Source organism: Acinetobacter sp. YH12251, from assembly GCF_013417465.1.
In the GTDB taxonomy this organism is placed as follows: domain Bacteria; phylum Pseudomonadota; class Gammaproteobacteria; order Pseudomonadales; family Moraxellaceae; genus Acinetobacter; species Acinetobacter amyesii.
In genome coordinates this window covers 1-57,671 of record NZ_VPDZ01000004.1, presented here as the reverse complement: position 1 = coordinate 57,671, position 57,671 = coordinate 1, and the positions used below count along the sequence as shown (strand labels likewise).

49 protein-coding genes and 1 tRNA gene are annotated in these 57,671 nt (G+C 40.0%); 33 read left to right on the top strand and 17 right to left on the bottom strand.

The window, feature by feature from the left end; all coding sequences use genetic code 11:
* The first annotated feature begins 66 nt into the window (after window positions 1-66).
* Window positions 67-705 (top strand): Fe-S biogenesis protein NfuA, encoded by a 639-nt coding sequence (gene nfuA, locus FTV27_RS04900; protein WP_078189947.1) that lies wholly within the window; start codon window positions 67-69, stop codon window positions 703-705.
* A gap of 232 nt (window positions 706-937) precedes the next feature.
* A complete protein-coding gene (locus FTV27_RS04895) occupies window positions 938-3,130 on the top strand; it encodes a TonB-dependent siderophore receptor (protein WP_180077268.1) in 2,193 nt (730 codons plus the stop codon).
* Between the two features lie 37 nt (window positions 3,131-3,167).
* Here the strand turns inward: FTV27_RS04895 and FTV27_RS04890 are convergent, their stop codons facing one another.
* Together FTV27_RS04890 and FTV27_RS04885 are read right to left on the bottom strand one after the other, a co-directional pair.
* The gene (locus tag FTV27_RS04890) at window positions 3,168-4,175 is read right to left on the bottom strand and encodes a hypothetical protein (RefSeq protein WP_180024089.1); all 1,008 of its coding nucleotides are present in this window, start codon (window positions 4,173-4,175) and stop codon (window positions 3,168-3,170) included.
* Window positions 4,176-4,221: 46 nt separating this feature from the next.
* Complete coding sequence (locus FTV27_RS04885) at window positions 4,222-5,262, bottom strand: alpha/beta fold hydrolase (protein WP_373683680.1); 1,041 nt, start codon at window positions 5,260-5,262, stop codon at window positions 4,222-4,224.
* Between the two features lie 334 nt (window positions 5,263-5,596).
* On the opposite strand from FTV27_RS04885, the gene FTV27_RS04880 reads away from it, so the two are divergent.
* A complete protein-coding gene (locus FTV27_RS04880; RefSeq protein ID WP_111884438.1) occupies window positions 5,597-6,211 on the top strand; it encodes a carbonic anhydrase in 615 nt (204 codons plus the stop codon).
* Window positions 6,212-6,291: 80 nt separating this feature from the next.
* Here FTV27_RS04880 and FTV27_RS04875 read toward each other — a convergent pair whose 3' ends face one another.
* Complete coding sequence (locus FTV27_RS04875) at window positions 6,292-6,921, bottom strand: arylesterase (protein WP_078189940.1); 630 nt, start codon at window positions 6,919-6,921, stop codon at window positions 6,292-6,294.
* Window positions 6,922-6,932: 11 nt separating this feature from the next.
* On the opposite strand from FTV27_RS04875, the gene FTV27_RS04870 reads away from it, so the two are divergent.
* Complete coding sequence (locus FTV27_RS04870) at window positions 6,933-7,664, top strand: ABC transporter ATP-binding protein (protein WP_180077266.1); 732 nt, start codon at window positions 6,933-6,935, stop codon at window positions 7,662-7,664.
* Complete coding sequence (locus FTV27_RS04865) at window positions 7,661-10,162, top strand: ABC transporter permease (protein ID WP_180077264.1); 2,502 nt, start codon at window positions 7,661-7,663, stop codon at window positions 10,160-10,162. The genes FTV27_RS04870 and FTV27_RS04865 overlap by 4 nt, the downstream gene beginning before the upstream one ends.
* A gap of 129 nt (window positions 10,163-10,291) precedes the next feature.
* On the opposite strand, the gene FTV27_RS04860 is transcribed toward FTV27_RS04865, so the two are convergent.
* The gene (locus FTV27_RS04860) at window positions 10,292-11,116 is read right to left on the bottom strand and encodes a rhomboid family intramembrane serine protease (protein WP_180077262.1); all 825 of its coding nucleotides are present in this window, start codon (window positions 11,114-11,116) and stop codon (window positions 10,292-10,294) included.
* A gap of 78 nt (window positions 11,117-11,194) precedes the next feature.
* On the opposite strand from FTV27_RS04860, the gene mtgA reads away from it, so the two are divergent.
* Together mtgA and ppk1 are read left to right on the top strand one after the other, a co-directional pair.
* On the top strand, window positions 11,195-11,872 hold the full coding sequence (gene mtgA, locus FTV27_RS04855) for a monofunctional biosynthetic peptidoglycan transglycosylase (protein ID WP_078193019.1): 678 nt from the start codon (window positions 11,195-11,197) through the stop codon (window positions 11,870-11,872).
* A 145-nt stretch (window positions 11,873-12,017) separates the two neighbouring features.
* Entirely contained in the window at window positions 12,018-14,099 is a 2,082-nt protein-coding gene (gene ppk1, locus FTV27_RS04850) for a polyphosphate kinase 1 (RefSeq protein ID WP_078193018.1), read from the top strand.
* 89 nt (window positions 14,100-14,188) lie between these two features.
* On the opposite strand, the gene FTV27_RS04845 is transcribed toward ppk1, so the two are convergent.
* From FTV27_RS04845 to rubA, 5 genes are all read right to left on the bottom strand, one after another.
* On the bottom strand, window positions 14,189-14,800 hold the full coding sequence (locus FTV27_RS04845) for a response regulator transcription factor (protein ID WP_180077260.1): 612 nt from the start codon (window positions 14,798-14,800) through the stop codon (window positions 14,189-14,191).
* Window positions 14,801-15,558: 758 nt separating this feature from the next.
* Complete coding sequence (gene oxyR, locus FTV27_RS04840) at window positions 15,559-16,464, bottom strand: LysR family transcriptional regulator OxyR (RefSeq protein ID WP_180007453.1); 906 nt, start codon at window positions 16,462-16,464, stop codon at window positions 15,559-15,561.
* An 11-nt stretch (window positions 16,465-16,475) separates the two neighbouring features.
* Window positions 16,476-17,414, bottom strand: coding sequence for an esterase EstB (estB, locus tag FTV27_RS04835; RefSeq protein WP_078189932.1), 939 nt, complete (start codon window positions 17,412-17,414; stop codon window positions 16,476-16,478).
* Window positions 17,415-17,472: 58 nt separating this feature from the next.
* Window positions 17,473-18,651 (bottom strand): NAD(P)/FAD-dependent oxidoreductase, encoded by a 1,179-nt coding sequence (locus tag FTV27_RS04830; RefSeq protein WP_180024096.1) that lies wholly within the window; start codon window positions 18,649-18,651, stop codon window positions 17,473-17,475.
* Between the two features lie 77 nt (window positions 18,652-18,728).
* Window positions 18,729-18,893: a rubredoxin RubA gene (rubA, locus tag FTV27_RS04825; protein WP_005179369.1), complete on the bottom strand. Its 165-nt coding sequence runs from the start codon at window positions 18,891-18,893 to the stop codon at window positions 18,729-18,731.
* Between the two features lie 527 nt (window positions 18,894-19,420).
* Between rubA and FTV27_RS04820 the strand changes: the two genes are divergently transcribed.
* Window positions 19,421-19,966 (top strand): adenine phosphoribosyltransferase, encoded by a 546-nt coding sequence (locus FTV27_RS04820; RefSeq protein ID WP_078189930.1) that lies wholly within the window; start codon window positions 19,421-19,423, stop codon window positions 19,964-19,966.
* A 99-nt stretch (window positions 19,967-20,065) separates the two neighbouring features.
* Here the strand turns inward: FTV27_RS04820 and FTV27_RS04815 are convergent, their stop codons facing one another.
* Entirely contained in the window at window positions 20,066-20,572 is a 507-nt protein-coding gene (locus FTV27_RS04815; RefSeq protein WP_180077258.1) for a YqiA/YcfP family alpha/beta fold hydrolase, read from the bottom strand.
* A gap of 461 nt (window positions 20,573-21,033) precedes the next feature.
* Here FTV27_RS04815 and lysS point away from each other — a divergent pair, with 461 nt between their 5' ends.
* A complete protein-coding gene (gene lysS, locus FTV27_RS04810) occupies window positions 21,034-22,560 on the top strand; it encodes a lysine--tRNA ligase (RefSeq protein WP_180077256.1) in 1,527 nt (508 codons plus the stop codon).
* A gap of 171 nt (window positions 22,561-22,731) precedes the next feature.
* Window positions 22,732-24,183 carry a capsule assembly Wzi family protein gene (locus FTV27_RS04805; RefSeq protein WP_180077254.1) on the top strand — a complete coding sequence of 484 codons (1,452 nt, stop codon included), beginning with the start codon at window positions 22,732-22,734 and terminating at the stop codon, window positions 24,181-24,183.
* 354 nt (window positions 24,184-24,537) lie between these two features.
* On the opposite strand, the gene trpS is transcribed toward FTV27_RS04805, so the two are convergent.
* On the bottom strand, window positions 24,538-25,551 hold the full coding sequence (trpS, locus tag FTV27_RS04800; protein WP_078193010.1) for a tryptophan--tRNA ligase: 1,014 nt from the start codon (window positions 25,549-25,551) through the stop codon (window positions 24,538-24,540).
* Between the two features lie 202 nt (window positions 25,552-25,753).
* Here trpS and FTV27_RS04795 point away from each other — a divergent pair, with 202 nt between their 5' ends.
* Together FTV27_RS04795 and FTV27_RS04790 are read left to right on the top strand one after the other, a co-directional pair.
* A complete protein-coding gene (locus FTV27_RS04795; protein ID WP_111884427.1) occupies window positions 25,754-26,680 on the top strand; it encodes a DUF808 domain-containing protein in 927 nt (308 codons plus the stop codon).
* A gap of 46 nt (window positions 26,681-26,726) precedes the next feature.
* Window positions 26,727-27,632 (top strand): neutral zinc metallopeptidase, encoded by a 906-nt coding sequence (locus tag FTV27_RS04790; protein WP_180024102.1) that lies wholly within the window; start codon window positions 26,727-26,729, stop codon window positions 27,630-27,632.
* A 55-nt stretch (window positions 27,633-27,687) separates the two neighbouring features.
* Here the strand turns inward: FTV27_RS04790 and FTV27_RS04785 are convergent, their stop codons facing one another.
* On the bottom strand, window positions 27,688-28,245 hold the full coding sequence (locus tag FTV27_RS04785) for a hypothetical protein (RefSeq protein WP_180077252.1): 558 nt from the start codon (window positions 28,243-28,245) through the stop codon (window positions 27,688-27,690).
* Between the two features lie 220 nt (window positions 28,246-28,465).
* On the opposite strand from FTV27_RS04785, the gene FTV27_RS04780 reads away from it, so the two are divergent.
* From FTV27_RS04780 to FTV27_RS04755, 6 genes are all read left to right on the top strand, one after another.
* Complete coding sequence (locus FTV27_RS04780; RefSeq protein WP_111884425.1) at window positions 28,466-29,965, top strand: sodium:proton antiporter; 1,500 nt, start codon at window positions 28,466-28,468, stop codon at window positions 29,963-29,965.
* Window positions 29,966-30,351: 386 nt separating this feature from the next.
* On the top strand, window positions 30,352-30,543 hold the full coding sequence (locus FTV27_RS17330) for a BapA prefix-like domain-containing protein (RefSeq protein ID WP_373685092.1): 192 nt from the start codon (window positions 30,352-30,354) through the stop codon (window positions 30,541-30,543).
* On the top strand, window positions 30,518-30,715 hold the full coding sequence (locus FTV27_RS04770) for a hypothetical protein (RefSeq protein ID WP_180035355.1): 198 nt from the start codon (window positions 30,518-30,520) through the stop codon (window positions 30,713-30,715). Before FTV27_RS17330 ends, FTV27_RS04770 begins: the two co-directional genes overlap by 26 nt.
* A 27-nt stretch (window positions 30,716-30,742) precedes the next feature.
* Window positions 30,743-30,964 (top strand): Ig-like domain-containing protein, encoded by a 222-nt coding sequence (locus FTV27_RS04765; protein ID WP_180077250.1) that lies wholly within the window; start codon window positions 30,743-30,745, stop codon window positions 30,962-30,964.
* Window positions 30,965-30,994: 30 nt separating this feature from the next.
* Window positions 30,995-31,354, top strand: a complete 360-nt coding sequence (locus FTV27_RS04760) for a type I secretion C-terminal target domain-containing protein (protein WP_180077248.1) — start codon at window positions 30,995-30,997, stop codon at window positions 31,352-31,354.
* Between the two features lie 71 nt (window positions 31,355-31,425).
* Entirely contained in the window at window positions 31,426-31,743 is a 318-nt protein-coding gene (locus tag FTV27_RS04755) for an MGMT family protein (protein WP_078193003.1), read from the top strand.
* A 106-nt stretch (window positions 31,744-31,849) separates the two neighbouring features.
* Here FTV27_RS04755 and FTV27_RS04750 read toward each other — a convergent pair whose 3' ends face one another.
* A complete protein-coding gene (locus FTV27_RS04750) occupies window positions 31,850-32,290 on the bottom strand; it encodes a universal stress protein (RefSeq protein WP_078189919.1) in 441 nt (146 codons plus the stop codon).
* Window positions 32,291-32,581: 291 nt separating this feature from the next.
* Window positions 32,582-32,998: a hypothetical protein gene (locus FTV27_RS04745; RefSeq protein WP_180077246.1), complete on the bottom strand. Its 417-nt coding sequence runs from the start codon at window positions 32,996-32,998 to the stop codon at window positions 32,582-32,584.
* A gap of 167 nt (window positions 32,999-33,165) precedes the next feature.
* On the opposite strand from FTV27_RS04745, the gene FTV27_RS04740 reads away from it, so the two are divergent.
* Window positions 33,166-33,242, top strand: a tRNA-Met gene (locus FTV27_RS04740).
* 267 nt (window positions 33,243-33,509) lie between these two features.
* On the opposite strand, the gene FTV27_RS04735 is transcribed toward FTV27_RS04740, so the two are convergent.
* Together FTV27_RS04735 and FTV27_RS04730 are read right to left on the bottom strand one after the other, a co-directional pair.
* Window positions 33,510-35,135 carry an NAD+ synthase gene (locus FTV27_RS04735; RefSeq protein WP_180077244.1) on the bottom strand — a complete coding sequence of 542 codons (1,626 nt, stop codon included), beginning with the start codon at window positions 35,133-35,135 and terminating at the stop codon, window positions 33,510-33,512.
* Window positions 35,136-35,510: 375 nt separating this feature from the next.
* On the bottom strand, window positions 35,511-36,023 hold the full coding sequence (locus FTV27_RS04730) for a hypothetical protein (protein ID WP_218949524.1): 513 nt from the start codon (window positions 36,021-36,023) through the stop codon (window positions 35,511-35,513).
* 165 nt (window positions 36,024-36,188) lie between these two features.
* Between FTV27_RS04730 and FTV27_RS04725 the strand changes: the two genes are divergently transcribed.
* From FTV27_RS04725 to FTV27_RS04705, 5 genes are all read left to right on the top strand, one after another.
* Entirely contained in the window at window positions 36,189-37,691 is a 1,503-nt protein-coding gene (locus FTV27_RS04725) for an AAA family ATPase (RefSeq protein WP_180077242.1), read from the top strand.
* On the top strand, window positions 37,679-39,118 hold the full coding sequence (locus tag FTV27_RS04720; protein WP_180077240.1) for a VWA domain-containing protein: 1,440 nt from the start codon (window positions 37,679-37,681) through the stop codon (window positions 39,116-39,118). Before FTV27_RS04725 ends, FTV27_RS04720 begins: the two co-directional genes overlap by 13 nt.
* A gap of 237 nt (window positions 39,119-39,355) precedes the next feature.
* Window positions 39,356-40,312, top strand: coding sequence for a metal-dependent hydrolase (locus FTV27_RS04715; RefSeq protein ID WP_180077238.1), 957 nt, complete (start codon window positions 39,356-39,358; stop codon window positions 40,310-40,312).
* A 12-nt stretch (window positions 40,313-40,324) separates the two neighbouring features.
* Complete coding sequence (locus FTV27_RS04710; RefSeq protein WP_180077236.1) at window positions 40,325-41,191, top strand: SDR family NAD(P)-dependent oxidoreductase; 867 nt, start codon at window positions 40,325-40,327, stop codon at window positions 41,189-41,191.
* Window positions 41,188-42,828, top strand: coding sequence for an NAD(P)/FAD-dependent oxidoreductase (locus FTV27_RS04705; protein WP_180077234.1), 1,641 nt, complete (start codon window positions 41,188-41,190; stop codon window positions 42,826-42,828). Before FTV27_RS04710 ends, FTV27_RS04705 begins: the two co-directional genes overlap by 4 nt.
* 334 nt (window positions 42,829-43,162) lie before the next feature.
* On the opposite strand, the gene gltA is transcribed toward FTV27_RS04705, so the two are convergent.
* The gene (gene gltA, locus FTV27_RS04700) at window positions 43,163-44,440 is read right to left on the bottom strand and encodes a citrate synthase (protein ID WP_078189909.1); all 1,278 of its coding nucleotides are present in this window, start codon (window positions 44,438-44,440) and stop codon (window positions 43,163-43,165) included.
* A gap of 1,027 nt (window positions 44,441-45,467) precedes the next feature.
* On the opposite strand from gltA, the gene sdhC reads away from it, so the two are divergent.
* The 9 genes from sdhC to sucD all read left to right on the top strand — a co-directional run bounded on the left by sdhC (window position 45,468) and on the right by sucD (window position 57,458).
* Complete coding sequence (gene sdhC, locus FTV27_RS04695; RefSeq protein ID WP_078192993.1) at window positions 45,468-45,866, top strand: succinate dehydrogenase, cytochrome b556 subunit; 399 nt, start codon at window positions 45,468-45,470, stop codon at window positions 45,864-45,866.
* Window positions 45,866-46,231, top strand: a complete 366-nt coding sequence (gene sdhD, locus FTV27_RS04690; RefSeq protein WP_078192992.1) for a succinate dehydrogenase, hydrophobic membrane anchor protein — start codon at window positions 45,866-45,868, stop codon at window positions 46,229-46,231. The genes sdhC and sdhD overlap by 1 nt, the downstream gene beginning before the upstream one ends.
* Before the next feature lie 12 nt (window positions 46,232-46,243).
* On the top strand, window positions 46,244-48,142 hold the full coding sequence (gene sdhA / locus FTV27_RS04685) for a succinate dehydrogenase flavoprotein subunit (protein WP_078192991.1): 1,899 nt from the start codon (window positions 46,244-46,246) through the stop codon (window positions 48,140-48,142).
* Window positions 48,143-48,156: 14 nt separating this feature from the next.
* The gene (locus FTV27_RS04680) at window positions 48,157-48,864 is read left to right on the top strand and encodes a succinate dehydrogenase iron-sulfur subunit (RefSeq protein WP_078189905.1); all 708 of its coding nucleotides are present in this window, start codon (window positions 48,157-48,159) and stop codon (window positions 48,862-48,864) included.
* 795 nt (window positions 48,865-49,659) lie between these two features.
* Complete coding sequence (locus FTV27_RS04675) at window positions 49,660-52,482, top strand: 2-oxoglutarate dehydrogenase E1 component (RefSeq protein ID WP_078193297.1); 2,823 nt, start codon at window positions 49,660-49,662, stop codon at window positions 52,480-52,482.
* 16 nt (window positions 52,483-52,498) lie between these two features.
* Complete coding sequence (gene odhB, locus FTV27_RS04670; RefSeq protein ID WP_078192990.1) at window positions 52,499-53,716, top strand: 2-oxoglutarate dehydrogenase complex dihydrolipoyllysine-residue succinyltransferase; 1,218 nt, start codon at window positions 52,499-52,501, stop codon at window positions 53,714-53,716.
* A gap of 60 nt (window positions 53,717-53,776) precedes the next feature.
* Entirely contained in the window at window positions 53,777-55,207 is a 1,431-nt protein-coding gene (gene lpdA, locus FTV27_RS04665; protein ID WP_078192989.1) for a dihydrolipoyl dehydrogenase, read from the top strand.
* Window positions 55,208-55,387: 180 nt separating this feature from the next.
* On the top strand, window positions 55,388-56,554 hold the full coding sequence (sucC, locus tag FTV27_RS04660) for an ADP-forming succinate--CoA ligase subunit beta (protein WP_078192988.1): 1,167 nt from the start codon (window positions 55,388-55,390) through the stop codon (window positions 56,552-56,554).
* A 13-nt stretch (window positions 56,555-56,567) separates the two neighbouring features.
* Complete coding sequence (gene sucD / locus FTV27_RS04655) at window positions 56,568-57,458, top strand: succinate--CoA ligase subunit alpha (protein ID WP_180024115.1); 891 nt, start codon at window positions 56,568-56,570, stop codon at window positions 57,456-57,458.
* Window positions 57,459-57,671: the final 213 nt, after the last annotated feature.

The following is a 57,671-nucleotide window of genomic DNA, read 5'->3' as shown; positions in this document are numbered from 1 at the left end:
TTGATTTTTTTCTAATGCCCCGCATCTTAAGTTAAAATAGCGACTTCAGCTTGAGGAAATATTGTAATGTCGACTGAGAACAACAGCACAGCAGTTGCTGAAGAAATTCCAAACCTATTGATCACTCCAAATGCCCAAGAGTATTTGAAAGATCTTTTGGATAAACAAAATACACCGGGCATTGGTGTACGTGTTTTTGTGGAAAATCCGGGTACGCCACGTGCTGAATGTTGTATGGCTTACAGTGCACCAGAAGAAGTTGTGCCTACAGACTATAAACAAGACTATCCAGATTTCCCTGCATTTATCGATACCCCATCAATTCCATATCTTTTGGATGCGGTGATTGACTATAACAAAGACCGTTTTGGTGGTCAGTTAACTTTCCGTGCGCCAAACTCAAAAGTGCCACGTGTGGGTCCAGATGCCTCTGTAGAAGAGCGAATCACTTATGTTCTACAGTCAGAAATTAACCCTGGCCTTGCAGGTCATGGTGGTAACTGTGCATTGGTAGAGGTGGTTGAAGATGCAGAACATGGTTTAACTGCAGTGCTTAAATTCGGTGGTGGTTGCCAAGGTTGTTCTTCAATCGATTTAACCTTGAAACAAGGTGTTGAAACAACATTGAAGCAGCATGTACCTGAGTTAATGCGTGTTGTTGACCAAACGGATCACAGTAATACTGAAGGCGCTTATTTCAAATAAGTTTAGTATTGTTATAAAAAGCCGCAATGTTGCGGCTTTTTTATTGTCTAAATCAAATAAAACGAAGATTTTTAAATGATTTCTGATGTTTTTACAGCGAGTTGATAAGCGATATCATAAATATAAATGAGAATGATTATTAAAATTAGTTGCAATATTATTCGTGGTGGTTACAATGTGCAACACATTATTCTAGATTTCTCCATAACTTAGCCACTTTGGGAACAACCAAATGACCAAGCATCTCCTCCGTTCAACACTTACACTTTCAGTTCTAAGCGCAATGGTAAGCCTCAGCCATGCGAATGAAGCAGCAGAAGCAGTCGATGAATCTGCAGTTAAAATGGAAACTATTGTTGTTACTGCAGCAGAACAAGTTAAACAATCATTAGGTGCTTCAAAAATTACGGCAGAAGATTTAGAAAAAATGCCGGTTGTGAATGATATTTCAGAATATGTGCGCCGTATGCCGGGTGTAAATTTGACTGGTAACAGTGCCACAGGCCAGCGAGGGAATAACCGTCAGATTGATATCCGTGGAATGGGGCCTGAAAACACGTTGATCTTAATTGATGGCAAGCCTGTAAATTCGAGAAACTCAGTACGTTATGGCTGGCGTGGTGAGCGTGATACACGTGGTGATTCGAACTGGGTACCTGCAGATGCTATTGAGTCGATTGAAGTACTGCGAGGTCCAGCTGCAGCACGTTATGGTTCAGGTGCGATGGGTGGTGTGGTCAATATTAAAACCAAGAAAGTGACCAACGACGTGCATGGCTCTGTGGAGGTTTTTACCAATCAGCCTGAAGATGCTAAAGAGGGCGCAAGTCACCGTGAAAGCTTTAACTTAAGCGGCCCAATTCTCAAAGACGTCCTTTCATATCGTTTCTACGGTAGTTATAACAAAACCGATTCAGATGCTGCGGATATTAATGCTTTAATGAACAATGGCGCGCGTATGGCGGGTCGAGAAGGCGTTGAAAATAAAGATATCGCAGGGCGCTTGGCTTGGCAGTTGAATGATCAACAAGTCTTGATGTTTGACGCAAGTGTTGGCCGTCAAGGCAACCGTTTTGCAGGCGACAGTCAAAACAGTGTATTTGATCCAGCCGATCCAAATAAAGCGCCAATCTTATCGGCTTTAATCGGTGAAGAAACCAATACCATTTATCGTGATAGTTTTGCATTAACCCATGAAGGTACGTGGGGTTGGGGCGATAGTAAACTCATTGCGCAATATGACAAAACCAAAAATAAACGCCTACCTGAAGGAACAGGCGGTAGTACTGAGGGACAGATTAATAATCTCGAGAATAAACAAACGTCACATCTAGAAACCATTCGCTTTAATGCAGAAGCCAATCTGCCGTTCCAATGGTATGTCCCACAAGTATTAACTTTAGGCGCTGAATGGGTTGAAGATGACTTTACTGATACGGTTAATACACAAGCTGGCGCAGGCGGTTTTGGCGATGTGTTGACCTCAGGTGACCGTTCACACATGGATTCACGGATTGCATCGGCCTATGTTGAAAACAATATGAACTTGGGCGAAAGCACCGATGTTGTTTTGGCACTACGCTATGATAATCATAGTAAATCGGGCGATAGCTGGAGTCCAAGTCTCAATATTACGCAAAAACTTGGCGACTATTGGAGATTAAAAGGTGGTGTGGCTAAGGCGTATAAAGCACCTAATATGTACCAAAATGCGGAAGGTTATCTGTTAAGCACTCGCGGTAATGGCTGTCCGATTGGGCTGAGCCAATGTCTATTACAAGGTAATGGCGATCTCAAACCTGAAACTTCAGTGAATAAAGAATTAGGTGTACAGTTTGAAAAAGACATCGTAAATGCAAGCTTTGCATGGTTCCGTAATGATTATAAAAATAAGATCGTTGCTGGGGATACACGTCTAGAAGAACTGGAAGTAAATGGAACAACATATAATGTACTGCGTTGGATGAATACGCCAGAAGCCTTGGTGGAAGGTGTTGAAGGAAGTATTTCTTTGGACTGGGGTGATATCACGTGGACCAATAACGTCACCTATATGATCAACTCTGAAGATAAACGTACTGGCAATCCACTTTCAGTGATTCCAAATTACACCATAAACTCTATTTTGAACTACAACATCACGGATCGATTAGACAGTAACTTTGTCTATACCCAATATGGTCGTCAAAAACCACGTCAATATGCAGAAACCAGTCTTGAAAGCAAAAATGGCTTGGCGATGGATAGCGTGAAAAGTTATGGCATTGCAGGCATTAACTTTGGTTATAAATTTAATGCGGCTTTAAGTGCTCGTATCGGTGTGAATAACCTATTTGATGAGCAAAAACTGCGTGATAAAACGGTCAACCAAACATATAACGAGCCGGGTCGAGCTTATTATGCAAGTTTGAAATACCAGTTCTAAGTATTTCCAAAAGAAAAGCCGCTTAACGCGGCTTTTTTTATGTTGGGATATTTAAAATTTTCAGTGCTTCACTTGAGTAGTAGAATTGTTCTAAATAGAGACGTGAACGCTCACGCAAATAACCCGACTCAATCATTTGTTGAACGATAGGATTGAGTAAGTTTTGAAGTTCATGCTGAATCAGTGCTTCATCAATATTTAAATCACGTAGCAATAAATCAAAAGGGCGTTCTGCATTACGCACGTACCAAGCGTATACGCCATCATGCACTTGCTGTTTCATATACTCAGACTGTCGCATAAAGTCCCAAATTTCATGACCCATCGCAACCGTTTGCGGCAAGTCCTGAACTTCAACATAGTTCTTTAATACCGAAACTGGCAGCGCTTTAATTTTATGCCATAAATTGGCTTGAAAATGGTACAGCTTATGATCATCAAAGTGCTGATTTAACACGGTTTCACTCATTTGACTGAGTTTTAAAATATTCTTTTGCAAGTATTTGCTGACCGCATTATCTAAATTGGTATCAGTGACATTTTCCAGTACCGATTTCCCCATTTTCATAAATCGTGAAACACCGGGTACCGATTTTGCAATCACCGAATTATCTAAATAATCTTGTATCGCATGTTGAATCAATTGACTGATCATGGCTGAAAATGCAGGATTGTTGACCATGGTATGAATTAAACGCTGACGATGTCCTTGTTTACTGGCCACATACTGTGCAATTTTATCGATGGTCAATACAGGAATGATTTCGGCAATTGTGGTGCTGTCATTTGCAGGGTGAATCAGTGCAAATTTGATATGTTCAGCAATTTGCTCAATTAGGAATTGACTTGCAGGGGTATTTAAAATTTGTTTCTGCAACAAGGCATTGATTTGATCAAAGCTCCAAATCTGCTGCAAAGATTGTTTACGAAACCATTGATAAAAATGGGTGAATTCAGTGGCTACGGTATCATTGTGTGAAAAGCTCTGATCTAAAAAGTTCAGTTGAGCGTCAATCAACTGCTCAATCATCGGGTTTTTCTGCATACTTTCCCTGAAGTCCCAGTCATGGGTATCTAAAAATGGCGAATGCTCAGTTTAACTGAATCAGTTTATCTACCAAAGGGTTTTTAAACTTTTGACTTTTCGCGAGGAAAGGCAAGTAATGGTCTGCAACTTGTTGTTCGGCTTCTAAGATTGGCATATGACCGACATTATTTAAAATCACTGGGGTTTCTGCACGTTTCAGTAAAGACTTGAGTTCGCCTGCCACTTCCACATTAAAGATTTTATCTTGTTTGCCCCAAAGGATCAGGGTTGGGGCTTCTACTGTTCGTGTTAAACGAGCAAAAGTTTCAGGGGTGTAGATTCGATTGAGCGTGACGACTTGATCGATCATTTTACTGGTGAAGGGCGCACGCGCAATTAAGATATTCTCCTGCGCTTCTTTAAGCTGTGTCGGAACATTGGGCGGATTTTGCATGAGTTTATGCATGACATCATCTAAATCACCCGGTTTTGAAACGATTAAATTTTTAAGTTTATACGGGTCGCGGGTGTAACTGGTATTGGCCTGTTTATAAATGCCCGCGCTGTTGAGTAAAAATAAGCTTTGGGTATCAAAAGGATATTGAGAGGCATATACCGTGGCAATGGAACCACCCAATGAGTGACCTGCAACATTCAGTTTATCTTCAATATCTATTTTAAGGACAAACTGGCGTAGTTGTTCCGTGACATTCGGCACTGAGACATCAAAATCGACCGGCACATGTGTATCGCCATTGGCCGGAAGGTCAGGGATGATCACATGATAGTTCGGTGTTAAATAATGCGCAACACGATTCCAATTATCACGTGTGCCGCCTAAACCATGAATCAGCAAGATGGTCGGTTTAGAGCGTTGACCGCCTTCGCTATAACTCCAATTCACATTGCCGACTTGAACGCTATGTGTAACTAAACCAGCCGCTTTACGCTCTTGGCTCAAATAGTTTTGCACGATAGAGGGTACGGCAAAGTTTTTGCTGATGGGAGACGGATTTGCAGCCAAAGTGTGGTTGGCAGTAAACGTCATACAGCAAATTGTTGCTAGCTTGAAAAAGCCAAAAACGCGTGAATGATGTCCTTTCATTGACGTTTACCCCAGTTAAATCGAATCGATATATTTTTTAGATCATTTATATGACTATTATCAGAATGGGCTGAAATAGTAAAAGCGTATATTTATGAAATATATTGTAAATTAAAAATGACCTTTGTCATCCATTGCTTTTTTGACGTGGTTAAACTTGCGTTTTAATAATGTGAACCATTACAGAAAAAATAATTTTTTTTGATGAATGTGGAGTAGCATTTTCTATCAAGTTGCATCGTCGTAGAAAAAATTCACAGCAATTGTTTTTGCAAGTGACAATCGATTCGACTGGGATTAAAATATTGCAACTTCGGATAAGGGTAATTAGAACATGCTAACAGCAGCAGAAGCTTTAGATCGTTTAAAAAAAGGGAATCAACGTTTTGTAGACGGTGAAACGAATCACCCAAAGCTTTTGACGCATCAACAACGTGCTGAAATGGCCGAAAGCCAAGAACCTTTTGCGATTATTTTAGGATGTTCAGACTCACGTGTTCCTGCTGAAATGGTATTTGACCAAGGCTTAGGCGATTTATTCGTGATTCGTGTTGCAGGTAATATTGTGGCACCGTCTCAAGTCGGTAGCGTGGAATTTGCAGCAGAAAGCTTCGGTTGTCCTGTGGTCATTGTATTGGGTCATACACACTGTGGCGCGATTCATTCTACGATTGAAGCTTTAACTAACCCTGCGACACCGCCATCAGCTAACTTGATGTCGATTGTGAACCGCGTTCGTCCATCTGTAGAAATACTCATGCAAACTGAATTGAAAGATGACCTCGAAAAACTTTCAATGCATGCAGTACGTTCAAACGTTTTTGCATCAGTAAATCAACTTCGTCATGGTTCAGCAGTCCTCGAAAACTTAATTGCGCAAGGCAAATTAAAAGTGGTGGGCGCTGAGTATTCACTCGAAACGGGTGAAGTAAGCTTCTACGATTTCTAAGCAAATTACAGTAAAGACAAGATATTAAAAAAGGCGCTCATGAAGCGCCTTTTTTATGAACCGATTTTCACCAACTAAATTTATAAGCTTGCTTTGATCAATGGATATGCATTGTTCAGCAAAATCGGTTGCGCTTTGGCATTCGGGTGAATCTGATCTTGTTGCATCAAATTTTTATGTCCCGCCACCCCTTGCATAAAGAAAGGTAATAATTTGACTTTGTACTGTTGGCTCAACACTTGATAGTTATTTTCAAAAGCTTGGCTATATGCCTTGCCATAATTCGGTGGAATTTTCATTCCAAATAAAATCACTTTCGATTTAGCCTGTTGGCTTTTTTGAATCAGCTGCGCTAAATTTTTTTGAATTTGTGCAGGGGGCTGTCCGCGTAAACCATCATTACCACCTAACTCAATCACCACAAGGTCTGGACGATGGGTCTGCAACAGTTTAGGCAGTCGTGCCAAAGCACCACTGGTGGTTTCACCGCTGACACTTGCATTGACCACTTTATGTTGTTTCGGATACTGTTGGTCTAGACGTTTTTGTAATAAGTGAACCCAACCTTGCTGCACTGAAACACCATAACCCGCACTTAAGCTATCGCCCAAAATCATAATGGTTTTGGCAGAGAGCAGCATCGGGCAGAACATCAGTGCAATAGCCAGCAAGTAACTCAATAGACGATTATTTTGAATGCGATTTTGCATATAGGGAAGATATGACCCAACTCACGACAGATGTTGACATCATGCCACAGGCGATTATTTCTGCACAGCAATTGACACAAAAGATACAACTTCCACAAAAACAGTTATCGATCTTTGAACACCTCGATCTTGAAATATTTGCAGGGGAACAAGTTGCAATTACTGGTCGTTCTGGTTCAGGTAAATCCACCTTGTTGGGGATTTTGGCGACCTTAGATCAGGCCAGTTCGGGACAATTACGGGTCTGTGGTCAGGACATTCATCTATTAAATGAAGAACAGCGTGCTCAAGTCCGTTTGGCTCATATTGGTTTTGTCTTTCAGTCTTTCCAGTTGTTGCCACATTTAACGGCACTGGAAAATGTCATGCTGCCGCTACGGTTACAAGCAAATTTTCAGGTCAAAGCTGCCGAAGAAAAAGCATTAAAACTGTTAGCAAAGGTTGGATTAGAACGTCAAGCGCATCAAGCCCCTAAAGTTTTATCCGGTGGTGAGCAGCAACGGGTTGCGATTGCCCGTGCTTTGGTGAGTGAACCCGATCTGATCTTTGCAGATGAACCGACAGGTAATTTAGACAGTGCAACAGCACAGGAAATTGAACAACTGTTATTTCAGTTAAATCGTGAAATGGGAACCACTTTGGTATTGGTGACGCATGATGCCGAGTTGGCCCGTCAATGTCAGCGCCATTTTGAATTGGTCAATGGTCAATTGATTGAGCATCGAACAGGAGATGCTGCATGAATCTTTTGGCACTGTTTCGACCACTCTTACAGCTGAGTTTTAAAACTACGGGTGTATATTTATTATTGATCGCACTGACCTTGGCGATCAGTGCCACCACGGCTTTAAAGTTTAGCAATGTACAAATTCAAAATGCTGTAGCGCTACAAGCTGCTGAAATGTTGGCAGCAGACTTGGTGCTGACAGCCAATGAACCAATTCCACAAGAGTGGCAACAACAAGCCAAAGCACAGCAATTAAAACAATCGAATGTCACGCTATTTAGCAGCATGGCGCACACTGATCAGCAATTTGTCATGGTCAATGTCAAGGCCGTTGATGCCGCATTTCCATTAAGAGGTGAAATCGAAACAGAACCGAAACTAAACCGCTCCATACAAGCAGGTGAGGTTTGGTTAAGTCCGCGTGCCATGGATTTGTTGGGTGTTAAGGTTGGAGATCAGATCAATATTGCTGATGCTGCTTTTCAAGTCAGTGCCAAAATCATCCATGACACCAATCAGGAACTCGGTTTCAGTGGTTTTTCACCGACAGTTATGATTGCGCAGTCTGAGGTGGCGAGAACCAATGCCATCCAAGTCGGGAGTCGGATTGAATATCGCCTGTTAATGGCAGGAGATGCACAAAATACCCAGCGCTTTGAAAAACTCTATAAGCAGAAATTTGGTGATCAAAGCGAAGACCGTTCCGCTAACTCAGATCATACGCAGGTTCAGGATGCAGCTCAAAGCAGTTTAAAAATGAGAAATGCCAGTGAAGGCAATACTCGCTTAATGAAGCCGATTGCAAACCTAGAAACGTTTTTACAACTGGCGAATATTTTAACCATTCTACTTTGTGGTATCGCCATCGCATTAACCAGCCAGCGCTATGTACAACAAAATCAGGATGCCATTGCACTGATGCGCTGTATTGGATCGACCAAACAGCAAATATTAAGTGCTTATCTGGCTTTACTGTTGGTTGTACTCGGGCTTTCAATCCTGTTTGGAAGTTTGATTGGTCTGGGATTGGGGTTTGGCTTATTGCAACTGATGCTACAGCTGATTCCAAATTTACAATTAGAGTTTTCAGCCCTGTCTATGCTGCTTGGCCCGCTTCCAATTGCAATATTCACCAGTGCGATTGTGCTATTAGGATTTGTTCTTCCAAGTCTTTGGCAATTATTAGGGACACCGCCAGCACGGGTGATACGACAACAAGAGCGTTCTGTACGTTCCATGCTTTGGATGCTCAGTTTCGGAACACTCAGTTTGGTGGTGTTTTGTGTGGTTTTAACTGAAAATTTACAACTCACCCTGTGGCTGATTTGCGCCATCATCTTCCTGTGTGTTGGCCTATATATGATGGTCTGGCTCAGTTTAAAGGCTTTGAAAAGTTGGGGGACGAAAATCTCAGCGTATATACGCACACCGTATCAAACGGCATTTCAAATTACCGCATTAGCATTGGGTCTAAGTCTGATTACGGTTTTAGCGGTATTACGTACAGATTTGCTGGAACGTTGGCAACAACAATTGCCACAAGGGACACCTAACCAATTTGTCTATGGATTACCGCCATTTGAGTTGCAGGATTTTAATCAACAACTCAAGCAGCATGGTTGGCAAGGGACGCCGATGTACCCAAATATTCGTGGACGATTAGTTGCCAAAAATGATCTCCCTTTTTCGGATGCCTTAATTAAAAGCAATAATTCATTACGCCGTGAATTGAATCTCACACAGGCTGCAACTTTTCCAAAAGATAATCAAATCATCGCGGGCAATCAGCAGTTTCAACAGGTCAATGAAGTATCGGTAGAAGTGAAAACCGCACAAGAACTGGGTATTCAAATTGGAGATCGACTGAGTTTTAGCCTTCCTGAAGGGATTTTACAAGCCAAGGTGATCAACCTTCGCAGTGTGGAGTGGGAAAGCTTTAGTCCAAATTTCTTCTTTATTTTCTCTCCCCAAACCATGGATGAAAATGCCGGCAGCTATTTGGGGAGTTTCTATGTTCCACCGCAAGATAAAAATCAGTTAATTGGTCTAATTCAGCAGTTTTCGAATACCGTGTTTATTGATGTCAGTCTGATTTTGGATGAGATCAAACGCATCGTCAGCGTATTGGTTCAGATTATTACTATCTTGGCGCTATTGGTCAGTATTTCAGGCATTTTGGTCTTGATCGCATGTTTGAACTTATTTATGGATGAACGCAAAAAAGAAGTGGCATTACTGCGTTCCTTTGGCAGTTCCAAGCAAAAGCTAAAGTCGATGCTCAGTTTGGAAGTTGGTTTGATGGGGCTAATTTCAGGTGTCGTGGCATGTATTTTTGCCGAAGTGATCAGTGCGATTGTCAGTTATAAAATGGAACTGGTCATCCAGCTACATGCAGAAATTTGGTTGATCCTCCCACTGGTCATGACCTTAGTCTGTACTTTGATCGGACGTTATCGCTTAAGTTATCTTTGCGATATTCCACCCTTAGAAAGTTTGCGTGAACTGAATAGTTAAGGGTGGAGATGGTTAACAGCTGAGCAAGTTAAGAGTGGAGCAGGAACCCAGTACCTAGTTCAGGTTTAGACATGATTTGACGTGTTTTTTAACATGTCTGTGTTATAGCTACAGGGTTCATTCCACTGTTTAACGTGCTGCGAGAGATTGCTTCATCAGCAGGATAAAGTGTTCCCAAAGCGGTAAAATCGGTTGGATTAATTGTTGGCAATGCAGATAAAACAGATAGCATCCGACAGCTGCGGCGATTAGACCGATGATTTGAATGAGCAGGGATTGATGTAATTTTTGTCCCACATACCAAATGAAAGCCAAGGCAGCGCCCATCAACATGCCGCCAATATGCGCGGCATTATTAATCCCACTGATCATAAAGCCCATCGCGAGGTTAATGCCCATCACCATCAATAAGGTTTTTTTATCCGGATAAAATTGCTGTTTAGGTAACATGGGAAGCAGCGAAATAATCGTCAACGCTGCACCCACTCCCATCACTGCACCCGATGCACCTGCACCAATACTCGGGAAAAGCTGCTGATTGGCTGCACCTTCGGCCAATAATGCATAGCTGTCTTGAATGGTTAAATACCCACTCAACAAACTTCCCATCAGTCCTGCTAAAACATACAGGCCGAGGAAATAGAAACGACCTAACATTTGCTCGGCAACACTGCCAAAAATATACAAAGCCCACATATTCAACATCAGGTGAATCAGGCCAAAATGAAAAAACATACTGCTGAATAAGCGGATGGGTTCCTCTAAAAAGGTTAAAGGTGCATAATCAGCACCCCAACGCAAAGCATCTAGTGTGTCGGGTTGGCTAACGTTCATTCCATGCAACACTTGCCAGCCAAAGAGTCCAACATTGATGGTAATTAAGAGTGCCGTGATCCACCACAGTTGGATTTGCAGCTTACGGGTTGATACAGCAGGAGGGCTGAGTTCAGACATGCTATTCTTGTACTGTGTCAAAATATTTAAAAATAAGCTTAACATGAAAAAACAGAATTTCTGGAGTAACACACTGACATGAAAGCCTTTATTGTTCGTACATTGTTAATTCTTGTCAGTCTTGTGCTTTTGGTGCAGCTTTGGATCTTTGGGAGTCTAGTGTGGTGGCGTACGCATCCTGTGGAATCGACGATGATGATGCGTTTAGATTATTGGTCTGAGCCATCAAAACCGATTAAACACGAATGGCGTGATTACGACCAAATCAGTGATTATGTCAAACATGCTGTTGTTGCCGCGGAAGATGGCAAGTTTTTACAACACAAAGGTTTTGATTGGGAAGGCATGCAAAATGCCTTAGAACGTAATAAAGATAAAGGCAAAGTAGTCGCAGGTGGGTCTACCATTTCTCAGCAATTGGCAAAAAACTTATTTTTATATAATAAGCGTTCATTTATCCGAAAAGGACAGGAAGCCGTTGCAACATGGATGATGGAACGCATGTGGACGAAGCAGCGCATTTTAGAGGTATATCTCAACTCGGTTGAGTTTGGGGATAACATTTACGGCGTAGAAGCTGCAACACAGCACTACTTTGGTAAAAGTTCAAGGAGTTTGAGTCGAGAGCAAGCAGCGTTTATTGCGGCTATTTTGCCTAATCCAAAATATTATGATGAAAATCGACAAGATCGTAAGCTAAATTATCGTAAGCGCATGATCCAAAAATATATGCGTTATAGCCATATCCCAGATTAAGAACGATCTAAACACTCGTCAAATGGCATGGCAGTGATTTGAATTACAACAAAAGCTCATATTAATGGGCTTTTTTTATGAAATTGTCACAAATTTGAAGCATACTAAACTGAGTACAGCACACATTTTTTAATATGGGTTTGAAATGAATACCGCAGCTGAAGTCGCGCAAGTACCTACTGAATATACTTATAATGATCGTTATATCAATCGAGAGTTATCGATTCTCGACTTTCATCTGCGTGTGCTTGAACAAGCGGTTGATCCGATACACCCCTTACTTGAACGCATGAATTTCTTGCTGATCTTTTCGCGCAACTTAGACGAATTTTTTGAAATTCGTGTTGCGGGAATGATGGAACAGCTAGACTTAGGTAATGAAAGCCGCAGTCCAGATGGCTTAACACCAAAACAAGTATTAGATGAAATTTCTGCGACAGCGCATGCGGCAATTGAGCGCCAGTATCGTATTTTAAATCAAGAAATTTTACCTAAACTGCGTGAAGAAGACATTTGCTTCTTACGTCGTGGTGAATTAACCCCTGCACAATCGGCTTGGGTAAAAAAGTATTTCCAAGAACAAGTTGCACCAGTTTTAACCCCAATTAGTTTAGATCCCGCACATCCATTCCCTCGCTTAGTCAACAAATCGTTGAACTTTATTGTGACTTTAGAAGGGAAGGATGCTTTTGGTCGTCAGATTGACTTAGCCGTTGTGCCTGCACCACGTTCGCTGCCACGTGTCGTTCGGCTTCCTGATGAATTAACCGGTGGCAAAGAGCATCATGTGATGCTATCGGCAATTATTCATGAACATGTCTCTGATTTGTTCCCCGGCATGACGGCAACGGGTTGCTACCAATTCCGCGTGACGCGTAATGCCGATTTGGCTTTAAATGAAGATGTTGAAGATTTGGCTAAAGCCCTCAAAGGTGAGTTGAATTCACGTCGTTTTGGTCGCGCCGTTCGCTTGGAAGTGACAGAAAATTGTCCGCAGCATATTTATGAATATTTGCTTGATGAGTTCGATTTAGAAGAAGAGCAACTTTATAAAGTGGATGGACCAGTTAACCTTGCACGTTTACTGTCAAACTTTAAACGTCCACATCTACGTTATGACGCACATATTCCTGTTATACCGAAAGTACTCAAAAAATCTGAAAACATTTTTAGTGCGATGCAAAAACAAGATATTTTGCTGCACCATCCCTTTGAATCATTCGCACCGGTAATTAATTTACTGCGTGAAGCTGCACGTGATCCACAAGTTTTGGCCATTAAACAAACGCTTTATCGAAGTGGTGCAGATTCGGAGATTGTGCAAGTTTTAGCGGAAGCAGCACGTAATGGCAAAGAAGTCACCGCTGTAATTGAGCTTCGAGCACGATTTGATGAAGAATCAAACATTGCTGTGGCTAATGTATTACAAGAAGCAGGCGCAGTTGTCGTGTATGGCATCGTGGGCTATAAAACTCATGCCAAAATGATTTTGGTGGTACGCCGCGAAAACAATAAATTGGTGCGATATGTGCATTTAGGTACGGGCAATTATCATGCGGGAAATGCGCGTATCTACACGGATTACGGTCTATTAACCACAGATAAAGAACTCTGTGAAGATGTACATCGTATTTTCCAAGAATTGACCGGTATGGGTAAAATGGCGAAGCTAAAAAAACTGCTGCATGCGCCATTTACCTTACATACTCAACTCATCAATTATATTGATAATGAAATTACTAATGCTAAAGCGGGTAAGTCTGCGCAAATTATAGTCAAGGTTAATGCATTAACAGAAGTTCAGTTGATCAATAAACTGTACGAAGCGTCACAAGCAGGTGTACAGATTGATTTAATTATTCGTTCTATTTGTTGTTTGCGTCCAGGTTTACCGGGGCTCTCTGAAAATATTCGCGTGCGTTCTATTGTTGGGCGCTTTTTAGAGCATACTCGAGTGTATTATTTCAGTAATAATGGTGATTCACGTATTTTTTGTTCAAGTGCAGACTGGATGGATCGTAATTTATTTAATCGCGTGGAAGCCTGTTTTCCAATTGAAGATCCAGCGTTGAAAAAGCGTATTTATCAATTAGGTTTAGTGAATTACTTAAAAGATAATCAGCAAGCTTGGTTACTCCAAAGCGATGGGCGCTGGATTCGTACGCATGTTCAAGAGGGTGAGGAAGCACATAATTCACAGCATGTGCTTTTAGACGCATTTAAATAAATGTGTTGAACAAAAATAAAGGGAGCAATGTTCCCTTTATTTTTTTTAAATTTTCTAGATTGTTTTTGAATCGTTTATCTCAGCTAAATTTAGCTGTAGCTACTAATTTTTCGGTAGATATTTTTAACAAAACCATCAATTTGATACGTTGAAAGTTTTAACTCACGGACCATCTGCTCTTGAGTCGCGCTATGGCTGACCATATCTAAAATTTGGTATTCAGCTGGATTCAGACTGAGCTGTTTAGGTGCTGCATTTTGCGGACTAAAAGTTTCACTCAATAAAAATTTAGCAAAACTGGGATGCAATGCAGCGCCACCTCTTAAAATGGTTTTCAGTTGGTTGTAAGTATCTTCCATCGGTTGTTGAATCAACATATAGGCGGTTGCACCTAACTGAATGGCATGTAAGGTTAAATCTGTAGATTGTTCATTGACTAAAATGATGAGATTACTCGAAGGATAAATCTTTTTGATTTTATGGATGAAAGAGATATCGGACTGCTGAGTGATCACTAAAAAAATTAAATTGGGTAATTGATTGAAAATTTGTTGTTCTGCATCTGCTAAGTTTTCTGTAAATGTGATGAGATCTTCAGGATAACCGAGGTTTTCTAAGATGTTAAACAGCACTGTTTTTGAAGTCATTGCTTGATGATCAATGATCAAAACAGGTACTGGTAATAAAAATTCACTCATCATACATTTCGCTCATTTATTATTTTTAATCAAATTGCATTTCCATAATGTGCATGAAAGTGAATTAGAAAAATATACCTAGAAGTAGTGATTTATATATCAAAGTATAATTAAGTTATTGTGATATAATAGAATTTAATTAATGTATGGTTTTTTGTGTTTTTCATTATATTGAATGCAAAGATTTATAGTTTTTTCGTTTTTATTTTTAGAATATTGATTAAATAATCATCAGATTTAGATTCGAATTGAAAATAATAATTGAAATGTGAAAGCAGTATTTTGACAATTAATAAATTGAACTGTTTCTGATGTGAGTTAATATTCACCTATTGCTTAGTTATTTTAAACATAAATATTAGTGACTATTTAAAATAATGTGTTTTATTTCTCATCAATGGTTATTTTATAGCATAAAACACAATAATAAAAAAAAGCCCTTTGAAAATGAATCAGACGTACTTTCTCTAAAATACCTGAAACTAGTGATTTTAACGAAAGTTATATTTTACTAAGATGTATTTATCTTCTTACTTATCTGGCTAGTGTGAAGATATTGTTGAGGCGATGAATTGAGATATACATCAAGTCATATATTACCTTATCAGGCTACCTATTTGGGTTAGCCTTTTCTTTTTTCTAGAGAATGTATTTTTCATTTTCAATTTTAAACTCATCTCAATATTATTACTTCTGCATTATTCATTTCTGCCAAATAAAAAAGAGAGCACAGGGCTCTCTTTAATTTTCACACTGATTAGTTAGTGCAGATTATTAGTGATTTTCTGCAAGATTTGAAGCAATACATCAAATTCACTTTGAAGCGGTGTACTCTTACGTGTTACCAATGCCAATGTGCGTGTAGGACTTGCTTCAATTTCTTTCACAGCCAAATCTTCATTGGCTTTGATCATATTGGTATGAACTGCAATTTCAGGCAATAAGGTAAAGCCTAAATCTGCGGAAACCATTTCAACCAAAGTTGGCAATGAGCTTGCTTTTAATCGATGGTCATTTTTACGTTCACCAATCGGGCAAGCACTCAAAGCATGATCACGTAAGCAATGGCCTTCTTCAAGCAACATTAAACGAGATAAATCTAGGTCGTCTAAAGATTTCGCTTGAGCTGCATTTTGGTCAGCTTTGTTGTACACCAAGAACAATTTTTCTTTGTTTACTTCTGCAACTTTCAAGCTACGTGTATCGAAAGGAAGAGCAAGTAATACGATATCTAGATTACCGTGCTCGAGTTTCTCTACAATTTTTTCACTTTGTGCTTCATGTAAATGCAATTGAATTTTTGGTAATTGCTTATGCACTTCTTCTAATAATGGCGCAAGTAAGAACGGCGCAATAGTAGGAATGACCCCTAGATGTAAATCACCCGTTAGAGGTTCGCTCATTTCACGACTTAAACGCATTAGGTCTTGCGCATCTGCCAATAGAACTCGGGCTCGTCCCACAACTTGTTCGCCAAGAGGAGTTAAACGCACGTTTTGACGGTCGCGTTCTACCAATACGCCACCTAGTAAACGCTCAAGTTCCATGATCCCGCCAGACAAAGTAGACTGGGTGACAAAAGAACGACGCGCAGCTTCAGTAAAGTGTAGCGTTTCTGACAGTGTTACTAGATATGACAGCTGTCTTAAGGATGGTAATGCAGCCATAGTGTCCTAATTTATGATTTAAAGTGATCAGCAAACAAACCGCTAAGATATGGAATAAAATGCGGTGGGATATCATGCCCCATTCCATCAATTAATTCAAATTTAGCACCTGAAATAGCCTTTGCAACGGCCTTACCATGGCTTGGCGGCAGCAAACGGTCACGAGCTCCATGAACCACAATGGTTTTATGCTGAATTTGTTTATCCAACTGCAGCAGGGAACCTGTACATAATATTGCTAAAAACTGTTGAAGTACACCCGCTGGGTAATAACTCCGCTTATAGAGTTTACGTGCAGTTTGTATCGCTTCAAGCTGATTAATATAGCCTGGAGAGCCTATAATATTAAAAACTTTCAGGCTATGGTTAATAATTCCATCTTCATCGTTAGATTCAGGTTTTTCAATTAGACTAAATAATTGCTTTGGAAATGGCGGTGGAAGTAAGGGTTGGATGTTACTGGTAAACAGTAAGCTTAAGTTGTGAACTTTGTCTGGATAGCGTGCTGCCACGATTTGAGCAATCATGCCGCCCATCGAAGCGCCTAAAATATGGACTTTATCGAGTCCCATACGATCAATTAATAGTGCAACATCGTCTGCCATATCGTATAGATCATAGGGCGCACCCTGATTCTCTAGACCTAAGGCAAAACGTCCCATCAATTTAAAGGTGTTAAGACGTGGGCCTGGGTTACGAATTTTACTCGACAGACCAATATCACGATTATCAAAGCGAATAACTCGGTAACCTTGATCTATTAGGGACTTACAAAAGAAATCGGGCCAATACAACATTTGTGCGCCGAGTCCCATAATCAATAAGATTGCGGGATCTTCAGGATGACCACCCACTTCGACATGAAGTTCAATGCCATTGCCTAACTCTACGCGAGTTTCATGCATAAAAGAGGCATAAGGTGAAATATTAAACTGAAGGGCACTATTCATTGTTATTTTCCTTTAAAAAGGACGTCTATTATTATCAGGACGTCCTTGTATTTAAACCTTAAACTGAAGCAGGAATCAAGTCCGGAACCTGCTTAGTCAAAGTTAAGCGTTGCTTCCCAGCAGTTGCACCGAGCAGTACAAATCCACGTAATACGCCATCTTGATCGATCGCACGGGCAATCATGCCATCTTCAAGCTCTTCTGTTTCCCATTGGGTTTCTACATCAATAGGTGCAGGAAGGACAGTTAAAGGTGCAGCAGGTGTTTTAACAGCTACAGGCATGGCAGGATAATGCACTGCGGTATGTTCGCCATTGAGGGTTTTTGCCAAAGCACGTGCTTGTTGCATGATCGGCATGACGTATGGAAGAAGGGTACCATTGACTTCAGCACAGTCACCGACAGCATAGATATCTGCCAAGTTGGTTTCTAAGCCTTTATTGGTTAATACGCCACGACTGGTGTGAATGCCAGCTTGTTTTGCTAAGTTAATCTCAGGCTGTAAGCCAATCGCAGACAACACAACATCTGCCACTAAGCTTTGACCATTGGCAAGGCTCACTTGATAATCACCATTTTCAATACGTGACACTTTGTCGACTGTCGTACCTAAAACGAATTGAATACCCGTTTCTTCTAAATTGCTTTGGAATTTAGCTGCAACATGAGACGGCAGTAGGCGACCCAAAGGTTGCGGAGCTAAATCGACCACCGATACTTTCGCCCCAGTATTTTGGAGGTCGTTGGCAAATTCACAGCCAATCAAGCCTGCCCCTAAAATCACCACACGTTTATCTTCACGTGCTGCAAGCTGTTTACGGAAAGCTTTGTAGTGATCTAAATTGTTGACGACGTGAATGTCTTCACTGCCATCACCCGAAATAGCTAAGCGAATTGGATTTGCGCCGACTGCTAAAACGAGTTTTGAATATAGTTGTGTTTGAGTTCCATTTTGGCTTTCAATAGTAAGCTCATGTTTTGCTGCATCAATGGATTTAACCCAACTCTTATTGATGATTTGCATATTGAGTTGAGCCGACATTTTTTCGGCATCCCCTAGAGGGATTTGCTCAGGAGTTTTATTACCAACGAGCGCATTGGATAATGTCGGTTTAGCGTAGTTAATGGCATCATCCGCACAGATCATAATAAGTTCTAGTTCAGTATTTAACTTTCGAAATTCACGTGCAACGGCATATCCCGCCATACCAGAACCAATAATGACAATAGGGTGCATACTCAACTCCAAACACATTTCATATTTTTTAAAGACAAAAAAAAGACCATAACGATGATGGCCTTAGATTCTATTTATTAGATTTCAACCATTTCAAAATCTACTTTAGAGACGCCACAGTCTGGGCAAGTCCAATCATCTGGGATATCTTCCCATTTCGTTCCTGCCACGATACCGTCTTGTGGCCAGCCTTCTGCTTCGTCATAAATCCATCCACAAACGATGCACTGATACTTTTTCATTCCATTCTCCAAAAACTGACACAAAATTAAGTCAGTAAATACTTCATAACTGTATAAGTTTATACCTTAAGGTTAATTAGCCTTATACAGTAGACTCTTATGTTAAATTTTTACGCAGTTCTAACGATAAAGTAAAGTGGCTAAGAGTTTAATGAGTGAAATTAAAAGCAGAATGGCAGTGAGGGACAATAAATATCATCAAAACCCCAGATCTGGGAAAAATTGTCTGACAATATTTATGCCTATTGAAAAGTATATTTGAATTCATTTCCGTGAATTGGGTTCTAAATACCGCTTTTTCTATCTACATAGACTAAAGTCTTGCAGAAAAAATCTCTAAAATCTTTTATTTTATGATTAGGAAAATATATATTTGATATTTTTTAAATAAATACAATATTAATAATCAATAACTTATGTAAATTTGCTGTATCTTAAATATGCATTTTAGTCGGGGGTTAGCTGTTCTTTTCTCTCAAATCGCGTTAAAATTCACACATTCCTTCCTTAATTTATTTTCTCCTATTATGAGTAATTCTACTGCTGCGGCATTGTGGTCTAACATTCGTACTGTCCAAGATTTCCCAAAACCAGGAATTTGTTTCTTTGACCTTACGCCGTTATTTATGAATAACATCGAATCGTTAACTGATGCCCTAATTGCAAGTATTCCAGCTGAGCAATTGGCAGAAGTAGATAGCTTTATTGCAGTTGAAGCGCGTGGTTTTGTTTTGGCAAGCTTACTTGCCCAGCGTACGGGTAAAGGTTTGGTGTTGGTACGTAAAGCCGGAAAATTACCACCACCTGTTGTCGGTGTTGGTTATAGCCTTGAATACGGTTTAGATCGTCTTGAAATGTCAGCTGAAATCGAATCACAAAAAGTAATTATTGTGGATGACGTATTGGCGACGGGCGGTACGCTTCGTGCAGTGAAACAATTGGCTGAAAAATGTAAACACCAAGTTTTAGGCGCAAGCATTTTCTTAGATTTGCCTGACTTGCATAAAGATTTAGGTTTAAATATCTGGTCTGTTTTAGATGATAAAACACGTCCTGAAGCAGATGCTGCCTAAGCGTCAGGTTTAAAATGTAAAAAGCCTTGTCTATGACAAGGCTTTTTTATGTCTGCTAAAAACGACGCTGCTGCTTAAGCTTAATATTAATATTATGATTTATTTTTTTAAGTAATTTAATTCGAGATGTTGGATTAAATCATTAATATTTTCAGGGCATTGAAGGCGATGATGTCCGCCATCCATGACTTGAACCTGCATATAGTCCTCGAGTTGTTTTTCTGCCTCATACATATCCAAGATTTCATCCCCACGTTCGATATATGCAATTTGTGGAATATCGTTATCCAAATCCATTTCATTGATTGCAGGGTAGTCGTCGCGAAAGTCTGGATGCAGACTCGGGTTGGCAATTACACATGGAATGCGATGAAACAGCGACATTTTTAATGCCCAATATGCCCCGAGACTATGCCCGACGATGATATCGGGCTTAATGGTTTCAATACTCTCGTGGTAAAAATCCGCAACAGTTTGAAAATTTAAGTTGCGATAGTCCACTTCAATGCAGAATTTTTGTTTTGCATTGATGGCATGGAACTTCGTAGATTCACGGGAAGAATCCAATCCATGTAAAAACAGAATTTTCGATAAGCAGGAAGTCATTGTTTTTCTACACACTGTTTTCAAACATTTTTGGATGTGTTGAATATTTTATTTTTCAACAATTTTATGACTTCATTGTAGAGAGAATTGTCAAAAAGAGAATTTAGCTTTTGGTCTAATTTATAGGCATTTAAAAGACTTTAGTCTTAAAGAAAATAGATTAATAGGTTGAATTAAGTTGTTGATATATATTTTAATGTATTGATAATTATAAGTATTTTTAAATCTTTTAGTTATCATCTGATATCATTAAAATGTAGGTTTTCGAGCTTGAGTATTTAATTTTTATCTACTGCACATCTGTAAAGTAGGTTCTATGTCTACCTGAAGGTATAACGATTAAAACATCTTACTTCGATAAATTTCTACTTATTAAAAAAATGCGCGCATTGCTTACTGCTCAATTCAAAGGAAATCTGCTATGCTATGCAACTTCCGTTTTTTAACTATTTGAGACAGAGATGACGCAACATAACGCTCAATCGACTTCTGAACAAGCCATTTCCGAAAACGATTTAATTGCACAGCGTCATGCCAAGTTAGAGCACATCAAAGAGCACGCCAAGGAAACAGGTGTTAGCCCGTGGCCTAACACATTTAAGCGTGAACACTATGCACAAGACCTACAAGATCAATTCGCTGAAAAATCAAAAGAAGAAATTGAAGCAGGCGAAAAGGTTTATGTAAAAGTTGCTGGTCGTGTGATGTTGAACCGTGGTTCATTCATCGTAATCCAAGATATGACTGGTCGTATCCAGCTTTATGTACCACGTAAAGAGTTGGATGCTGATGTTCTTGCAACAATTAAAGCACTCGATTTGGGCGATATTATTGCCATTGAAGGTTATATTGGTCGTTCTGGTAAAGGTGACCTGTATGTTCATATTGAACATTTTGAGCTTTTAACCAAATCACTCCGTCCACTTCCAGACAAATTCCATGGTTTGACTGATACTGAAGTTAAATACCGTAAGCGTTATTTAGACCTCATCATGAACGAAGAAACACGTAAAACTTTTGAAATTCGTGCAAAAGTGGTGTCAGGTATTCGTTCATATTTGAGCAATGAGCGTTTTATGGAAGTTGAAACACCAATGATGCATGTGATTCCGGGTGGTGCATCTGCGCGTCCATTCGAAACTCACCACAACGCATTAGATATGCCTTTATTTTTACGTATTGCGCCTGAGCTTTACTTAAAACGTTTGGTCGTTGGTGGTTTTGAGCGCGTGTTCGAAATTAACCGTAACTTCCGTAACGAGGGTGTATCAACACGTCATAATCCAGAATTCACAATGATTGAATTCTACCAAGCATATGCAGACTACAAAGACCTGATGGCTTTGACAGAAAATATGCTTGAAAAATTGGCCATCGACATCTTAGGTTCGACTGATGTGCCTTATGGTGATGAAGTGTATAGTTTCAAAGGTCCATTCAAGAAAATTTCGATGTTTGATGCGATTCTTGAACACAACCCAACGTTCACCGCTGAAAATGTATCTGACCGTGAGTTTCTTGCAAACTTCGTTAAAAATGAACTGAAAGAGCAAGTAAAACCTGGTTTTGGTTTAGGCAAACTTCAAACCATCGTATTTGAAGAAACTGTTGAAACAAAACTTCGTCAACCGACATTCATCACAGAATATCCAGCGGAAACTTCACCATTAGCACGTCGTAATGATGAAAATCCACATATTACTGATCGTTTTGAATTCTTCATCGGTGGTCGTGAGTTGGCAAATGGTTTCTCAGAGTTAAATGATCCGATTGACCAAGCTGAACGTTTCCAAGCCCAAGTTGCTGAAAAAGATGCGGGTGACGATGAAGCAATGCATTACGATGCAGACTTCATTGAAGCATTGGAATATGGCTTACCTCCTACAGCGGGTGAGGGTATCGGTATTGACCGTTTGGTGATGTTGTTTGCGAATGCTGCAAGTATCCGTGAAGTGATCTTGTTCCCACATATGCGTCATAAAAACTAATTTAGTTTTTTGAAATAAAAAACCCGCTTACTGCGGGTTTTTTATTTTGTATTTTTATTGGACATCTTTACCGAAATGATGAAAAAAAATGAAAGGAGATACAGTTTCGCCCTTGAATAAATGAGTTGAAAAATCTAAGGTGGGCTGTGAATTAAACTTGAGAAAAAGAGCATGTATTTTAGAAAGTCACTCTATGCTGCTGTACTGTTTGGATTATCAGTTCCTGTTTTTGCTCAGGGGATTGTATTAAATAATGAAGAGTTACGCGCAGATTTGAATTGGTTGAATCAGCAAGGCGTTATTCAAATTAGTACCTCAACATGGCCAATGAGTGGTGATGAAATACAGCGAGCTTTAACTTCTGCAAAAGTGATGACACCTGCACAACAAAAAGTATTACAAAGTATTCAAAATAAATTGACTGCCGAAAATGCATTATTAAAAGCAGAATTGTTTGTAGAGTCAGATAAAAATAATTTACCGCAAAATTTTGGTGATCATCAAAAAGCGCAATATCAAGGTGCACTTGAGCTCAACGTTGGTGGTGAAAATTGGGATGGTCGTTTACGTGTAAATGCTGAAGATAAACAGCAAATTAATCATGATCAAGATGTAAATGTGGAAGGCTCATACATTGCCGGGAAGCTTTGGAACCAATGGTTAATTGCAGGTCAGATTCCGACTTATTGGGGGCCTGGTCATGACGGTAGTTTAATCCGTGGTGATGCGAGTCGTCCTGTGTACGGTGTTACTGCACAGCGTGCACAACAGAATGCTTTTGAAACACCATGGCTATCATGGATCGGCCCTTGGCAGTATCAAGCTTTTGCTGGACAGTTAGATGATTATTCTGCTATCCCAGATGCAAAACTCATTGGACTTCGACTAACTGCACAACCTACTCCATATTTGGAATTGGGAGCATCACGTTCTATACAATGGGGTGGCGAAGGTCGTCCCGATAGTTTTAGTTCACTTTGGGATGCCTTTATTGGTAATAAAGATAATGGTGGAACAGGTGAGGCTGATCCATCAAATCAAGTCGCGGGTTTTGATGCGCGTTTGAATTTACAACCACTTGTGCAAGTTCCAGTTAGTCTTTACGGCCAATATATTGGTGAAGATGAAGCAGGTGGTTTACCAGCAAAAAGCATGTATCTTGCAGGTGTTGATTATTCTTCAAGTGTAAATAATATGCCTTATCAACTGTATACTGAATGGGTTGATACTCGAACTAATGGTGATGCCAAAGGCATTTCATACAATCACTCTATTTACACAGATGGATACTATCAACATGGCTATCCACTTGGTCATGCATTAGGTGGTGATGCTCAAATGGTTTCAGTGGGTGGGAATATACGTATTGATCCACTAAATCGTCTAAATGGTCGTGTATTTTTTGCAAAAGTTTCTGAAACAGAACGTGCTGCTTTGAACAATGCAGCATTTCCAGAAAAAGATGAATTGAAAGCTCTAGACTTAACTTGGACACATTATTTACGTCCAGATATGCCTTTAAAAATTAATGGTTGGGTGAGTGACTCGGATTTAAATGGTAATGATGGTGGAGCGTCAATTGGAATTGAACTACCATTAGATAAACGTTTATTTCATTACTAATTTATATTCGTTTTTAAAATGATGTATTAATTGAAAAGTCCGCTTATAGCGGACTTTTTTCTATTGGTAATTGTCAATTTTTAGACAAAAAAATACGCAATGATTGGGGTGTTCACTGCGTATAACAACGAATCTGCTTTCACAGGTTCGGTAAAGGAGAAATGTTATGAATTTAGGTATTCCTAAAACATAAGTAGATAATAGAGTGAACGGTCAGTCATTTCATTGGTGTTCACGTTAAGTGATGTTACCTAACGTTAAAACTAAGGAGATTTTGTGAATACCTTCACAAAAAGTGCTTGTAAAAAAGCCTTTCATAATGGAAAGGCTTAATTTTATGGAATTTTTTTAAATTTAGAAGTGGAACACACCCAATCCAGATTTAATCTCATCCAACGTTTGTTGGGTAATATCACGGCATCTATCGGTACCAGTTTTTAAAATATCCATGATGTAATCAGGATCTTTTTGCAATTCTAAACGGCGTTCACGGATTGGGCCGATCAGCTCTTTTAGCACGCCTTCAAGACGTTTTTTCACAGTACCATCGCCTAAGCCACCACGGCGATAGTGTTCTTTCAGTTCTGCAACAGCCTCTTTATCAGGGTCGAATGCATCGAGGTAAGTAAATACGACGTTACCCTCAACTTGACCTGGATCTTCAATACGTAAATGATTTGGGTCGGTATACATTGCATTAACAGCTTTCTTGATATCTTTATCAGTCGCGTCAAGCACAATAGTATTGCCCAAAGATTTAGACATTTTTGCTTTGCCATCAAAACCAGGTAGACGGCCTACATTAGAGAGTAAAGCTTTACATTCAGGAAGTACGTCACGACCAATTTGACGGTTTAAACGACGAACAATTTCATTGGTTTGTTCAATCATTGGAATTTGGTCTTCGCCGACAGGAACGACAGATGCTTTAAACGCTGTAATATCGGCAGCTTGAGCCACTGGGTAGCATAAGAAACCTGCAGGAATGTCACGCTCAAATCCACGCATTTGAATCTCAGATTTGATGGTTGGATTACGCTCTAAGCGAGAAACCGTCACAAAGTTCAAATATAACATGGTCAATTCATTCAATGCTGGTAAGCATGATTGAACGCAAATCGTGGTTTTAGTCGGGTCAATTCCTACAGCAAGATAATCGGTTGCGACTTCAATAATATTACGACGGACTTTTTCGAAGTTATCGGCATTATCAGTTAAGGCTTGGGCATCAGCTAAAAGAAGATGTTGATGATGCGAATCTTGTAAACCTACACGTGAACGTAAAGAACCTACAAAATGACCTAAATGTAATTGTCCAGTCGGACGGTCGCCAGTCAAAATCACTGGACGATTATCTTGAGTACTCATTATCTGTTCCAAAGTGGTAGTCAAAGCTACGGCTGATTTTCAAAGAATGTCCCCATTGTACGGCATTCTATTTTTGATTGTTACTGACACAGCACAATTGACTGAAAAATGGGTGAATATTTTGTTAATTATTAAAAAACTAAATACAATTTTAGCGTTAAATAGAATTAGAATATTAAAAAATGCCTAAAGGATAAAAATAATGGCGAGTAGCTTATTAATCTTACTTGATGATATTGCAACTGTGCTGGATGACGTTGCTGTCATGAGTAAGATGGCAGCCAAAAAAACAGCGGGTGTCCTTGGAGATGATTTAGCACTGAATGCACAACAAGTCAGTGGTGTCCGTTCGGATCGTGAACTTCCAGTTGTTTGGTCTGTGGCCAAAGGTTCTTTTGTTAATAAATTAATTTTGGTTCCGGCTGCTTTATTGATCAGTGTGGTTGCACCTTGGCTGATTACACCACTATTGATGATTGGTGGTTTGTTCTTATGTTATGAAGGTGTGGAAAAAGTTCTGCATAGTTTGCATCATAAAAAAGCCAAAACAGAAGAAGTTGCTCGTGAAGAGATGACTCATATTGAAACGGATTTGGTGACTTTTGAGAAAGAAAAAGTCAAAGGCGCCATCCGGACCGATTTTATTTTATCTGCTGAAATTGTGGTGATTTCATTGGGTACGGTTGCGACTGCGGCATTTGGGACCAAGGTCATGGTGCTTTCAGTGATTGCAATTTTAATGACTGTTGGTGTTTATGGATTTGTTGCGATGATTGTTAAAATTGATGACTTAGGACTTTATCTCACTCAACAAGCATCACAATTTAAAAAGACCGTTGGACAAGGTTTGTTAGCATTTGCACCTAAGTTGATGAAGACATTGACCATTGTCGGTACCATTGCCATGTTTTTAGTGGGTGGTGGCATCATTACCCATGGTGTGCCTTTACTACACCATTTTATTGAAGGCTCTGTAGATTATGCAGAACATATTCCTACAGTTGGCAGTATTGTGGGTGCATTAACACCGACTTTAATCAATTTAGTGACAGGTTTTATTGCAGGTTTAATCGTGTTGTGCGTCGTATCTTTAATTCAAAAAGTATGGCCAAAGTCGCAAAAGGATTAATCTGTAAACGCACAGATATCAACTATTTTATATAAGGAAGATCACTATGCGCTGGAAAGGTCGAAGAGTTAGTTCAAACGTAGAAGACCGTCGCGGTGGTGGCGGTGCAAAAGCGGGTGGGATCAGTATTCTCGGTTTGGTTGTGGCATTTGTTGCGTGGAAGTTTTTTGGTGTAGACCCGCAGCAAGCATATCAGGCGACCAAACAAGTGACTTCACAGGGTCAAACGGCTGAAGTCAAAGGTCTGGATAATCCAACACCTGAACAACAAGAAGCGATGGATTTTGTTGGAACGGTTTTGGCTGATACGGAAGATACATGGACTAAAGTCTTCCAAGAACAGTTAAATGCCCAGTATAAACCGCCTAAGTTGGTTATGTTTAATGGTGTGGTCAACTCGGGTTGTGGTACAGCACAAGCTGCAATGGGGCCTTTTTATTGTCCAGCAGATCAGAAGGTCTATATTGATACCGCATTCTTTAAAGATATGCGTACGCAAATGGGCATTACGGGTGAACAAAATCAAACAGAATTGAGTCGCCAAGATCAGGCGGGTGATTTTGCGCAAGCCTATGTGGTTGCCCATGAAGTTGGACATCATATCCAAACGATTTTGGGCATTTCTGAGCAAGTCCAGCAGGCCCGTGCGCAAGCATCTAAAGCTGAGGGTAATCGTTATTCGGTTATGCAAGAACTGCAAGCAGACTGCTTTGCGGGTATTTGGGCGCATCATAATCAACAGCGTACCCAATTTTTAGAGCAGGGTGATGTAGAAGAAGCGATGGACGCTGCACATAAGATTGGTGATGACTATTTACAGAAAAGTGCAACAGGGCAAGTGGTCCCAGATAGCTTCACGCACGGCACTAGTGAACAACGTATGAAATGGTTCCAGACAGGGTTGAAATCAGGCAATATCAATAGCTGTGATACCTTTAATCAAGCCATTTAAAAAAAAAAGAGGATGCAAAACATCCTCTTTTTTTCATTGAAAAATAGATTGAAGCTTATTTGTTGAGAAATGATTTGAAGTTTCGAACAATACGATAGCTGACATACAATGCGGCAAATGCAAATAAAGCTACGCCAAAAACAATATATTTAAGGCCTGAAATATCGTTTTGATAGAACTGTTTTAATTGGGCATCGCTATAGCGTAATTGTTGTTTTTGTCCAGTGCGGCTATTGGTGAAACTCACATTTTGGATATATTGAAATTGTCCGATTTTTAGCAAATCGAGGTGTTGAATTTGTCGGGTGTGTTGCTGATTAAATTCATCTAGACAAATATCTTGTGCATAGTTTTCACAATTCATTTTGGCAAGATAACCATTATTCGCCAGCATGATAAAAATCGCACGATCGGGTGATTCATTATTGGAGACCAAAACCAATTGTTCTTTGGGAGTTGAATCCAGTGAGATGGTTTTTGCCTGACTAAAATAGTGCTCAGCACGTAAAATTTCCTGTGACTTGCTATAGCAAGTAAGGAGCAGGGCCGCCGTAATGATAAAGATCACCGCAGCAAAAAAGAGTCGAAAAACAGTTTTAATAGTCTGATGCATAGGAGAAATCATGTAGATGATGAAAATGCATAAAATCTATGCAGGCTTGCTATGTTAAATGATCTTGATAAAAGATGTGAAAAAAAACTGAATTTATACACGGTATTTAGATAAAATTCGTTAGAATATTTCATTTTTAAATACCAAATAATTTAGTATTTATTTTTAAAATACCTATATCTCACTCTGTAGGCGACAGAGCACCAAAATTGGGAACGAAATGGGAAATTATTTTTTTCTACAGGTTTTTACCGTTATTTTTGCACTTTCGATTGCAACCACGATTTTTAATAAACGTATCTTGGGTTTTCCACAAGCCATAGGTGTTCCCATTGTTTCTGCAATTTTTGTCTTTATTTTGCAATGGGGTGCAAGTTTGCTCAATGGCAATCAATTTGTGACGATTAATTTACACAATATTGAAGAAGCCGTTCGTCATATCGACTTTTATGACTTTTTAATTAATGGCGTGATTTGTTTTATTTTGACCTCTTCAGCCTTGAAATTTAAAGTTTCAGATTTACGTTTACATTGGAAGCCGATCAGTATTTTGGCCAGTATTGCCTTGGTGCTTTGTGCGGTGTTTTTTGGTGTTGCTTTATATGGTTATCAGTTCTTAATTGGTCATCATGTTGATTTATTGGTGTTGTTATTATTAGGTGCGGCTTTAGGTGCAACTGACCCAATTGGGGTTAAAGGTGTATTAAGTTCTGTACGTGCGCCACATCATTTGATGGTGAAATTAGAAGGCGAATCGCTCTTTAATGATGCCATGTGTATTGCCGTGTTTATGACCTTACTCAATGTTTTGCAAGGTGAACATTTTACCGTCATTGGTACGCTTGAAACACTGTTATATGAAATTGTTGTCGCAGTCATCATTGGTTGGGCATTTGGTTTAGGAATATTACGTTTACTCCGTGGTAAACATGAAATGGAATCCTTGATTTTAACCACAGCGTTGTTGGCAAGTGGTTCTTATCTAGTCGCTTTATTCGCACATGCATCTGCACCAATCGCATGTGTTATTGGTGGTTTGATCGTTGGGAATAAATGGAAAGAAATTCTTCAAGAGCGAGAAATCAGGGAAGTGAATCATTTCTGGCATACCGTGGAAGGAATCATCAATTCCTTTTTATTTACCCTGATCGGTCTTGAGTTATTTATCTTAGATTTAAGTCTTAGCTTGATTTTAGGCGGCATGGTGGCGTTTATTATTTTGCATGCATCGCGCTTTGCAGCAAACTATTTATCTTTCGCATTTTTCCCGAGTTTCCGTAAAAAAAGCTATAACGGTAGTCTTGCGATTTTATCCTGGGGTGGGGTTCGTGGAGGCATTTCATTGGCTTTGATCCTTGCGGTTGCCAATATTCCTGAACTTAGTGAATACAGTAGTATCTTGATTGGATATACATTTATCGCAGTATTAATGTCGGGCCTCGTGTGTGGTCTGGGTTTACCTGCTGTGATGAATGCTTTTTATTACAATCCGAATGAAGAAACCAAAGGCTTTAAAGGTTGGTACCAAAGAATGTGCCATAAAATGAATAAAAAGGGTTTCCAATATATTGTGGGTGAAGATATCCATGGTAATGAAACCATTACGGTTTATAACCCAGAAGCGTTAATAGATACCAAAGCGGATGATGGTGTTGCTGCTGTACATAACCCAGAAAAAGTGCAAGAAGTTCGTCGTTTGGAGAACCCTGAAAACTTCTAAAACTGTTTTGTTTGACTTAAAAAAGGAAATGCTTGAGCATTTCCTTTTATTATTTATAGTTATGTTTCATCATGGTACATCAAAATGGGGGGAAATTATGACTGGTCATTCATTGGTGTTATTGTGACTTACATCACATAAATAAGTGTTTGTTATTACTTGCATAAAGATGGATCTAAAATCTAAATGTATTGATAAAAATATTAAAATATTCAAACAATTATGCAAAAAAATACACAAATCATGATATAACGCACACAATTAAAAAAAATTGGTTTTAATGATTTGTAATTAAAGAAATTATTAATCACCAATAACTCATTACAAAACCAAAAAAAATAAAAACGGCCCTAATGTAAATAAATGAGGTTTTACTTATGTCGTAAATTTCTGTCATTTCTAAAGAAAGTCATAAAGTTTTGTATCAAGTTGAATCCAATCAAGTTGGGCTTATCGAAAATTCTGTCATCGTACTCAAAATCCGGAAAGAGGATGTTACTTCAATTACAAAGAATGGTGCTGACGTAATAATCACCTTAAAAAAATGGGGAAGTGATTACTGTACAAAACTATTTTAGTGAGGCGACACCAGACAATAGTTTGGTATTTGAGGGTGAAGACGGTACATGGTATTGGGCAAAATTTACAACAGCCAATGGTGATATTGCGGATGTTATTCAGTATCAACTTTTAGAAGAAATTAAACTGCTGCTTTATAACGATTCATTGACGGATGTAATTTTACCCTGAATTGCGGGAGCAGCCGGTGCTGGTTTATTGGGTGCAGCTATTGTTGGTGAATCTGATTATTCTGGTGGTTCTAAGGATACGACTAAACCTGACGCGTCTAAAGATGTGGTGATCACCGATGATGGTGAGCACGTCACAGGTGAAGGTAAGCCGGGTACAACGGTAGAAGTAAAAGATCAAGATGGCAAAGTCATTGGCGCAGGCACAGTGGATTTATCAGGGAATTTTGATGTTGAATTTAAAAATTAATTAACCAATGGTGAAACCATTGAAGTCACTGTGACAGATAAAGTAGGCAATGATCAATTCAACACCAAAGCGGGCATTGATATGGTTATTTATAAAGTATTGGATCAAGCTGATGCAACGGGCGGTAATGGACATGATACTTGGAATGACTTTAATTCGTCTGTAGGCGATAAAGTGAATATCAAAGCCTTGTTACAAGGTCAAAATGTCAATCAGTCGAATATTGATCAGTTTGTTTCGGTTAAATATGATGGCAAGGGCAACACTGTGATCAGCATTGATCGTGATGGAACAGGATCTAAATTTGGTGATAAAGTTGAATTACTCACTTTGAAAAATACCGATGTGACTTTACAAGATCTAATCGATCACAACCAATTACTGTACTAATCTGTCAAAATTAAGTATTAATCAAAGAGAACCTTCGGGTTCTCTTTTTTATGCGGCTCAAAGGAGATCAGATGAAGCAGAGTGATGAATTGGCAACGCAAATTTTGTCGGTCATTCAATTGATACCGCAGGCGAAGATTGCCACTTACGGACAAATTGCCAAATTAGCGGGTTTACCGAAGCATGCACGACTGGTTGGCTATGTACTCAAGCATCTAGATGCAACATCAACGATCCCATGGCATCGGGTGGTGAATGCTCAGGGAAAAATCAGCACGCAGCGTTGCAATGAAAAAGGTGAAAATATCCAGCAATTGAAATTGGCAGCTGAAAATGTCTTTGTGGTGAATGGACGCATCTCATTGAAACAATATCAATGGTTACCCTAAAAAATCCTTGCCTTAAACATAGAATTATAATTTTATAATTGATGATGCAGTCAATAAAAAAGCCCTCTAGGATTAGAAGGCTTTTTTAAGCTATAAATCTAATGGCTTATTTGCGTACAACCAAAACAGGAATGTCTGAAGCACCCAGCACGCTTTGAGCTACGCTGCCCAAGAAGAATTTTTTGATCCCTGTACGGCCATGTGAACCAATAATAATCAAGTCCGCATGTGTTTCTTCAGCAGCTTTAACCAGTTCTGTATGTACCACTTGACCTTCAAGTAAGCGAGTTTCAACAGTGACACCTTCAGTTGAAAATTTCGCTTTTGCTTCTTCAAGTGTATTTAAAATCGATGCACGAGCACGTTCAATTAAATCATTGGTTTGCGCTGCTGAAATATACTCTGCAGCAATATATGGATCGAGCGTCAGTACTTGAACCACAGTAATTTTACTGCCAAAAGTTTTTGCAAACTCGACAGCTTTAGCCACCGCAGCATAAGAAGTTTCTGAACCGTCCACTGGAACTAAAATATTATTTAAAGCCATCTTATTTCTCCTTATCTGATCAATTGAATTTGGATAGAAAAACCTGAAAAAAAGCGCTACTTACATTGATCATAGTTTCATCATACGCTTTTTTATTTGAGAATAAAACCAAGTAAATTCATAAGGATATTGCGAAATTCGCAATAAAAATATTGCAAAATATAGACTTGTTTTCACCATGCTTAGCGATAGCAAAAATGCTCAATAATGTAAGCAGCTATGTCTAAATTGTAAGACAATTTGGTGCTGAAAAATTGAGCCTAGATAATTCATCCAACAGCAGACATATTTTCAATCACACCGTTTCTCTTGCTCTGTCAGGGTAATATGCAACGCTTGTTGCTCAAGCAAGCTTAATTTATGCAACGCATCTTCAGGGAAGATCTGTTTTTGCAGGCGTTGAATCTGTCGTGCTGATAAATGCTGATTGGCACAATACATCGCAGCTTCATTAGCGCGTGCAACGCTGACCAATTTCTCCTGATCATTGAAGTCGAGACGAATGATAGGCTGCTGTGCTCGGCTAAGTTGAGCCATGCTACGCTTTTGTTGCATGCTCAATAAGGGCTGTTTATTAATCCAAGTCGCCACATCACGTCGTACACCATTATAGTCAACAAAAATTGGGGAGACGATTTGGCAGCCCGTCAGTGTCATAACGGTTAGGCTAAGGGTCAGACAGGCTTTTTTTATCGAATTGAATTGCATGATAAAACTCTAATTTTTAATCAAAAAATATAGTAATTAGGGCTAAAAATAGCATGATTTGCTTAAATAGTAACATCTTGAACTTTTCTTGTTTAAACTCTGAACAATTACAAACAAAAATGCTTGACGATAATGTGTGAAATCTAGATAATGCCACCACAGTTTACGGCTATGTAGCTCAGTTGGTTAGAGCACCGCACTCATAATGCGGGGGTCACAAGTTCAAGTCTCGTCATAGCCACCATTTTTATAGACCAAGCTCTCAGCTTGGTCTCTTTTTTTGTGCCTAGAAAAAGTCATATAGATTGAAATAATTACAGCACTAATAAAATGATCTGTTCACCATGTTAATGTAGAAATAAAAGAGAACTCAAATCTTTGATGTTATGAATTGATGTCCTAACTTTTGAAATACACATCTCAATTACTTTTTATATTTACTGCTGTGTTTTTTGCGCCTATAAAAAAGCCCAGTTATAGAACTGGGCTTTTTTTAATTTGAATCGAGTAATTAGATACCCGGTTTCCAACCATTCACGATTGGGTAGCGTCGTTCACGGCTAAATGCACGTGAGCTAATACGTGGACCAATCGCGCCTTGGCGACGTTTGTATTCGTTTAGATCAACCAAACGGATGACTTTTTTCACGACTTCAGCATCAAAACCTTTGGCAATGATGTCATCTTGGCTCATGTCTTCTTCGATATACGCATACAAGATGGCATCCAATACTTCGTATTCAGGTAATGAGTCTTGGTCTTTCTGATCTGGACGAAGTTCCGCAGAAGGTGGACGAGTAATTACACGTTCAGGGATCACTGGTGTTTCTGAAATGCTGTTACGGTATTTTGCTAGTTCAAATACAATCGTTTTATAAACGTCTTTAAGAACTGCAAAGCCACCGACCATGTCACCGTACAATGTGCAGTAGCCAACAGATAATTCAGACTTGTTCCCCGTAGAAAGGACTAAATTGCCGAACTTGTTCGATAAGGCCATTAACAACGTACCACGAGAACGCGCTTGTAGGTTTTCTTCAGTTGCATCAGTCGGTGCATCGCCAAAGAAAGGGAATAAGGTTTGCATAAAACCATTCACAATTGGATTGATTTCGGCAATACCAAAAGTTACGCCCATATTCTTGGCTTGTTCAGCAGCATCTTCAACGCTGATTTGCGCGGTATAGGTATATGGCATCATGACCGCTTGAACTTTATCGGCGCCAATCGCATCGGCAGCAATCGCTAAAGTTAATGCTGAGTCAATACCACCAGATAGACCTAAAATCACGCCAGGGAAGCCTGAACGTTGTACGTAGTCACGGGTTGCGATTACAAGGCTTTGGTAGATTTCAGCCATGGTATTTAATACAGGCGTGATTGCACCTGTTTTAAAGGCTTTTTGTTCAGCATCGTATTCTGCGATATATAGATCTTCAACAAAACTCGGTGCTTGCAATGCAACTTCACCTGAATTGTTCATCACAAAGCTTGTGCCATCAAAGACAAGGTCATCTTGACCGCCGACTTGGTTGCAGTAAACCAAATTGATGTTCAATTGTTTGGTCAATGCAGCCATTGTTTCAATGCGATGCTGTGGTTTACCAACTTCATAAGGTGAAGCATTCAACACCAAAGTGGTTTCAACATTTAACTGAGCAAGCTGTTGAACAGTTGGTAATGCCCAAACATCTTCGCAAATCAACACACCAAACTTATGACCTAAATATTCAAAGACAAGGTGTTGATGACCCTCACTGAAATAACGTTTTTCATCAAAAACGCTATAGTTTGGAAGATTTTGTTTGTTGTAAATCCCGAGAACTTGACCATTTTTCATGACAGCAGCAGAGTTATAGCGCTGACCATCTTCAGTTTGATTCACAAAACCAAAGACTAAAACGATGTCCTTAACGTTCGCCAATTGTTCAAAAGCTTGCTGTGTACGTTTATTTAAACTTGGACGTAATAATAAATCTTCAGCAGGATAACCAACTGTAGAAAGTTCAGGAAAAACAATAATATCTGCGTTCTGTTCTTTTGCAGCATTGGCTTGTTGAAGCATTTTTGCTGCGTTTGATTCTAGATTACCAATATGCGGAGAGAACTGAGCAAGTGCAATTTTAAAACTATTCATTCCAACTAAATCCTATTCCTATAGGTGAATACACTTAACACACTGATTTGTATTATTGTGATTATTCAGCGAGTGTATTTAGATACGAAAAATACTGCCGAAAGGCGAAAACAAAACACCATCATCGTATGATAATTCACTTGTTTTGATGCAAAGCAAAAAAATAAGGTGAACCTATTTTATCTGAATTTAAGCGAGATACTAGAGGTATTCATAGCTTTTAAAAGCCTAGCTGAGCTTATGTGCCATAAAGTAAATATTAATGCTGTTTTTTTGTACTTAAAATAGCGTCAATGACCAAGCACTAGTGTGAAATAGAATGATCAGGTGATATTCAATTTTATCTATAAATATTCGCTACAGAGCATGGACACTTTACAGCTCAATTTGATGAACAAGTTCCGGATATAAAATAATATTTTTAATTCGCTTTAAATAGATGTCACGAGCAATGTCGCCTTGTTGCTCAATGTTGTAGTCAAAAAATGCTTTGTGTGGTTTAAGGGTATAGTGGTAAGGATTATATTTTTTAAAACTAAAGAAATACGCCATCTGTAAAACAGCACCCCGACCCAAAACATTGATCTGCTGCTGGTATTGATAAACATGGGCCATCTCATGAATAAACAGGGCGCGATATCCTAAGGACGCTTTGGCATAGTCCGCTTTAAACAGTAAATTTCGTGCATGGATATACCCCTGAGGTGCCATGACCACATGCGCAGATTGCCAAGGCAAAAAAGGGTGATTCATCACTTTCACTTGCTCATATTGAATCAAATCCCCAAACACACTGCGACACATGGATATTTCACCTGCCGTGAGGGATCGATATTTAAAACCTTCAAGTTTTAACAGTCGGATGAGTGTAGGAAAGAAGGGCAACATGATGAAAAGTTTCTAGAGTTCCAAAGGGATGTGTAGTTTTACTATAACCTGAAAATACAATATCACGCTGTTGCGCTGTATTTAAAAAGCGATATTTTTGCATCTGCTACAGCGAAACATCGGTTAGGGCGTTACAATTTAGTTTTCGGTCAAACAGATAATCAGATGCAAGCACGGATCAATACTTTAATTTCTGCAATCAGTAAAAATATGTATGAACGCGAGCAGATTATTGCTTTGAGTTTGTTGGCTGGTGTTGCGGGCATGAATACCTTTTTATATGGTTTGCCCGGCACAGCAAAAAGTTTGATTTCGCATCGAATTGCTTCTGCTTTTGAAGTCCATGACTATTTTGAATATTTGATGAATCGTTTCAGTACGCCTGAAGAAATTTTTGGTCCAGTATCAATTAAAGCCTTAAAAGAAGATCAATATATTCGTAAAACAGAACATTATTTACCACGGGCAGATTTTGCTTTTTTAGATGAAATTTGGAAAGCCAGTCCAGCGATTTTAAATACTTTACTGACCTTGGTGAATGAGCGGAGTTTTAAAAATGGTGACATTGTCCAAAAAGTTCCATTGAATGTTTTGGTCAGTGCATCGAATGAAATTCCCGAACCGAATCAAGGTTTAGATGCCTTGTATGATCGTTTTATTTTGCGCTTAGAAGTGCCGCCGATTGCTGTTGCAGAAAACTTTCATGCACTATTACAGGCCAAGCCGAGTCAAGTCAGTGTTGAAGTCGATGCGACCTTAAAAATAACAAAAGCGGAGTTGCAAGATTGGCGGGAACAGATTTATCAGGTGGAATTACCCGAATCGATTTTAAATCTGTTTGATCAACTTAAAAATCGACTCAATCATAACTTTGAAGATCACGTGGTCTATGTCTCTGACCGTCGTTGGCAACGTGTGGCTTATCTAGTCAAAACCTGTGCATTTTTAAATGATCGTCCATCAGTGATTTTGAATGATCTATTAATTTTAAAACATTGCTTATGGAATCAGCCTGAAGACATCGCCTTTGTTTCACAGCAGATAGATGAAGTATTGGCTGAAAATGGCTTAAATTACGGTTTGCAATTCGAACAGCATGTGGCAGAGAAGGATGCACTTGAACAGCGGGTGCTCAATCATTTTTATTATACCGATGATGTGTATGAGAGTTATTTAATTCATGGCACTGACTACTTACGTGCAGTGACCAATCTAGATCGACACTATAAAGATAAAGTGTTGTATCTCGAACTGGATAAAATGGATACGAAAAAGGACTTCTTTGCCTTAGATGATACCGGTGAAGAAGTGCGTGGCATCGTATGTAATTTTAATGGTTCAAGAGTGTGTACGTTAAAAGGTGGCTATTACGGCTTAGAAGAAGTGGTGACGCCGTATATAAAACATACCAAAGGCAGTCCACGCAGCTCTCTTTCAGCACAAAGCCAATATGAGCTATTACACGAAGTTCAACAGATCAAAGCACATTTTCAAACAGAATTGGATCTGTTGACGGAACGCTTTAACAGCCAAAAGCATCAGTTTAATTCTGTCTTTGTCACTGAACAGGATATTCAACATTTATTTCAATCTATTGAGCAGCAATTGGCAAGATATCAATTGCAGTTGCAAGATTGTGAGCGCTTGGAACAGTTATGTCGCAATTAAAACCGACACGACAACAAACCCAATCGGCGCTCGATGAATTAAGTTCGCAGCTTTATGATGAATTAAAACAATCCAGCTTAAAACATTGGTTGAAAGATCATAAAGTTGCAAAAAAGCTCGATCAAAAAATTCAGGAATGGGCCTTTCAGGCAAAGTCGAGTTTAGATCAGCAGCATCCCTATGCAATGGCGCAGCAGCAATTGGAACATTGGCTTGCGATAAAGCATTGGGAACAGGGCGATTTTGTTCAATTCCACACTGAATATGCTGCCTTCATGCAAACCTTGGGGATTCCAGAATTCACTGAAATGTGGCAACAGAGCCAACAGTCGTTGCTGACCGAGCAACAGCGTCAATTACACATTGAGCTATTCAAAGGTAAATGGCAGCGCAAATTGACTGAAGCTATTGCGCATTGGGAGTTTGAGCAACTCCGTTTACAACGAGATGCCTTTTTAGATGAAATCAAAGATTTTCTTGCGACATTGTCGAAAATGGTCAAGCACCATGACAGTGTCGGGTTTGAAACTGGGATTTTTCTGGACTATTCCAAAGGGCAATTAACTGAGCATGATGTACAGAACTTTGAGCAATGGGCGAATTATCTCGAGCAAGATCGGGCGCTTAAACGTCTATGTCAAATGATTGGAAGCGCACAGCCGAATATGCCACGTAAGCGGATTTCTGCTCAGTTAGAACAAGAACCACAGCAGCTTATTCACACCCCGATGGCGCAAGAGGAAATTACTGGAATTAAATTAGCACAAGAACTCAGTATGGCTTTACCTAGCGAGTTGGCGCTATTAGCCGATCCAGACTTGCAGGTTTTATTTGATTTGAAATATTTAGAATCTAACCTGATGAGTTTTAATCGACAAGGTCAGCAACAGGGACGGGTGATCGAAGACCCACGCCATACACAGCGTCGAGTCGGACAAAAAGGCCCGATGATTGTCTGCTTAGATACCAGTGGCTCAATGAATGGACAACCTGAACTGATTTCCAAAGCGATTTGTCTATATTTATCGATTCGAGCGCTAAAAGAAAAGCGAGCGATGTATTTGGTAAATTTCTCGACCAATTTAACCGCGCTGAATTTACAGCGTAACAGCGCTTTGGATGATGTCATTCACTTTTTAGGGCAGTCATTTCATGGGGGAACAGATATTATCCCTGCGATGAATCATGCCGTGGACATGCTGAAACAACCGAATTTTGTACATGCTGATGTGGTGGTGATTTCAGACTTTATTATGGGTCAACTTACTGAAGAACTCATGCAAGAGATCACACATTTTAAGCAGCAGGGCAATGGATTTTACGCTGTGGCTATCGGTAATTTTAAACTGGATCATTTAGATGACAATCTGTTTGATCATCAATGGGTCTATCAATCTGCGACCGGTGAAGTGCAAAAAATCCAATAATCATCACTCACTCAAAATACGCCATGACCTTTAATGACAAGCTTTTGAGCCATACAACACCGATGTTTTAAAGATTGTCTGACAAAGAAAATATTTGAGCATTTTTGCAAATCTAGAGGTCGGTTTTGCTAATGGCCTAGTGATCTATCTCACTTAATTTGATCCTCAATCTATGTGTTTTTACTTTAATCGACATGAAGTCAATGAACGGTAAACACCCAAATTGAGAGCAAAACCATGAGCGCTTTTCAACCGATAAAAAAAACTTTAGCACGCGTATTTGCAGGCCCTGTCTTTGACCCAACAAAACAGTCTGCCGTTGTACCTATTCGTCATATGAAATTTGATTTCGAACCAGAAAAAATTGATCCAAAATTTTATATGAATGCAGAATTGGCCAGTGCCTATTTTGCATCTTTATCTATTTTCTTAACCCGTGGCGAAGATTTGGTGATTGATACTGCTCGATATCATCGCGACTTTATTCAAGATCCTGTATTAAGACAACGTGTCACGTCGTTGATTGGGCAAGAGGCCATTCATTCACGTATGCATGAAGAAATGAATGAAGCGTATCGCGCAAGAAATCTGCCTGTGCAATTTTTTAGAAAGTTAGAACACTACGTCTTTGCCTATAGTTTTGAACGTATGCCACAGCCAATGAAGTTATCCTTAATGGCAGCAATTGAGCATTTCACCGCAGTGCTTGCGGAATATATGATGAATCATGAAGAAATCTTTTTTAATTCAATAGATGAAAAGCAGCGCGCTATTTGGATGTGGCATATGTTGGAAGAGTCTGAACACAAAGACATTGCCTATGATGTTTATCAAGAATTATCAGGTAATTATGCTTTACGTATAGCAGGATTTTTCCCTGCATTAATTACCATTTTGGGTTTGATTTCAATTGGTGCATCGATTGTCCCTTTCTACAGAAAGCCATCAAATTTGATTAGCCTAAGCTACTGGAAAGATGTTCCGCGCAGTTTCCAACTGATTTTTGGTTTAAAAGATGGTGTCTATGGTAGCAGCCTCGGGCATATTTTTGACTATTTACGACCAAGTTTTCACCCCAATGACCATGACACTTCTGCATTTCTTGAATATTACAAAAAGCGCCTGCTGAACCCTGTTGATGGTGTGTTGACACCTTATTTCGTCAAAGAATTTACCCCAGCATTAAAACGATAAAAGGACAAAACCATGGGTCTATTTGGAAAAAAGAACAAGCCAAGTGAAAATGCCTATGTGGTGGTCACTGGTGCAGGCAGTGGTATTGGGCGAAGTTTCGCTTTGGAGTTGGCTCGTCGTGGCGGAACAGTGGTCTGTGCCGATATTCATTTAGAGGCAGCGCAAGAAACGGTGGATCAAATTCAATCCACGACCTCATCAAATGCTTATGCGGTGCAGTGTGATGTAGGTAAGGCTGAAGAAGTTAAAGCACTGTCAGAGCAAGCTGAGCAGTTGATGGGGCATGCTGTGACCTTGGTGATCAACAATGCAGGCGTCGGGCTGGGTGGTAAATTTGATGAACTGAGTTTAGACGACTGGCAGTGGTGCATGCATGTTAATTTGTGGGGTGTGGTGCATGGCTGCCATTATTTTGTACCCAAGTTGAAACAAAATAAGCAAGGCGGCGCGATTATTAATGTTGCTTCTGCTGCGGCATATACCGCTGCACCGGAAATGACAGCATATAACGTGACGAAGTCGAGTGTGTTGGCATTGTCTGAAACTTTATCGGCAGAGCTCAGATCGGCAAATATCCGTGTGAATGTACTATGCCCAACTTTGGTGCCGACCAATATCATGAAAAATGGACGCTTGCCCAATCGATATTCAGGCTTAGCTGATCAATTGCTGATGAATCATGCATTTACGACGAGCCATGATGTCGTCGATTTGACATTGAATAATTTAGATGCAGGGAAGTTGTATACCATTCCGCAACCTGATGCCAAATTATTTTGGTGGTTAAAGCGTCTATCCCCGCAAACCTATACCCGCTTATTGGGGGTGGGTTATCCCTTATTTAACAACTATATTAAAAAGTCGGGAGCAAAAGCATGAACATGCCGACACAATTACATGACGAAGATGTAAAAGCATTAGATCAAGAGAAAACTCAAACTAAAAAGGCAACAACGCAAACTAATGCACGTCGTCCTGTAACGTCTTCTGCCAAAGCAAAAAAAGCAGTACAAGATCAATCAGAGTCAGAGCCTAGCCTAGAAAAACCAAGCGTAGAAAATCAAGTGCGTGTCTACGATACCATTGTGATTGGTGCGGGGATATCAGGTTTAGCTGCAGCTCATCAAATGAATGAACGAGGTTATACCGATTATGTGGTTTTGGAAAAAGCCAATCGTGTGGGAGGTACATGGCGCGACAACACCTATCCAGGTTGTGGATGTGATGTTCCTTCGGCGTTGTATTCTTTTTCATTTGCTCCGAGTCATAAATGGAGTCATTTATTTGCCAAGCAACCTGAGATTCTGAACTACTTAGAGGATGTGGCAGAGCAGCATGGGCTTTATCGTAACATTCAGTTCAACTGTGAATTGATTACAGCGGAATGGAATGAGGAATTAAAGCAATGGCAATTGGAGACGAGCAAAGGTAAGTATGCGGCGAGAACGGTAATTTTTTCCACTGGGCCGATTACTGAACCTCAAATTCCAAAAATTAAAGGTATTAAAAGCTTTGAAGGTGAAATGTTCCATTCTGCGCGATGGAACCATGCCTATGACTTAAAAGATAAACGTATTGCGGTGATTGGTACGGGGGCATCTGCGATTCAGTTTATTCCTCAGATTCAACCTATTGCCAAAAATGTGGTGGTGTTTCAACGTACCGCACCATGGGTATTGCCAAAAGCAGATTTGCCACTGAATGACCGTGCGAAAGGCATCATTACCCGCTTTCCAACAGTGCAAGAAACTTGGCGCAAAAGTGTGGCCGGTATATTAAATGGTATTAATTTAGGACTACGTAATCCTTCGCTTTTAGAGCCTGTGAATTATTTGGGTCGTCAGTTGTTAAAAACACAAATTCAAGATGCTGAATTACGTGAAAAAGTTACACCAAACTTTTCTATTGGTTGTAAGCGTCTTTTATTTGCCAATAACTATTATCCTGCTTTGCAGCAAGCAAATGTCGAACTTGTACCACATGGTTTAGTCGAAATAGAAGGTAATACTGTTATTGCTGCGAATGGTGAACGTCATGAAGTCGATGTCATTATTTGGGGCACAGGTTTTGAAGTTTCTCATCCGCCGATTGGGCAACGTGTAAAAAATGCCAAAGGGGAGTTATTGTCAGAACTTTGGAAAAACAGTTCTCCTGAAGCGTTTTTGGGTACCAGTATCGCGCAAGTACCTAATGCCTTCTTGGTGCTTGGGCCAAATATTTTGGTTTATGACTCATTTATTGGGATTGCAGAAGCACAGGTTGGGTATATCGTTGATGCTTTAGTAAAAATGAAACAAGAGAAGATACAACGGCTTGAAATTAAGCCAAATGTATTGGCCTATCACAATGCAAAAGTACAGACGCATTTACAGACTACGGTCTTTAATAGTGGCGGTTGTAAGAGTTATTACTTAGATGCCAATGGCCGCAATTTTGCAGCTTGGCCGTGGTCACTGAAACAGTTAAAGCAGCGTCTTAAACAGGTAGACTTGGCAGACTATGAGACGGTTGCTTAGAGAAGGTTGCTTAATAAAAGTTATTTAACTCAATAAGCCAAAATAAAGGATCATCAATATTTAAACCTTTTGTTTACAGCCTAATTTCTACGTGAAATTAGGCTTTTTTTATGACGCTATCTGATGAAACAGTGTGAGATTTTCTAGAAAATGGCGATTTAAAATACATTCAGCAATATACACCATACTTTATAGCTTGTGATGCATCGTTTTATCTAATGATTGAGTTGGAAAATTCAGTCAGATGGGTCTGTTCAATAGCGCAAAATAAATCTAGCTGCATAAAAAAACCGCCCCAAAAGGACGGTTTTTAGATTCGCACAATTCTTTCGAATTAACGACCTTGGATATCGCGTTGAGTTTCGCCAGTGTAAAGCTGACGAGGACGACCGATTTTGTAAGGTGCGCTGTGCATTTCTAACCAGTGGCTGATCCAACCAACAGTACGTGCAAGAGCGAAGATTACGGTAAACATTTCTGTTGGGATACCAATCGCTTTAAGGATGATACCTGAGTAGAAGTCTACGTTAGGGTATAGGTTACGTTTGATGAAGTATTCGTCAGAAAGCGCAATACGTTCAAGTTCCATAGCCAAAGCAAGTTGTGGATCGTTGATGCCAAGCGCAGTTAAGACTTCGTCACAAGTTTCTTTCATTACTTTCGCACGTGGATCGAAGTTTTTGTAAACTCGGTGACCGAAGCCCATGAGTTTAACTTCTTTAGTTTTCACTTTTTCCATGAACGGAGCAACGTTTTCTACAGTGCCGATTTCGTCAAGCATCTTAAGAACAGCTTCATTCGCGCCGCCGTGAGCAGGTCCCCATAGAGCCGCGATACCCGCAGCGATACATGCGTATGGGTTAGCACCAGTAGAACCAGCAAGACGTACTGTAGAAGTAGAAGCGTTTTGTTCGTGGTCAGCATGAAGCGTGAAGATACGGTCCATTGCTTTAGCAAGAATAGGGTCAACTTTGTAATCACGGTCTGCAGGAGTAGCAAACATCATGTACAAGAAGTTTTCTGCGTAGCTTAAGTCGTTACGTGGGTAAACGAATGGTTGGCCTACAGTATATTTGTAAGTCCAAGCAGCTAAAGTAGGAACTTTAGCGATTAAGCGAATAGCAGTGATTTCGCGGTGGTCAATGTTTTCAACATCGAAACCGTTGTGATAGAACGCAGAAAGCGCACCAACAACACCACACATGATCGCCATAGGGTGAGCGTCACGACGGAAACCATTGAAGAAACGGCCAACTTGATCGTGAACCATAGTGTGGTTACGAACTTTAGCATCGAATTCTTGTTTTTGTTCAGCAGTAGGAAGCTCGCCGTTCAAAAGAAGGTAGCAAGTTTCTAAGTAGTCTGCTTTAGTAGCAAGCTGGTCGATTGGGTAGCCACGGTGTAGAAGAACACCTTTACCGCCGTCAATGAAAGTGATTTTAGATTCACAAGCAGCCGTTGAGACAAAACCAGGATCAAAAGTAAAGTGACCTGCGGCCAACACATCTTTAACGTCAATTACATCTGGGCCTAGAGTGCCACTGTAAATTGGTAAGTCAATTTCTTTGCCATCAAGCTGTAAAACGGCTTTTTTGCCAGTTGCTTCAGACATTCAATAGATCTCCTGTCCTGGTGAATGTTTTATCTGACTCAGTACTAATCTTTTAATGCGAGAATCAGACAGATCAAAAATTTGCTCTAAGATTAGAGGGAACTGAAATTTTGTCAATTATACTTATGGATATAAATTGAGGATCATTCCTTGAAATGAAGCACAATTCATACGCTTAAAAAATGAGTAAAATCACAGTGCCGACGCAGTATAATAAGTCAATTTGCAGGGGAGGTGCAGATTAAAAAAAGCCTATTGCCTTAATTGTAAGCAATTTTTAATTCTTAAAAACTCTGAAACAAATATGAATTACAAGACCGCTATTTCATTAAATTATTATAATTTTCGTAACTTACACACATCTGTGGCTCTAAATTGCTTTTTTCTTATTCATAATTAAAACGACTTAATCGTACTTAAAAAAAAGTTCGTTTGGTTAAAAAATAGTTAATTAAACGCCTTTAAAAGCTTAGTAAATGATCATTTTTGTCATTGGAAAGGTAAAAAATGGCGTTTTATTAAACAGATTTGCTGTTGCTAAGATTTTTATGCACAGACTAAGTACTTATTTCTTTTCATCATCTTTGAGTTTTATTATTTGAGAAAATGATGCACATTTATTTTTATGATTATGGCTTGGCGAATGTGTTGGAAGATTTTAAAATGTAGTGGGAAAAGAAAGATTTAGATTTGTTCATCTTTAGTCTAAAAGTTTAAATCGCCATATACACACAAAAACAATAAGTGAGATTTACATTTAACTGATTAAAACCAACAACATAGTATGATTTTCTTAGATAAATAAGGTATTTGTTTTTAGAGAAGTTATTGTTAATGATTCTTATTTAAGGATATTTTGCAAAATTCCTAATTGTCTTCGTTTGTGTTTTGAAAGTTCACGTTTTATAATTCCCTGTCGTTTATAAGATCAGACAGCTGCAGAGTTTATTATATTGTAATGTCTGACTATGCTAGCTTTCCTACGAATTAATTCCAACAAACTCCGGATGGAGTTTTTACTTACAGGATGCCCGCTGTGAAAAGCAACAGACCTGTCAATTTGTCCATGGGTCAAGTTTTAGACGTAAACTTAAAATCCCCTGTGGCTATTGCATCAATTTTACACCGCCTATCAGGTGTTATCGTATTTTTACTCGTACCAGTCCTTCTTTGGATTTTAGACAAATCTTTATCTTCACCTGAAGGTTTTGCGCAAGTTCAAGCTGTGTTTGATAGCTTTATTGTGCGTTTTGTCGTATGGGTATTTGTAGCCGGCTTAATTTATCACCTTATCGGTGGTATCAAGCATCTATTTGCAGATCTTGGCGTTGCTGAAGAACTTCAAAGTGGTCGTATCGCAGCTACTATTTCATTGATCTTGTCTGCAATCGGTATTGTTGCAGCATTTGTATGGATTGTTCTCTAATGAAAAGTGCTACAGGTTTAACAGGATCAGGTTCTCGCGATTGGTTTATCCAGCGTGTAAGTGCCGTTGTATTGGCTGTTTATACTATTGTTGTACTGGGCTGGATCCTTTGCAATAGCGGATTCACTTTTGAGCAATGGTATGGCTTTATGATGACAACACCAATGAAGATTATGTCTTTATTGTCTGTCTTATCTCTTGTTGCGCATGCTTGGATTGGTATGTGGCAAGTATTCACTGACTATGTGACTACTCGTCAAATGGGTCCTTCAGCAAACGGTCTGCGTTTAGTGTTGACTTCTGCAGTGATTGTTGCAGTATTTGCATACGCGATCTGGGCGATCCAGATTTTTTGGGCAAATTGATAGGAAAATATCATGGGCGCTATAACCCCTAAAGAAGATTACACAAATATTCCACACCTAACTTTCGATGCAGTCATCGTTGGTGGTGGTGGTTCAGGTATGCGTGCTTCTTACCAACTTGCTCAAGCTGGTTTGAAAGTTGCTGTACTGACTAAAGTATTCCCAACTCGTTCACACACTGTTGCAGCGCAGGGTGGTATTGGTGCATCTCTTGGTAACATGCAAGAAGATAACTGGCACTACCACTTCTACGATACAGTTAAAGGTTCTGACTGGTTAGGTGACCAAGACGCAATTGAGTTTATGACTCGTGAAGCGCCTCAAGTTGTATATGAGCTTGAACACCTAGGTATGCCATTTGACCGTAACGCTGACGGTACAATTTACCAACGTCCGTTTGGTGGTCATGCTGCGAACTATGGTGAAAAACCAGTTCCACGTGCATGTGCTGCTGCCGACCGTACAGGTCACGCTCTTCTTCATACGCTTTATCAAAGCAACGTGAAAATGGGTACTCAATTCTTCGTTGAATGGATCGCACTTGATTTGATCCGTAATGAAGAGGGTGATGTGCTTGGTGTGACGGCAATTGACCAAGAAACAGGTAAAATTGCAGTATTCCAAGGTAAAGCAACATTGTTCGCTACTGGTGGTGCTGGTCGTGTTTACCGTGCATCTACTAACGCTTATATTAATACTGGTGACGGTCTTGGTATGGCAGCTCGTGCAGGTATTCCATTACAAGATATGGAATTCTGGCAATTCCACCCAACAGGTGTTGCGGGCGCAGGCGTATTGTTGACAGAAGGTTGTCGTGGTGAAGGTGCGATCCTTCGTAACGATGCTGGTGAGCCTTTCATGGAGCGTTATGCTCCGACACTGAAAGACTTGGCACCTCGTGACTTTGTATCACGTTCTATGGACCAAGAAATTAAAGAAGGTCGTGGCTGTGGTCCTAAGAAAGACTACATCTTGCTTGATATGACGCATCTTGGTGCTGAAACAATCATGAAACGTCTTCCATCTGTATTTGAGATTGGTAAGAAATTCGCGAACGTTGACATCACTAAAGAGCCAATTCCTGTAGTACCTACAATCCATTACCAAATGGGTGGTATTCCTACAAATATTCATGGTCAAGTGGTTGTTCCTGTATCTCGTGAAACTGAAGCTTTGGTTGCGAACTACAATAAAGAAACTGGTGTGTACTCACACAATGCGGGTGACCGTGATTTCACTAAACCAGTGAAAGGTTTCTATGCAATTGGTGAATGTTCATGTGTATCTGTACACGGTGCTAACCGTCTAGGTACAAACTCATTGCTTGACTTGGTTGTATTTGGTAAAGCTGCTGGTGAACATATTGTTGACTATGTAACTAAACACCACGGTGATGAATATGCACCGCTTCCTACAACTGTTCTTGAAAAAACTTTGAATCGTGTTCGTCATCTTGATGAATCAACTTCTGGTGAAAATGCTCAAGAAGTTGCAGATGCAATCCGTGACATCGTTCAAGATCACGCTGGTGTATTCCGTACATCTGCACTTCTTGAAGAGGGTGTGAAACAGATTCTTGCGCTCGAACCACGTGTACGTAACATTCACTTGAAAGACAAATCTAAAGTATTTAACACAGCGCGTGTTGAAGCTCTAGAAGTTGAAAACCTGTATGAAGTTGCGAAAGCGACACTGATTTCTGCGGCTGCACGTAAAGAATGTCGTGGTGCGCATACAGTGGTAGATTTTGAATTACCACCTGATCATGCTGACTACCCATACGGTCGTCGTGATGATGAGTGGATGAAACACACTTTATGGTTCTCTGTAGATAACCGTCTTGAGTACAAACCAGTACGTTACAAGCCTTTATCTGTAGATGCTATTCCGCCTAAACCACGTACATTCTAATTGGGAGAAGTAAGATGAGTAGAGGTACTCGTACATTTAATATCTACCGCTACGATCCTGATAAGGATGCAGCTCCGTACATGCAAACTTTTAAACTAGAGTTGACTGATAAGCATCGTATGTTGCTTGATGCACTTCTAGCATTAAAAGTTCAAGACGAATCATTAACATTCCGTCGTTCATGTCGTGAAGGTATTTGTGGTTCTGATGGTGTAAACATTAATGGTAAAAATGGTTTGGCGTGTCTTTGGAACCTAAACGACTTACCAGAAGTGATCACAATTCGTCCACTTCCAGGTCTTCCAGTAATTAAAGATTTGGTTGTAGATATGAATCAGTTCTACGATCAGTACAATAAAATCCATCCGTTCCTAATCAACAATCAGCCTGCGCCTCCTAAAGAGCGTTTGCAGTCTCCTGAAGAGCGTGAACATTTAGATGGTTTGTACGAATGTATTCTTTGTGCATGTTGTTCAACTTCATGTCCATCATTCTGGTGGAACCCAGACAAGTTCTTGGGTCCTTCAGCATTGTTGAACGCATATCGCTTCATCATTGACTCTCGTGATACAGCAACTCAAGAGCGTTTGGCTCGTCTTGACGACCCATTCTCATTGTTCCGTTGTAAAGGTATCATGAACTGTGTATCTGTATGTCCTAAGGGTCTTAACCCAACTAAAGCAATCGGTCACATCCGTAATATGCTTTTAGATCTTGGTTAATAGATTTAGCAGTAAAAAGAAGCGCACCATTGGGTGCGCTTTTTTTGTCATATATAAAAATGATGGTAGTGAAAGTTATTCGCTGTCATTGCAGAGTGCTATAAATGGATTTCATAGAAACGTAGTGAATTAAAAGTATAAAGTGATAGATAAATGGTTATTTATTGATGAAACGCTCGTTCAAGTCTGTCAAAAGGATTAGAAGATGTTATTATGTAACGTAGTAAAAAGAGAGAGGATAGGAATGTCAGCTCTCTTTTGTTTTTGTATATGAGATGAGGTAAAAATCGAACGTAGACTTTTGTCTTAATTGAAAGATCATTTTATATGTAGCACCATATCATAGATGAAAATACAAACAGTGTATTTCGCTAATTTATGAGAGGTATGTGTCAAAAAAATCAATTGAAAATGCTCGAACGTGTTAGCATTTAAAGTATCACTATATGTAAAAAATGACTTTGAATTGGGTACATTTTTTCTACAATTTAAGCGCTGTAGAAGGTATATAAATGTTAATAAAGTCGCTTTAGAAAAGATAATTGCGAAAAATTTATTTTTTCTAAGATGATTTGCAAAAATTGCCCGATTTATGTCGGGTATTTCTCAATGAGTAATGATGCCGCTGAGGGCGTTATTGTTCATTAATCACATTGGGTAATCCTAATGTAGTGATAACGCCTCAAGGCTTAAGCCTAATGGGGACTAATGTCATATTACCAATTTGACATTACTAATCATGGGTTCGCTTAAAAAGCATCCTGAAATGTTTTGCAATAGGAAATGGGTCCACAAATGCAAGAAGTTGCTGACGCACTGCGTCTTGACACTGAACTTAGCGCTGACAGTGCAGCGTATATTGAAGAACTTTATGAGCAGTATCTAACGGCTCCAGACTCAGTAGAGGCTGATTGGCGTGAATACTTCGATAAATTCCCTAAAGGTGATCAACCACACAGCAATGTACGTGAGCAATTCCTATTATTAGGCCGTAATTCAAGCCGTGTTCAGCCAGTAGTGCAAAGTGCAGTAAGTTCTGAGCATGAACGCCGTCAAATCGGTGTATTACAGTTGATCGCTGCATACCGTAACCGTGGTCATCAAAACGCAAAATTAGATCCACTTGGTCTTGCAAAACGTGAAATCGTGCCTGATCTAGATCTTGCTGCGCACGGTCTAACTCAGTCTGACTTAGATACTGTGTTTAATACAGGTAACCTTGCAATCGGTAAGTCTGAAGCAACACTTGGTGAAATGGTTCAAGCAATGGAAGCAACTTATACTGCTTCAATTGGTGTTGAATACATGCACATTGTTGATACAAAAGAAAAACGTTGGATTCAACAACGCCTTGAAGGTACTCGTGGTCAATTTGGCTACACTGCAGACCAGAAAAAACACATCCTTGAACGTCTGACTGCAGCTGAAGGCCTAGAAAAATACCTTGGTAACAAATTCGTTGGTGCGAAACGTTTCGGTGTTGAAGGTGGTGAATCTTTCATTCCTATGGTGAATGAACTTATTCAACGTGCAGGTTCAGTAGGCTGTAAAGAAGTGGTTATCGGTATGCCTCACCGTGGCCGTTTAAACCTTCTTGTAAACATCATGGGTAAAAACCCAGCTGATCTATTTGGTGAGTTCGAAGGTAAATCACTTCATAAAAAAGGCTCTGGTGACGTTAAATACCACCAAGGTTTCTCTTCAAACGTAATGACTCCGGGTGGCGAAGTTCACTTGGCATTAGCGTTTAACCCATCACACTTAGAAATCGTTGGACCTGTAGTTGAAGGTTCTGTACGCGCACGTCAAGTACGTCGTAAAGATATCGGTGGTGATGATGTATTACCAATCATCGTTCACGGTGATGCTGCATTTGCAGGTCAAGGTGTAAACCAAGAAACCTTCCAAATGTCACAAACTCGCGGTTATACCGTGGGTGGTACAGTTCATATCGTTGTAAACAACCAAGTTGGTTTCACAACGTCTGACCCACGTGATGCGCGTTCTACAGAATACTGTACTGACATCGCGAAAATGATCCAAGCACCGATCTTCCATGTGAACGGTGATGATCCTGAATCTGTATTATTTGTCTCTCAATTGGCACACGATTTCCGTCATACATTCCGTAAAGACGTTGTAATCGATATGTTCTGCTACCGTCGTCGTGGTCATAACGAAGCCGACGAGCCAGCTGCAACTCAGCCAATGATGTATCAAATCATCAATAAAAAAGCGACTACACGTACGCTTTATGCTGACAAACTTGTACAAGAAGGTGTTATTGATCGCGCTTCTGCTGATGCAATGGTTGAACAGTATCGTTCTGACCTTGAAGCAGGTAAACACGTTGCAAATGCGTTGGTACTTGAGCCAAATACAAAAATGTTTGTGGACTGGAAACCTTACCTAGGCCACGAATACACAGACAAATGGGATACCACTTTCCCAATCGAACGTCTAAAAGAGCTTGGTGCGAAAATGCGCGAGCTTCCAGAAGGCTTCGTGATGCAACGTCAGGTTGCTAAAGTGATTGATGACCGTCTGAAAATGCAGACTGGTGAAATGCCATTGAACTGGGGTGCTGCTGAAACATTAGCTTACGCGTCTCTTCTAGATGAAGGTTTCCTTGTTCGTTTAACAGGTGAAGACGTTGGTCGTGGTACATTCTCACACCGTCATGCAAAACTTCATAACCAAGTAGATGGTTCAACTTACATTCCATTATGTAACTTGAAAGAAAACCAACCACGTACAGCTATTTATGACTCATTATTGTCAGAAATGGCGGTTCTTGCATTCGAATACGGTTATGCAACGACTCTTCCGAAGAGCCTTGTCATTTGGGAAGCGCAATTTGGTGACTTCGCAAACTGTGCACAGGTTGTAATCGATCAGTTCATCGCGTCTGGCGAAACTAAGTGGGAACGTGTATGCGGTCTGACTATGCTTCTTCCACACGGCTTTGAAGGTCAAGGTCCTGAGCATTCATCAGCTCGTTTAGAGCGTTTCTTACAGCTATGTGCTGAAGAAAACATGCAAGTGATCACACCGACTACACCAGCGCAGATTTACCATGCGATGCGTCGTCAAGCACTTCGTCCAATCCGTAAACCAATGATCGTGACTTCACCGAAGTCTCTTCTTCGTCACAAACTTGCAACGTCTACTTTAGAAGAACTTGCAAATGGTTCATTCCAAACTGTGATTGATGAAATCGACAATATCAACAAGTCAGACGTAACTCGTCTAGTGCTTTGTGGTGGTAAGGTTTACTACGACTTACTTGAAAAACGTCGTGAAAAAGAATTGAACAACACAGCAATCGTTCGTATTGAACAATTGTATCCGTACCCAGAAGCACGTCTTGCTGAAGTTCTTGCACAATATCCAAACGTTAAAGAATTGGTTTGGGCTCAAGAAGAACCGAAGAACCAAGGTGCATGGTTATTCATCGCTCCGCGTCTGTATGACGACGTGATGAAAGCGGGCAAACAAGTTCGTATTAGTTATGCAGGTCGTGAAGCTTCTGCTGCACCGGCTTGTGGTTCACCATATTTGCACGCAAAACAACAAGCTCAGCTCGTAAATGATGCTTTAGCTATCGTAGCTGAATAACAGGAGATTCTTAATAATGGCAACCGAAATTAAAGCACCGGTATTCCCAGAGTCAGTTGCTGACGGTACAGTTGCAACTTGGCACAAACAACCAGGTGAAGCAGTATCACGTGACGAAGTGATTTGTGATATTGAAACAGATAAAGTTGTTTTAGAAGTTGTAGCTCCTGCTGACGGTACGATTTCTGCAATCGTTAAAAACGAAGGCGATACAGTTTTATCGAACGAAGTGATTGCGACTTTTGAAGAAGGTGCTGCTTCTGGCGCTGCTCAAACTCAAGCTGTTCAATCAGAAGAGAAAGTAGAACAAGCTGCTGCGCAAACTCAAGCGGGCGCTGCTCCTGTTGTTGAACGTGCTCAACCTGTTGCTGATCAAGCTCCTGCAGTGCGTAAAGCATTGACTGAGTCTGGCATTGCTGCTGCTGACGTTGCTGGCACTGGCCGTGGCGGTCGCATCACTAAAGAAGATGTTGCAAACCATCAAGCTAAACCAGCTGCTCCTGCTGCTGCGCCATTAAGCGTTGCTGTTGGTGAACGTATCGAAAAACGTGTTCCTATGACTCGTCTTCGTAAGCGTGTTGCTGAACGTCTACTTGCTGCAACTCAAGAAACTGCAATGTTGACTACGTTCAACGAAGTAAACATGAAACCAATCATGGAAATGCGTGCGCAATACAAAGATGCTTTTGAAAAGCGTCATGGTGCACGTCTTGGCTTCATGTCATTCTTTGTTAAAGCAGCAACTGAAGCACTTAAACGCTACCCAGCTGTAAACGCTTCGATTGATGGCAATGACATCGTTTACCACGGTTTCTACGACATCGGTGTTGCTGTATCAAGCGACCGTGGTCTAGTAGTTCCAGTTCTTCGTGATACTGACCGCATGAACTATGCTGAAGTTGAAAATGGTATCCGTGCATACGCTGGTAAAGCGCGTGATGGTAAATTGGGTATTGAAGATATGACTGGCGGTACATTCACTATTACTAATGGTGGTACTTTCGGTTCTTTGCTTTCTACACCTATCTTAAATACGCCACAAACTGCGATTTTGGGTATGCATAAAATCCAAGAACGTCCTATGGCTGTAAATGGTCAAGTTGAAATCTTGCCAATGATGTACTTAGCGCTTTCTTATGACCACCGTCTAATCGATGGTAAAGAAGCAGTAGGCTTCCTTGTAACAATCAAAGAATTGTTAGAAGAACCAGCTAAGCTAATCCTTGATCTTTAATACTTCAGAATAATGCAATGGGCTTAGAGCGATCCTCTAAGCCCATTTTTGGAGATACACATGTCTCAATTTGATTTAGTTGTTATTGGTGGCGGTCCTGGTGGTTATGAAGCTGCTATCCGCGCTGCTCAATTAGGCTTTAAAGTAGCTTGTATTGAAAAACGTATTCATAAAGGTAAACCATCTTTAGGTGGTACTTGCTTAAACGTGGGTTGTATCCCATCTAAAGCATTACTTGATTCATCTCACCGCTATGAAGATACTGTTCATCACTTAGATGACCACGGTATTACGACTGGTGAAGTGAAATTTGATCTTGCAAAACTGCTTGATCGTAAAGACAAAATTGTTAACCAATTGACGATGGGTATTGATGGCCTACTTAAAGGCAATGGTATCGAATGGTTAAAAGGTACAGGTAAATTACTTGCAGGTAAGAAAGTTGAGTTTGTATCTCACGAAGGTGAAACTCAAATTTTAGAACCTAAATATGTAATCCTTGCATCGGGTTCTGTGCCGGTAAATATTCCAGTTGCACCTGTAGATCAAGACATTATTGTTGACTCTACTGGCGCGCTTGAGTTCCCAGAAGTGCCTAAACGTCTTGGCGTAATCGGCGCGGGTGTAATTGGTCTAGAACTTGGTTCTGTTTGGCGTCGTCTAGGTGCTGAAGTTGTTGTATTTGAAGCAATGGACGCATTCTTACCAATGGCTGATAAAGCTTTGGCAAAAGATTACCAAAAAGTATTGACTAAACAAGGTCTTGATATCCGTGTTGGCGCTAAAGTTGCTGGTACAGAAGTGAATGGCCGTGAAGTTACTGTTAAGTACACTCAAGGCGGCGAAGACAAAACTCAAACTTTCGATAAATTGATCGTTTGTGTGGGCCGTAAAGCATATGCAGAAGGTTTATTGGCTGAAGATTCAGGCATTAAACTCACTGAACGCGGTTTAGTTGAAGTAAACGATTGGTGTGCAACTTCAGTTGAAGGTGTATACGCAATTGGTGACTTGGTACGTGGTCCAATGCTTGCACATAAAGCAATGGAAGAAGGCGTAATGGCTGTTGAGCGTATCCACGGTCATGCAGCTCAAGTGAACTATGACACTATCATCTCTGTAATTTACACACACCCAGAAGCGGCGTGGGTTGGTTTAACAGAAGAGCAAGCGAAAGAAAAAGGCCACGAAGTTAAAACAGGTCAATTTGGTTTCGCTGCAAATGGTCGTGCAATGGCAGCTGGTGAAAACGCAGGCTTTGTTAAGTTTGTTGCTGATGCGAAGACAGATCGTCTACTCGGTATGCACGTGATTGGACCTGCAGCGTCTGACATCGTACACCAAGGTATGATCGCACTTGAGTTCGTATCAAGTGTTGAAGACCTACAGTTAATGACTTTCGGTCACCCGACATTCTCTGAAGTCGTTCACGAAGCTGCACTTGCAGTCGATGGACGTGCAATTCACGCGATTCAGCGTAAACGTAAATAAGATGTAAAAAGAGCGGCTTAGGCCGCTCTTTTTTGTTTCAGATGGTTGTTTTAATTTGAATAATCATCTAAAAATAAAGATAAGAAATATTTTAAGATTTAAAAAGGTTAAAGCTGCTTTGACGGATGTCTGGGCTTTAATGGGTCATAACAAAGCGAAGAAAGAGTAAAAGGTTGTTCAATGAATCTACACGAATATCAAGCTAAAGCGTTATTAAAAAAATATGGTATGCCAGTCCAAGAAGGCGTATTTGTAACTACCGCAGAAGAAGCAGTCAAAGCTTTTGAGCAACTGGGTGGTAAGTTTGCGGTACTCAAAGCCCAAGTGCATGCAGGTGGTCGTGGTAAAGCAGGCGGCGTTAAAGTCGTAAAATCTGCACAAGAAGCCACTGATTATGTGAACCAAATGGTCGGCTCACGCTTAGTCACTTATCAAACAGATGCATTAGGTCAACCCGTCAGCGGTATTTTGGTATCTGAAGATGTTTATCCAGTAGAGCGTGAATTGTACCTAGGTGCTGTAGTTGACCGTTCTAGCCGTCGTGTGACCTTTATGGCATCGACTGAAGGCGGTGTTGAAATTGAGAAAGTTGCAGAAGAAACGCCTGAAAAAATTATTAAAGTTGAAGTAGATCCTCTGGTTGGATTGTTACCATTCCAAGCACGTGAAGTGGCGTTTGCTTTAAACCTAAAAGATGGTCAAGTGAATCAATTTGTCAAAATCATGTCTGCGGCTTATCAAGCATTTATTGAAAATGATTTTGCTTTATTTGAAATTAACCCGTTATCCGTACGTGAAAATGGCGAGATTTTATGTGTGGATGCAAAAATTGGTATCGACTCGAATGCCTTGTATCGTTTACCTGAAATTGCAGCGCTACGCGATAAAACGCAAGAAAATGAGCGTGAGCTGAAAGCCTCTGAGTTTGATCTGAACTATGTTGCCTTAGAAGGCAATATTGGCTGTATGGTCAATGGTGCTGGCCTAGCGATGGCAACCATGGACATTATTAAACTCTATGGTGGTCAACCTGCAAACTTCCTAGATGTAGGCGGTGGCGCGACCAAAGAACGCGTAATTGAAGCCTTTAAAATCATTTTGGCGGATAGTTCTGTGCAAGGTGTATTAATTAATATTTTTGGTGGGATTGTACGTTGTGACATGATTGCTGAAGCAATTATTGCAGCGGTTCAAGAAGTAAATGTGACTGTACCTGTGGTTGTTCGTTTAGAAGGGAACAATGCAGAGTTGGGTGCAAAATTACTTGATGAATCAGGTTTGAAATTGATTTCTGCAAATGGCTTGGCTGATGCTGCAGAAAAAATTGTTGCTGCGGTAAAAGGCTAAGGGAGTAGAGATCATGAGCGTATTAGTTAATAAAGACACCAAAGTATTGGTACAAGGTTTTACCGGTAAAAACGGTACATTCCATTCTGAACAGTCAATTGCTTACGGCACAAAAGTGGTCGGTGGGGTGACTCCGGGTAAAGGCGGCACACAACATTTGAATCTACCCGTATTTAATACCATGAAAGAAGCGGTGCGTGAAACGGGTGCAACGGCAACCTCGATTTATGTACCTGCACCATTTGTTCTAGATTCAATTATTGAGTCTATAGATGCAGGTGTAGAGCTGATCGTTGTGATTACGGAAGGTGTACCGACACTTGATATGCTAAAAGCGAAACGTTACCTCGAAACCTATGGTAACAATGCACGTCTAATTGGTCCGAACTGTCCAGGGATTATTACTCCGGGTGAATGTAAGATCGGTATTATGCCGGGGCATATTCATCAACCAGGTAAAATCGGCATTATCTCGCGTTCAGGGACTCTGACCTATGAAGCTGTAGCGCAAACCACGAAGCTGGGTCTAGGTCAGTCGACGTGTATCGGTATTGGGGGAGATCCAATTCCGGGCATGAATCAAATTGATTGCTTAAAGCTGTTCCAAGACGACCCGCAAACTGAAGCGATCATCATGATTGGTGAGATTGGTGGTACAGCAGAAGAAGAAGCGGCTGAATATATCCAGTCGAATGTAACTAAGCCTGTTGTCGGTTATATCGCGGGTGTGACTGCACCAAAAGGTAAACGTATGGGACATGCAGGCGCGATCATTTCGGGCGGTAAAGGTACAGCAGAAGAGAAATTTGCTGCTTTTGAAAAAGCCGGAATGGCCTATACCCGTAGTCCTGCTGAATTAGGCTCAACTATGTTTGAAGTCTTAAAGTCAAAAGGTCTTGCTTAAGTACGGTAAGTTTCTGTTAATAAAAACCCCTCAAATGAGGGGTTTTTTTATTTTTATTTAATAATAGTGGGTGAATAGTAAAGAAAATTTCTCTGTACACGACAAAAATAGATAACTCATTGAAATAATGTCACAATAATTGTTTTCTAACGACGAATACTATGACACATCTCAATGAGTTATATCTTATCTTAAACAAATCTCTAAAATGGA

Coding starts and splice junctions, on each gene's coding strand:
- nfuA (WP_078189947.1), top strand. CDS start 67: ATGTCGACTGAGAACAACAGCACAGCAGTTGCTGAAGAAATTCCAAAC.
- FTV27_RS04895 (WP_180077268.1), top strand. CDS start 938: ATGACCAAGCATCTCCTCCGTTCAACACTTACACTTTCAGTTCTAAGC.
- FTV27_RS04890 (WP_180024089.1), bottom strand. CDS start 4,175: ATGCAGAAAAACCCGATGATTGAGCAGTTGATTGACGCTCAACTGAAC.
- FTV27_RS04885 (WP_373683680.1), bottom strand. CDS start 5,262: ATGAAAGGACATCATTCACGCGTTTTTGGCTTTTTCAAGCTAGCAACA.
- FTV27_RS04880 (WP_111884438.1), top strand. CDS start 5,597: ATGCTAACAGCAGCAGAAGCTTTAGATCGTTTAAAAAAAGGGAATCAA.
- FTV27_RS04875 (WP_078189940.1), bottom strand. CDS start 6,921: ATGCAAAATCGCATTCAAAATAATCGTCTATTGAGTTACTTGCTGGCT.
- FTV27_RS04870 (WP_180077266.1), top strand. CDS start 6,933: ATGACCCAACTCACGACAGATGTTGACATCATGCCACAGGCGATTATT.
- FTV27_RS04865 (WP_180077264.1), top strand. CDS start 7,661: ATGAATCTTTTGGCACTGTTTCGACCACTCTTACAGCTGAGTTTTAAA.
- FTV27_RS04860 (WP_180077262.1), bottom strand. CDS start 11,116: ATGTCTGAACTCAGCCCTCCTGCTGTATCAACCCGTAAGCTGCAAATC.
- mtgA (WP_078193019.1), top strand. CDS start 11,195: ATGAAAGCCTTTATTGTTCGTACATTGTTAATTCTTGTCAGTCTTGTG.
- ppk1 (WP_078193018.1), top strand. CDS start 12,018: ATGAATACCGCAGCTGAAGTCGCGCAAGTACCTACTGAATATACTTAT.
- FTV27_RS04845 (WP_180077260.1), bottom strand. CDS start 14,800: ATGATGAGTGAATTTTTATTACCAGTACCTGTTTTGATCATTGATCAT.
- oxyR (WP_180007453.1), bottom strand. CDS start 16,464: ATGGCTGCATTACCATCCTTAAGACAGCTGTCATATCTAGTAACACTG.
- estB (WP_078189932.1), bottom strand. CDS start 17,414: ATGAATAGTGCCCTTCAGTTTAATATTTCACCTTATGCCTCTTTTATG.
- FTV27_RS04830 (WP_180024096.1), bottom strand. CDS start 18,651: ATGCACCCTATTGTCATTATTGGTTCTGGTATGGCGGGATATGCCGTT.
- rubA (WP_005179369.1), bottom strand. CDS start 18,893: ATGAAAAAGTATCAGTGCATCGTTTGTGGATGGATTTATGACGAAGCA.
- FTV27_RS04820 (WP_078189930.1), top strand. CDS start 19,421: ATGAGTAATTCTACTGCTGCGGCATTGTGGTCTAACATTCGTACTGTC.
- FTV27_RS04815 (WP_180077258.1), bottom strand. CDS start 20,572: ATGACTTCCTGCTTATCGAAAATTCTGTTTTTACATGGATTGGATTCT.
- lysS (WP_180077256.1), top strand. CDS start 21,034: ATGACGCAACATAACGCTCAATCGACTTCTGAACAAGCCATTTCCGAA.
- FTV27_RS04805 (WP_180077254.1), top strand. CDS start 22,732: ATGTATTTTAGAAAGTCACTCTATGCTGCTGTACTGTTTGGATTATCA.
- trpS (WP_078193010.1), bottom strand. CDS start 25,551: ATGAGTACTCAAGATAATCGTCCAGTGATTTTGACTGGCGACCGTCCG.
- FTV27_RS04795 (WP_111884427.1), top strand. CDS start 25,754: ATGGCGAGTAGCTTATTAATCTTACTTGATGATATTGCAACTGTGCTG.
- FTV27_RS04790 (WP_180024102.1), top strand. CDS start 26,727: ATGCGCTGGAAAGGTCGAAGAGTTAGTTCAAACGTAGAAGACCGTCGC.
- FTV27_RS04785 (WP_180077252.1), bottom strand. CDS start 28,245: ATGCATCAGACTATTAAAACTGTTTTTCGACTCTTTTTTGCTGCGGTG.
- FTV27_RS04780 (WP_111884425.1), top strand. CDS start 28,466: ATGGGAAATTATTTTTTTCTACAGGTTTTTACCGTTATTTTTGCACTT.
- FTV27_RS04755 (WP_078193003.1), top strand. CDS start 31,426: ATGAAGCAGAGTGATGAATTGGCAACGCAAATTTTGTCGGTCATTCAA.
- FTV27_RS04750 (WP_078189919.1), bottom strand. CDS start 32,290: ATGGCTTTAAATAATATTTTAGTTCCAGTGGACGGTTCAGAAACTTCT.
- FTV27_RS04745 (WP_180077246.1), bottom strand. CDS start 32,998: ATGCAATTCAATTCGATAAAAAAAGCCTGTCTGACCCTTAGCCTAACC.
- FTV27_RS04735 (WP_180077244.1), bottom strand. CDS start 35,135: ATGAATAGTTTTAAAATTGCACTTGCTCAGTTCTCTCCGCATATTGGT.
- FTV27_RS04730 (WP_218949524.1), bottom strand. CDS start 36,023: ATGTTGCCCTTCTTTCCTACACTCATCCGACTGTTAAAACTTGAAGGT.
- FTV27_RS04725 (WP_180077242.1), top strand. CDS start 36,189: ATGCAAGCACGGATCAATACTTTAATTTCTGCAATCAGTAAAAATATG.
- FTV27_RS04720 (WP_180077240.1), top strand. CDS start 37,679: ATGTCGCAATTAAAACCGACACGACAACAAACCCAATCGGCGCTCGAT.
- FTV27_RS04715 (WP_180077238.1), top strand. CDS start 39,356: ATGAGCGCTTTTCAACCGATAAAAAAAACTTTAGCACGCGTATTTGCA.
- FTV27_RS04710 (WP_180077236.1), top strand. CDS start 40,325: ATGGGTCTATTTGGAAAAAAGAACAAGCCAAGTGAAAATGCCTATGTG.
- FTV27_RS04705 (WP_180077234.1), top strand. CDS start 41,188: ATGAACATGCCGACACAATTACATGACGAAGATGTAAAAGCATTAGAT.
- gltA (WP_078189909.1), bottom strand. CDS start 44,440: ATGTCTGAAGCAACTGGCAAAAAAGCCGTTTTACAGCTTGATGGCAAA.
- sdhC (WP_078192993.1), top strand. CDS start 45,468: ATGCCCGCTGTGAAAAGCAACAGACCTGTCAATTTGTCCATGGGTCAA.
- sdhD (WP_078192992.1), top strand. CDS start 45,866: ATGAAAAGTGCTACAGGTTTAACAGGATCAGGTTCTCGCGATTGGTTT.
- sdhA (WP_078192991.1), top strand. CDS start 46,244: ATGGGCGCTATAACCCCTAAAGAAGATTACACAAATATTCCACACCTA.
- FTV27_RS04680 (WP_078189905.1), top strand. CDS start 48,157: ATGAGTAGAGGTACTCGTACATTTAATATCTACCGCTACGATCCTGAT.
- FTV27_RS04675 (WP_078193297.1), top strand. CDS start 49,660: ATGCAAGAAGTTGCTGACGCACTGCGTCTTGACACTGAACTTAGCGCT.
- odhB (WP_078192990.1), top strand. CDS start 52,499: ATGGCAACCGAAATTAAAGCACCGGTATTCCCAGAGTCAGTTGCTGAC.
- lpdA (WP_078192989.1), top strand. CDS start 53,777: ATGTCTCAATTTGATTTAGTTGTTATTGGTGGCGGTCCTGGTGGTTAT.
- sucC (WP_078192988.1), top strand. CDS start 55,388: ATGAATCTACACGAATATCAAGCTAAAGCGTTATTAAAAAAATATGGT.
- sucD (WP_180024115.1), top strand. CDS start 56,568: ATGAGCGTATTAGTTAATAAAGACACCAAAGTATTGGTACAAGGTTTT.